We start from the raw sequence: 57671 nt of genomic DNA, 5'->3' as shown, positions 1-57671 counted from the left end.
AGACATCTTCGCGACAATATCTTACAGGGCCTTCAGAAGGCATATTGGCTTCGTATATATCAGAAAATGCAAAACTGGCTGCAACCTGACGAGACTGACTTCTGCCTTTCTGCTGAACATTAGCTTTGGCGCGTAACTTGATTTTTTTATCGTGGGTAACTTTATCTTGTGCAATGGGCGCGATACCAGACACTGCCTCACGAAAAAGTGAAAGATCGTCATTCATTTTGCTTTTCCGGTCTTTTTGCCCTGTCAAAACCTTTCCTCCTACTGCTCTACGGCATCGATAAAACCTGCAATCGCTAAGCAATGACAAAATCTACTAACGCAAGCGCTAAATAAACCATGGGCGAGCGTGGTAACTTTGGGTATGATACCAGCTTTACTCATAGCGATGTACCTAAGACCCTATGACGGATAAGATTTACCTTGAAGAAGCCATCGATGACCTACACTCCGTACTGGATATGGTGCGTTGGTCGGTCAGCCGTTTTAATGATGCCAATCTCTACTTTGGTCACGGCACCGATAACCCCTGGGATGAAGCCGTCACTTTGGTGATGTATGCGCTGCACTTGCCGCAAAACCTGACACAACAAACCGGCGATGGTTTATTTAGCGCCAGGCTTACCCGCAGTGAACGTGAGAAAGTGGCTGAGCTGGTTTTAAAGCGCGTGCAGACGAAACTGCCGCTGCCTTATATTACCCACGAATCCTGGTTTTGTGATCTGCCTTTTTATGTGGACGAACGGGTGCTGATCCCGCGATCACCGTTTGCTGAACTTATAAAAGCGCGGTTTGCGAACTATCTTGATACAGCGCCAAAACACATTTTAGACATGTGCACTGGCGGAGGCTGTATTGCTATTGCGTTGGCTTATGCGTTTGAAGAAGCTCACGTTGATGCCGTCGATATCAGTCAGGATGCGCTGGAAGTGGCAGATCTGAACATTCAGGAACACCAACTGGCCGACAGAGTCTATCCGATACACTCGGATTTATTTACGAATCTGCAAGGCCAACGTTACAACCTGATTGTTTCAAATCCACCTTATGTTGACGCTGAAGACATGGCAGATTTACCCGATGAATATCATCATGAGCCGGAGCTGGCGCTTGCTGCCGGCAACGATGGTCTGGATCTGGTCGCGATTATGCTTAAGCAGGCACTTGATTATTTAACAGATGATGGCTGGTTGTTTATAGAAGTCGGAAACAGTGAAGTGCATATGGCCAGCCGTTTTCCTGGTTTGGCTGTAGAATGGGTTGTGCTGGAGCATGGCGGGCACGGTATCTTTGCTGTGTCGAAAAGCGTTCTTCAAAATTATTGGAATACAAGGAATTAACAATCTCTATGGCAGGCAATAGCTTCGGAAAGTTTTTTACGGTCACTACGTTTGGAGAAAGTCACGGTATCGCAATTGGCGGCATCGTTGATGGCTGTCCTCCAGGGTTAGAAATATCGGAATCTGATCTACAAACTGATTTAGACAGGCGCAAGCCGGGCACTTCCCGTTACACCACAGCCCGCCGTGAAGATGATGAAGTGCAGATATTGTCCGGCGTATTTGAAGGGAAAACCACCGGGACCAGCATAGGCTTGTTAATAAAAAATAATGATCAGCGCAGTGGTGACTATTCCAATATCGCTGACCGCTTTCGTCCCGGACACGCAGATTACACTTACCAACAAAAATACGGTGCCCGGGACTACCGCGGAGGCGGTCGCTCGTCCGCCCGCGAAACCGCCGTAAGAGTTGCAGCGGGTGGTATCGCAAAGAAATTTTTAAAAGCGGAATACGGCATTGAAATACACGGCTACTTATCCCAGCTGGGGCCGATAAAAGTAGACACCGTAGATACGAATGTCATCAACACCAATCCATTTTTTTGTCCTGACGAAAGCAAGCTGGAAGCGCTGGATGCGTACATGCGAGACTTAAAAAAATCCGGTGATTCCATTGGCGCAAAAGTGTCGGTAGTAGCGAAAGGAATGCCGGTAGGATTAGGTGAGCCTGTCTTTGATCGTCTGGACGCTGATATTGCAAGCGCGATGATGGGAATCAACGCCGTGAAAGGAGTAGAGATTGGCGATGGTTTTGACGTGGTTGAACAAAAGGGCAGTGAACATCGCGATACCTTGACGCCACAGGGATTTACTTCTAATCATGCCGGCGGCGTGCTTGGCGGTATTTCCAGCGGCCAGGATGTTGTCGTGCATATGGCATTAAAGCCCACTTCCAGTATTTCCATTCCTGGGCAAACCATTGATATCAGCGGGAACGCCATCGATATTGTGACAAAAGGGCGACACGACCCTTGTGTCGGCATTCGCGCGGTGCCCATTGCTGAAGCCATGCTTGCTATTGTGCTAATGGATCATTGCCTTCGCCACCGGGCACAGAACGGGCATGTACAAAGCAAAACTCCAATTATCCCCGGCAGCGTGTAGTTGTAAATTTGAATTTACTATCCTGGCGAAGCGTATGCCATGAAGAATAACTCTCGCACCAATATTGTCTTACTCGCCCTTACTTATTGGCTCTACTTCGGCCAGTTGGGCGTGCTGGTGCCGTATCTGGGGATTTTCCTTGATGGCAGGGGCTTTAGCTCAGCCGATATAGGCAAGTTGTTTGCTATCATCACGCTTGCAAGAATTATTGGCCCGTCGCTGTGGGCGAGTATTGCCGATAAGACAGGCCAGGCGTTGCTGGTGCTGCGTCTTGGATGCTTTCTTACGGTGGTAAGTTTTGCCACCGTCTTTCTTTTTGATGGCTTCTGGGGACTTACCCTTTCTTTTGGACTTATGATGATGTTCTGGACTGCAGTTTTGCCGCAGCTGGAAGTCATTACCATGCAATCGGTGACCAAAACAGCAGTAAGTTATGGGCAGGTAAGGCTGTGGGGAAGTATCGGTTTTATTGTGCTGACAGTAGGCGTTGGCAAAGCGCTGGATAGCTATTCCACGGATACGCCGGTGTATGTCAGCATGGGAATTCTAACAGCGCTATTTGTTAGTAGCTTGCTCATTGTACATCCCGGCGCCACCAAGCCTGCGACAGATCAATCTGATAACTTTGGGCAACTGGCGCGCCACAAAACCTTTCTCATTTTTTTGCTATCCGCATCTTTACTGCAGTTCAGCTTTGGCGCGTATTATGGATTTTTCGCCTTGTATATGCGTGATCTACATTATTCAGGTCAGCAGACAGGCTTGTTAATCGCGTTGGGCGTGTTGGCAGAGATCGGCATTTTTCTTCTTGCCCGCCGTCTCATTGCCCGCTGTGGCGTGTGGTGGTTACTGTTTGTCTGCATGACTCTGACAGCCTGTCGATGGGCGATATTGGCTGGGTGGGCAGAATACGGCATTGCCGTCATTGTTAGTCAGCTGATTCACGCATTAAGTTTTGGCCTCACCCACGCCACATCAGTACATTTTATCTATCACTTTTTTCCAGCACAATTCCACAGCCGAGCGCAAGCGCTTTACATCAGTATTGCCTTTGGTCTTGGTGGCGCATCGGGTAATTACATAGCTGGGCAACTTTGGCATCAGGGCACCAATGCTATTCAAACATTTATGGTGGCTGCTATTTCTGCATTGGCGGGCGCGCTTGTACTCTTTTTGATAAACAGAAAGAAAATGGATTTATCGTTTACGCAGTAGGCTTGAATTCATTGCTATACTGACAGATATACCTGTAAAACCTCAGGCCCTTGGCATGACAGAGTCAGATGAAATCATAGGAAGCTATCCCCACGCCCAGTTCGTCGTACGTCGGGATAATCGAGTGATTATTACTTACGGGAAGGGCATATGGAACCAGGGCATGAACGAAAAATTTACCGGCGCAATCAAAAAATTAGTAGCCAGTTTTGACGGTAATCCGTGGGGGTTGCTATGTTGTTTGAATGACTGGCAACTTTCCACTCATGACTCCGTGCCGGTTATTCAAATGTTTGGGGGCTGGGCTTTGTCGAATAATCTAAGGCAATCCGCGCTGATATATCAGGAAAATTGCCTGAAAAAATATCAGTTGCAACAGATGGTTCCCAGCGATTCCTCCGACTATAAAACGCGTTATTTTGCAAAGGAAGTCGAAGCGTTCGAATGGTTTAAAGATTGCGGATTTCCTGTGAGAGACGCCCGCTGTAAGGTAGCATAGTGTTTAATAACGGTGCCAATTTGTGAAATATCTACGTATTTTTTTTCTACTCTTATGCTCTAGCGGCTACGCCTATGGGCAAGTTAGCAACAGTAACTTATGGCTGTTTTCGTTGACTTATAACGACGAAAACGTTGCAGTCAAACAGGCGCAAAAACTTACTGATACTGATTCCTATACCAATCAACCGCATTTTCTCCCCGGTGACATCAGGTTATATTATACCCAGTCATTTCCAGTGGGAGCGAGTGAGCAAACCGATATTTTATTGTACGATCCGGTCCATCGCTATCATCTACCAGTAACCCACACTGCCGAATCAGAATATTCCCCCACGCCCATGCCTGCGCAACAAGCGGGTTTTTCTGTTATTCGAGTTGCAGAAGATAACAAGCAATGGTTATGGCAGTACAGCGAAGAGGGAGAAAGTGTTGGTAAAATTTTTGCTGTGGAGCCCGTGGGGTATCACGTTTGGATAGACAACAATGACGCGCTGGCATTTATTTTAGGTGAGCCGAATATTCTGATGCGGTTGCGTAACGATAGCAAGAGCCAGGTTGTGGACGAAGATATTGGTCCCAGCCTATGGGCTATCCCCGGAACTGCGCTATTTAGTTATACCAAGAATCCGGCTCCGGATACGCAACCATGGACGCTCATGGCTTATGATCCGAAACTGGATTCAACCACTGTACTCGTTACGCTGCCTCGCGACGCCTATTACGTCGCCTGGACACATAAGGGGCAGGCGTTGACTGCGGTGGGAAGTCAGTTACTTGTATGGGATTTTACCGAACCCGTTCAGGACAGGCGGCCGCAATTAGGTGACGCTGTGGAAGCACAACAAGGAAATCTCCCGTCTAAAGCTGAAACGGGTCCTAATGCTGTTGCCTCCGAATGGCAACCGTGGCTCAATATTGCCGAGTACTGCCCGAAAGGGGCCACAAGAACGGCTATGTCAGCAGACAATGGTGACTATCTGGCCGTGGTGTGTGCAGAATGACCATGAAACGGTAGCCGCCATAAATGGTGTTCTTTTAGAGGGGTCATAATCCGTCAACGGACCTTCGCTAAGCTGCTGGCGCTGGGCGGCGGCACTGGCTAATCACTCGCACATCATCATCGATTTGTTGCTCTAGCGTCACATCAAACTTCCATAGCTGATGCAGGTGTCGCATCACCTCGTCAGATGATTCCGCCAGCGGAATTCCCTGCTGGGGAATATATCGCAGGGTAAGCGAACGATTTCCGCACACATCCACATTGTATACCTGGATATTCGGTTCTAAATTACTTAAATTATATTGCGCCGAGAGTTTCTCACGAATTTTTAAGTAACCTTGCTCGTCATGAATCGCATTCACGCTGACAAATGGTTTATCTGCATCATCTTCAACTGCAAATAATTTAAAGTCTCTTATCAGCTTAGGGGACAAAAACTGACTGATAAAACTTTCATCTTTGAAATTACGCATTGCAAAGTGTACCGTCTCCAACCAGTCTTTACCTGCCACATCCGGTAGGTAGTAGCGATCTTCGGCGGTGGGGTTCTGACAAACCCGTTTGATGTCCATAAACATTTTAAAGCCCAACGCATAAGGGTTAATGCCAGAATAATAAGGGCTGTTGTAATCTGGTTGCATCACTACATTGCTGTGACTGTGAAGAAATTCCATCATAAAGCGTTCGCTGACCCGCCCTTCGTCGAACAGCTGGTTTAAAATGTGGTAGTGCCAAAAACAGGCCCATCCTTCATTCATAACCTGCGTTTGCTTTTGTGGATAAAAGTACTGCGAAACTTTTCTGACGATACGCACAATTTCCCGCTGCCAAGGTTCTAGCAGAGGTGCATTTTTCTCAATAAAATAAAGGAGATTTTCCTGAGGTTCTGCGGGAAAACGTTGATTTTGGGGCTTAAGGTTTGTTTTTGATTCAGGTAGTGTGCGCCACAAATCATTAATTTGAGATTGAAGATACCGTTCCCGTTGCTTTTGACGCGTCTGTTCTTCCTGTAAAGAGATTTTTTGTGGTCGTTTGTAACGATCTACACCAAAATTCATGAGTGCGTGACAGGAATCAAGCGTATTTTCTACAATCTCGGTGCCATATTTTTGTTCACATTTAGCAATGTAGTTTTTAGCAAATACCAGATAGTCGATGATGGAGCCTGCATCTGTCCACGTCTGAAACAGATAATTGCCTTTGAAAAAAGAGTTGTGGCCATAACACGCATGAGCAATAACCAACGCCTGCATGGTTATTGTATTTTCTTCCATCAAATAAGCGATACAGGGATCAGAATTAATGACAATTTCGTATGCCAACCCCATCTGACCGCGACGATATTGTTGTTCAGTATGAATAAACTTTTTACCAAAAGACCAGTGACTGTAGTTGAGTGGCATACCAATGCTTGCATAGGCATCCATCATTTGTTCTGCGGTGATAACCTCAATTTGATTGGCGTAGGTATCTAGCTTGAAGCGTTTAGCGACACGATCAATGTGGTATTCATATTGCTCAAGCATATCGAAGGTCCAGTCAGGACCATCAGCTAGAAGATCTTTGGAGGCTTTAACATCGGATGTCATAAATTATTTTCCCGCGCTCACAATTTGTTCTGACTTTCTGAAAAGTTCCCTGAAAACCGGATAGATATCACTGGCGTGCTGAATATGCTTGCAAACAAAATTTTCTGTTATGGCTTCCAACTTCTGGTATTCCCGCCATAGGCTTTGGTGTTGCCTGTCAGTAATTTCGATATAAGCAAAGTATCGAGTAACAGGCAATAGATGGTTTACAAGCAGCTCTCTGCACTGCGGTGAATCGTCGGCCCAGTTATCCCCGTCTGACGCTTGCGCCGCATAAATATTCCAGTTCCCTTCAAAGTAGCGGTCCTTGATAATGTCGTTCATCAAATTCAATGCGCTGGATACAATGGTTCCGCCGGTTTCCTGCGAATAGAAAAATTCATGTTCGCTGACCTCTTTGGCTTGCGTATGGTGACGGATATATACCACTTCAACATTTTCATAGGTGCGTGTTAAAAATAAATACAACAGAATGTAGAAGCGCTTGGCCATATCTTTTGTCGTCTGATCCATTGAACCAGATACGTCCATCAGACAAAACATCACCGCCTTGCTGGTGGGAACGGGGCGGCGATCATAGTTTCGAAATCGAAGATCAAAGGTATCTATAAAAGGGACACGGGCGATTTTAGCTTTTAAAGCTTCGATTTCTTTCAGCAGTTCCATAATCGCCAAAGTATTATCAAGCTTATCGTCTTGTAAAGCTTGTAGTTGCGCTTCCAGCTCACGTAGCGTCTTCCGATCAGAGCCTGTCAGTGCAATACGTCGGGCAACCGATCCTTTTAATGAACGAACAATATCCAAGTTGCTTGGCACGCCATCGGTTTGATAGCCAGCGCGATAAGTCTCGTACTGAACCACTTTATCTAACTGCGTTTTCTTTAAATTCGGCAACGCTAAGTCATCAAACAGGATTTCCAGATATTCATCTTTTGAAATTGAGAAGACAAATTCGTCCTCTCCTTCTCCGTCTTTACTTGCTTCGCCGCTGCCAGTTCCCTGACCTCCTCCTGAGGGAGGCCGGTTAATCTTGTCTCCAGCCGTAAACTGATCATTGCCAGGATGAACGACAGTGCGTTTCCCTCCTTTGCCGGTGTGAAATACCGGTTCAGAAATATCCTTCGCCGGAATGCTGATCTGTTCACCATTCTCCAGATCCGTTACCGAACGCTGACTTACTGCATCGGACACAGCTCGCTTTATCTGTTGCTTGTAACGGCGTAAAAAGCGTTGCCGGTTTACCGTACTTTTTCCCTTGCTGTTAAGCCTTCTATCAATAAAATGCGCCATAAGCACCTACTTATTTGGTTAAACGACCCCCTTAAGATGCTTTACGCACCCGTAAGTACCATTCGCATAACAGCCTGACCTGTTTCTGTGTGTAACCTTTCTCGACCATACGATTGACGAAATCGTCGTGTTTTTTTCTGTCTTCGTTGGAGCCTTTGGCATTGAACGAAATAACCGGAAGTAAGTCTTCAGTGTTCGAAAACATTTTTTTCTCGATTACCGTGCGCAGCTTTTCATAACTCGTCCATGCCGGATTTTTACCGCTGTTATTGGCGCGAGCCCGAAGGACAAAATTCACAATCTCGTTGCGAAAATCTTTAGGATTACTGATACCTGCTGGCTTTTCTGTTTTTTCCAGCTCCGCATTTAACGACTGGCGATCAAACAGCTGGCCGGTCTCTGGATCCCGGTACTCTTGATCCTGGATCCAGAAATCAGCATATGTGACGTACCTGTCAAACAGGTTCTGACCGTATTCGGAGTACGACTCCAAATAGGCGGTCTGGATTTCTTTGCCGATAAATTCAACGTAGCGCGGAATAAGATACCCTTTTAAAAATTCTTTATACCGGTCAGCAACGTCTTGAGGGAATTGCTCGCGCTCAATTTGCCGTTCTAAAACATAAAACAGATGCACCGGGTTAGCCGCGACTTCCTGGTGGTCGAAGTTAAATACCCGAGAAAGAATTTTGAAGGCAAAGCGGGTCGATAACCCTTCCATTCCTTCGTCCACGCCAGCGTAATCCCGGTACTCCTGATAAGACTTCGCCTTTGGATCGGTATCTTTCAGACTTTCGCCGTCGTAGACCCGCATTTTAGAGAAAAGACTTGAGTTTTCCGGCTCTTTTAAACGCGACAATACCGTAAACTGGGCCAGACATTCCAGTGTATCAGGGGCACAGGGCGCACCCGCTAATTCGCTATTTACCAGCAACTTGCGGTAAATATTAATTTCTTCAGATACCCGTAAGCAGTAGGGAACCTTAACGATATAAACACGGTCCAGAAAGGCTTCATTATTCTTATTGTTGCGGAACGATTGCCACTCGGATTCGTTCGAATGAGCAAGAATGAGTCCGTCGAAGGGCAGGGCAGAAAATCCTTCGGTGGGATTATAATTTCCTTCCTGAGTAGCGGTTAACAAAGGATGCAGCACCTTAATAGGCGCTTTAAACATCTCCACAAACTCCATCAAGCCCTGGTTTGCTTTACATAAAGAGCCTGAATAGCTATAAGCGTCGGGATCATTCTGCGCAAATTGCTCGAGCCGACGAATATCCACTTTTCCGACTAATGCCGAAATGTCCTGATTGTTTTCATCACCGGGCTCAGTTTTAGCAATCCCCACTTGGTCAAGAACCGAGGGAAAAACACGAACGACTTTAAATTTTGTTATGTCGCCGTTGTACTCATGTAATCTTTTACGAACCCACGGTGACATGATTGTTTTCAGGTAGCGCTTAGGAATTGCATATTCTTTTTCGAGAATGTGACCATCTTCCTCCACATCAAACAAACAGAAAGGATGATCATTTACCGGAGACCCTTTCAGCATATAAATGGGTATCTTTTGCATCAATTCTTTTAGGCGCTCTGCGAGTGAAGATTTACCGCCTCCGACCGGCCCTAAGAGATAAAGGATTTGTTTTTTTTCCTCCAGCCCCTGCGCGGCATGGCGTAGGTAAGAAACAATCTGTTCGATAGCCTCTTCCATCCCGTAAAATTCGTTAAAGGCGGGATAGCGGGGAATGACACGATTGGAAAACAACCGGCTGAGAGCCGGATCATTAGCGGTATTGATCATTTCTGGTTCGCCAATGGCTTTTAGCAGACGCTCGGCTGAGTTGGCGTAAGCCATAGGGTCGTTTTTACAGATTTCCAGAAATTCCTGAATAGTGAATTCTTCTTGTTTACGTTCCTCGTAACGTTGTTGATAGTGTTCGAAAATACCCATGAATAACCCTTAAAAAAACGGCTTTCCCGTACTTTCAGCTTAGTCGGTATTTTGCAAAGTGGGATTTTTTTTCAATCAATTTAGGAATAGCCAGAGAAGAATTGGAAAATTCACGTAATAAACACCGAGTGCCGGATGTTCTCACGACGGCGGTGGCACAATTCATCAAGAGCTTCTACTAAAGATGATGCAAACGTCGCTAATTTAATGTTTGTTACTAATTTGGTTTCGATGGCCTTGGCTGCAGGTTAGGTTGGCGGAAGAACTCAGTTAGCATCGCTGTTTTGGTTAAAAATCAAGCGTCTGCAATTTAAGATAACAATGCACGAAGAAGCTGTTGGCGTTGATGAAAAACATCTCGTCGTATAGAGAATAAGCGTTCGTTATGAGTTTACATCATCAACAGGCCTTGTTACCCCCGCTACTTACCTTATTATCCGCCTGCAAATTTCTCATATCTATTGCAGTCTGAATTGGAGACAATCGTGAAGATGCTTACTTCCCTACCGCTCATTCTCGTGGCGTGGCTAACTTTGTTTTTACCGCACTCGTTAATTGCAGCAGTTCATACAGTCGAGACAGGTGATTATCGGATAGAACCCCTGATGGAATCGGCTGGCATCACCATTTTCTCTCAAGTGGAAAACACGCAAACGCAAGTACAGTTTCGTGCGTTTGGAGAATACAACTGGCAAGAGGGAAACAGCCTGTATTTTGATCCCACTACCGATAGTCTGTCGGGCGCGTTGGTTCACCTTCAACCCAATACAGAGTACGAAGTGAGAATTGTGTTGGACTCGCCGGCGTCAGGTTGGCAGGAGTTCGACTTGACCTTTATGACTCGCCCGGACACCCCACCGATCGATCCAGGTAAAGTTTACTATCTCTCCGATATTTACTATGGAGGCACGCTTGATTTAGAAGCACTGGGTATTGAGGGTGAAGAAGATGGCTGGGCAAAAATTGTAGGTGATGTGAATACTCCTATTATCGCAGATGATGGTGCTGGGTCAGCCGTGTCTATAGGTGATAACAGCTATGTATATTTTGAAAATATCCTAATTAAAAAAGGCGGTGTGCAAGGTTTTCATGCTGTCGATGCACATCATATCTGGATTAACGGTTGCGATATCTCAAGTTGGGGAAGAGTTGCTCGCTACGAGTTAAATGGTATTGCCGTAGATGATGACGAGGAAACGATTAATTATGACTCTGCTTTTTACCTAAAACGCAGCGGTGTAATTACTATCGAAAACTGTTATGTGCATGATCCCGTGCTGGGGGCGAACAATTGGGACTCCGGACATCCTAAAGGCGCTAATGCTTTTATTGCTTATGCAAACCATCCAAATCCAGAATTTGAAGGGCAGATTGTTATTCGCAATAATATTTTTACCGGCAGCGACAGCAAACGATTTAATGACGTAATTGAAAGTCGCTTTAATGGCGAAGTTTACGGCGGCTTTATTCGGGATTCCGCTATCTACAACAATGTCTTTGCTTATGCCAACGACGATCTAATTGAAATGGATGGCGGCCAGCAAAATGTTCTGGTGTATAACAATGACTTGTCCCACGGCTACGCTGGTGTTAGTGCAGTGCCCAATATGAGGGGGCCAAGCTATATCTTTAATAATACTATTCATCATATGGGTGATGATACTGGCAAGATGTGGGCTTCCATAAAAGTAGGAGGACTATACGCCCGACCAGAAGGGCTGGTGAACGTTTTTAATAATTTTATTAACGTGTATCGTAACGGCATTACGGCGTCAGACTTTGAAGGTGACAATGCCTTTTGGGTAAACGCGGTGAATAATATCATTATTACTGAACTGGCAAATAACGCTGTGGGCTATGGTATTTATGATCCTCAGAAATCGAAATCCAGCCAGTTTGTCAACAATTACCTGTTTAACTTAAAAACGTTAAAACCACGTAATGACGCTGCCATTACTCAGGGCTTTGCTTATCCGGAACTGTTAAACCTGGAATTTGCCCGAAGTCTGATGAATCAGTCAGCGCCAAAAGTGCTGGCGCTGGAGAGCGACTTGCTGATCCCAAATTTCTCGACCATTCAAGCTGGCGAGTTAGTCGTAGGAATGACTCAGTCTACTGTGGGTGTAAAGACAGCATATCTGAATAAAAAGCTGCCGTTTACGCTGAATATGGACGACTGGGGCCTGAATTCTTATCGTAATCAGAACCAGGATAATCTGTTTACTATTCAAGACAATCACAGCCTCACCCTTACTGGCAACACTTGGTTGAAGATTGGCACTATGCATCCGGTGATCACTGAACACACTGTGTTGGATTTTACGTTTTTTGGAGAAGAAGGGGCAGAAATCGCCGCGATTGGTTTTGATAACAATAACCGTCTTCACGGCACCGACCTTATGCAGCTTTATGGAAGTCAGCAATTCGGAATGCCGGTTGATGGGTATCAGGAGGGGAGTTATCAACAAAACCTTAGTATTCCGCTGGCGCAATACTTCAAACCGAAACGTTATGAAAAGATGGTATTCGCGTTAGATAACGACATTTCCCAAGAAGATAAAAAGCCAAGTGTCACCTTTAGCAACATTATGCTTTATGACGCTATCGATCTTAGAACCTACAGTGTCGAAAGTTTTACTGAAAGTCAGGATGATTTAGAAAATGGAAGAAGCCGTGTGTCTGCCGATGGACATGCACTTACCGTAGAAGGGAATGTGTGGAAAAAAATTACCGGAAACTTTGCTATTGATGCATCAAGTGTACTGGTGCTTCACGTAAAAATTGAAGGTAATCCTGAAATTGTCGGGATCGGCTTTGATAATGATAACGCGGTGATGCCGGAGGAAGTATTTTCCTTTGGGGGAACGCAGGAATATGGACTGGTTCAAGCCCGCTTTACTGAAGAAGACGGCTGGCAACGTTTACTGATTCCAGTGGGTGAGCACTTACCTTCTGGCAACTACCAGAATCTGACGTTTGTCGTTGATAACGATGTCGAGCCAGAATCCGGTAAAGTTATTTTCAAAAATATAGCGCTGCTTAATAAGTAGGAAATCGTTTCAACAACAGCGACGCCGGGTTTAATTTACTCGCGCATTAGCCGGAGCAGGCTTTTCTGCTCCGGCAGTCTTTATACTATTCCTCTATCTCTGAGCTCATCCCACATCTATGCGGATTAGCATCAACCTGCGATGCCGAAGGAGCATCCTTTGCTTTAGAATTTTTCTGCTTATGGCAGTGCAATGAAAAGTGCAGATACAATACCGCTTCGGAGTAAAAATGATCACTCAGCAAAAGTTGAAAAGTGCGCATTTAAGCTTGCAGGAAGACGTTCTTAGTTAAAGGGTGGGGCTTTTGTAATTAGAGCAACGCAGAATAACAGCCATTTAAGCTAGCCCCGGAGGATGTCTCAGGAAGCACTCCGTGTTATCGCGCTAACACAAGGTATAAAAAAACCCGCAAAAGCGGGCTTTACTGAAGTAATTATCTGATGGGATATTTACTTGGAAAAGTTTTCACTGGCAAATTCCCAGTTAACCACATTCCAGAAATTTTCAAGATACTTAGGGCGAACATTTCGGTAATCGATATAGTAAGCATGTTCCCACATGTCTGCAGTTAGAACAGGCTTGCCGCTGCCATCGGCGATAGGAGTACCAGCATTGCTGGTGTTCACGATGTCGAGCGTACCATCAGAGGTTTTCACCAACCAGGTCCAGCTAGAGCCAAAATTGTTCACTGCTTTATCATTAAACGCGGCCTGAAAATCAGCAAAAGATCCCCATTTTGCGTTGATAGCCTCAGCTAACGCTCCAGTTGGCTCGCCGCCGCCGTTGGGGCTTAAGCAGTTCCAGAAAAACGTGTGGTTCCACGTTTGAGCAGCATTGTTAAAAACGCCACCCTCTGAAGACTTGATGATTTCCTCAAGACTTTTGTTTTCCAGATCCGTGCCTTCAATCAAACCATTTAATTTCGTCACGTAGGTAGCGTGGTGTTTACCGTGGTGATAATCCAGCGTCTCAGCTGAAATATGGGGTTCCAGAGCATTCTTTTCATAGGGTAGTGGGGGTAATTCGAAAGCCATACGAGTCTCCATGTTGGTATTAATTTACGTGTTGGCTCGCGGCGCATCAAAATCATCGCCTGCGCCAACACCGGTCTCAACTTAGATTAAGTATAAGGGCAAAAACAGATAACCCAATGACAAAATTATGATTTTTTTGCCATATAGGGGCAGGATGGATTTTTTTAAGTCATAAGTTAAGTCATCTTCTATTCTCTAGTATAGTCAGTAAATTGCAAGGCAAGCATGAATGAATAAAAATTAGGCACTCTCAAGGAATAAGCAATATTCCTCATCCGAAACGTCGTAAAATCATCCCTGATGACCTATAGACAGAGAAATTTTGGTAACCAGTTTTTCCCGGTTCACGAATCGATTGTGGTTATGTTAAACTGGTCAGCCTTGAAACTAATGCGGTCTGTGCCCATATAGTGGTGTACGCGAACAGCATTCCAGCGAGGAACCGGATGGATAATATCGATAGCCCGTCTACAATAGACAAAATCAAGCAGCAAATTTCAGAAAATCCTATTCTACTTTATATGAAAGGCTCGCCCAAACTGCCTAGTTGTGGTTTCTCAGCGCAGGCTTCGCAGGCATTAATGTCATGCGGAGAACAGTTTGCCTATGTGGATATTCTGCAGAATCCTGATATACGTGCCGAGCTGCCAAAGTATGCTAACTGGCCTACTTTCCCTCAGTTATGGGTAAATGGCGAGCTTATTGGTGGGTGCGATATCATCATTGAAATGTTCCAGCAAAATGAACTCCAGCCAATTGTAAAAGAGGCTGCGGCGAAGAGTTCTCCAACTGAAAACGATCAAGCTGCCAATTAAGCCACTGTTTGTTGTAGAAGTAGATTAATAAGAAGCCCGGCCATGTTGTCCGGGCTTTTTTGTGTCAGTGTCTAATTGATATGACTCATACTAATCCACCTTCACCAATGTGCCTTGATTAGATGCATTCCTCTATCTCTGAGCTGATCACACATTAAAGCTGATTAGTATCACGTTGGGCAAAAGCAGATACCACTAACTCACTAGCTATCACCGATAGAAAACAACGATGCTTATCTAATGATATTGCGTCGATGTTAGCCGTAGCCTTCTCTCCATTTCTTAGTAATTCCACTAAGGCATTTCCATAGATTTCGATTAAATTGCCGCAGTTATTTATCAAGTTATCGGGAGAAAAAAAGGCAGGTTTAAGCAAAGAAGCTTAGGGGGCTAAAAAATTACTGAAGTTGAGGTATAGATTAATTGAAAGAAACTAACACACTTCTTTAAAAAGGGATTCGTCTACAATAGTGGCATCTATGACCTGTTGCGCCATTTGTATGCACTTACCGCATTGGCTGCCAACTGCAAGATGCTCTCGCAGCTCACGAATATTACCAACGCCTTCATTCTCAACGGCGTGGCGAATTGCTTTGTCGGTGACACCATAACACATGCAAATGTACATTCAGTTACTCTTTCAACCACTTCTTGAATGATAATAATTGCTATTTACTTAGAAAGCAAGACTAACGATGCCCTTAATGTCTAACAGGTTGATGAGCCGGTGAAAATTTGTTTACACTTGCTGCTAAGCGCGAGAGGTCGTAGGGCACCGCATGAGTGAGCAAAAAAACAATCAGCGGTGAAAATATGTAAAGGTTTCTTACCCGAAACGCCGTAAAATCATCCCTGATGGCTCTGCTGGAGCATCCATGCTCCAGAAGTTCGGCTAAGAACCTTTCATTTATTGTTTATTCAATATTCAATAATTTCGCCCGGGAGAAGTCGGAGCAATATAGTCGCTTTATCCGGTTGTTATTTTCCGATGTGTACCAATAATAATCTCCGGCTAATAAGGCTAAGATAAAAGGCAGTTCGCCCACGAGCTGCTGAATAATAAATATTCATAAAACTAGGAGCGAATCATGAGTGTATTAGTAGGACGTCCAGCCCCGGATTTTACTGCAGCGGCTGTATTAGGAAGCGGTGAAATTGTTGATACTTTCACCTTGAGCGATACTATTAAGGGAAAGAAAGCCGTCATTTTCTTTTATCCGTTAGATTTTACGTTTGTTTGCCCATCTGAATTGATTGCTTTTGACAAACGTTATGAAGAGTTTAAGAAGCGCGGCGTGGAAGTTATCGGTGTATCCATTGATTCCCAGTTTTCTCATAATGCATGGAGAAACACGCCAGTCAATCAAGGAGGCATTGGCCCTGTCAAGTATACTCTGGTAGCTGATACCAAGCATGAGATTTGTCAGGCTTATGATGTTGAGCATCCAGAAGCTGGCGTGGCGTTTCGTGGTTCTTTCCTGATTGACGCGGATGGCCTGGTGCGCCATCAGGTAGTAAACGATTTACCTCTTGGCCGTAATATTGATGAAATGTTACGTATGGTTGATGCGCTTAGTTTCCATGAAGAGCATGGTGAAGTATGTCCTGCCGGCTGGACCGAAGGAAAAGCGGGTATGTCAGCTAGCCCTGAAGGTGTAGCAAAATACTTGTCAGAAGAAGCGGATTCTCTCTAATCCCTCTTTTAGTAAAAAGCCGCTTAATAAAGCGGCTTTTTTCATTTACGGACTACTCTCACTGCGATTAGAAGGTTTGTTTACTATAAAAAGAAACAGCTACAATCGCTAACTTCCTACCTCTTACTCGCGAGAAGTTTTCGCTTCCTGCGAATCGCTTGTATCACTGCTATCGCCCCCTGTTGACAAGGGCCAACCCCCCAGCGCTTTATACCGATTTACAATATAGCAATAGAGTTCAGCAGTGCGATTAGCATCATATAACGCACTGTGAGCCTCCTTTTGATCAAACTCGATACCGGCAGCGCGGCAAGCTTTTACCAGCACCGTTTGGCCTACTGCCAATCCGGCTAAGGTAGTGGTATCAAAGGAGACAAAAGGATGGAAAGGTGTACGCTTGATATCGCTCCTGGCAAGAGCCGCGTTTACAAAACTCAGATCAAAATTGGCGTTATGGGCAACGATCACTGATCGCTGGCAGTCAGCCGCCTTTTGCGCTTTACGTACGGTTTTACACAAGGCTTTCATCGCCTCTGCTTCATTAATGGCGCCACGTAGCAGGCAGTGTGGATTGATACCATTGAACTCTAATGCTGCAGCTTCCAGGTTTGCGCCTTCAAAAGGTTCTATGTGAGCGTGATAAGTTTGCGCCGGGACCAAATCGCCATTTTCGTCCATTTTCAAAGTCACTGCCGCTATCTCTAATAGTGCATCAGTGGCAGCATTAAATCCGGCCGTTTCGACATCAATGACGACAGGAAAATAGCCCCTGAAGCGTGTAGCGAGTGCAGCGTTATTATCTGACATAGAAAAGGTTTACCACCATTGCAACTTGTGCACTGCGTAAAAAGCATACTGCTGTTCGCACAGTGCTGATATAATAGCCGTGGATTATCTCAGTAATGCGACGAGGTATCCACCCTGAAGCTGAGCTACATTTAATGATAGTGATCACATCATCTTATTTATAGACATTTCTGTGCTAAACTTTTTCTGCATACGGGCGATATCTACAACGAGAAGCTTTTAAATCCTGGTGAATGTGAACAATGTTGCGCTTGTTATTACTTAGTCTGTTAGCGGTGGCTACCGTGAGTCACGCCGCTATGCGGCAATATGCAGCTGCAGTTGATGCTTCTGACTGGAAGATGGTTGAAGCGTCGCGCTTACAATGTACGCTTAGTCACACCTTGCCCGGTTATGGTGATGCATTATTTACGAGTATGGCATCAAAACAGCTTAATATGGAATTTGAGCTGGATATGAAGTTGCTGCCTAAGAAATTTGATGTTGCCGCTGTGTATTCCGTACCTCCTTCCTGGATGCCAGGCGTTGCCCCTAAACCTATTGCTGATATGACAATACGTAAGCAATATAATGGCGATCTTCCTGAAGATGCAGCTTGGACCATGTTAAGCGAACTGGAAAAGGGTTTCTGGCCAACCATTTATTATCAGGACTGGTATAACCGCTATGATAAGGTTGCGGTGTCATTAAACGCGAGCAATTTTACTCCCCGCTATCGTGAATTTATCTCTTGCGTTTCCAACTTACTGCCGTTCAGTTTCGACGATATTGCTTACACCGTGTTGTCGTACGAAAAAAACAGTACAGAACTTACCGCTTACGCACAAAAGCAACTCGAAATGATTGGTGAGTATCTTAAAGAAGATAGCGACCTTGAATTAGTACTGCTGGATGGCTATACGGATAGCTATGGCGGCAGATGGACCAATGAGCAGTTATCGATTCGTCGCGCAAGCCAGGTAAAAGACTATTTTACAGCTTTAGGCGTGCCCGCCGAACGCATTGAAGTGACGGGGCATGGAGAAAAGCGCCATATTTCGCCGAACTCCAACAGCGATGCGCGAGCGCTTAACCGGCGGGTTGTGGTTCATTTATCTAAATCCTGATGCGTAACAATTACTTGTTCTGCATCAGGAATTGTTTTATCGGCGGAACCTGGTCGGTAAAAACGCCGTCTACTTTAAGTTGCTCAATAAGAAGACTTAGTACCTGCTCTTCGCTCAATCCCGCGGGAAGGGCATCCACCCGGAATGTGTAGGGGTGAATGAGCAAACCCTGTTTTTGCGCTGTTGCCAGCCAGGGCTGGACCACTATCTTAGCTTTTTTTAATGCTTGAGCATCCAGCAACTGGCCTAACCATGGGCCTACACCGTCAGCTACTGTCGCTAGCTCGGACAAGCCGTCATCAGACATTAACCAATCATTGTCGGTGACAGATTCGCCCCAGCTGTTTTCGCCTAAAAGTTGTATCAGTTTTCCTTTAAATCCTAGCTCGTTCCGTAGCCGCTTCACTTCTGCAAAATCAAAACACTGCAAGTACAGGTTGGCGTCTTTTCCCGCAAGATTAGTTGCTTTTAGTGTATCGAGCAGGATTGCCGAAATGTCCACTCCCTGTTGCCGATGCCATTGGGGTGATTTAATCTCAACATAGAAACCAATATCTTGGTCGCTAATGCGGTTAAGCTGCTGGATAAGCTCAATGTGAGCATCTAGCGTGGCAACACGGAAAGTGGCTTTGTCACCTTGATAACGATGAGGAAAAACGGCTTCTCCCTTTTCGTTTTGTCGTTCATGCACCCGTAGTTGCCGTAATTCCTCAAGGGTAAAATCCAGCGCATAATATCGACCGTCCGAACGGGCACGTTGCGGATAAACCGCTTCGACATCGGTAACCGTTTCCAGATGAATATCGTGCAGCACAACAGGCACACCATCTTTGGTAATTACCACATCCTGCTCGATATAAGACGGATGTTGTGCGTAAGCCAGGGCAGCCGCCTCTAAGGTATGCTCAGGTAGATAACCTGATGCACCACGGTGAGCAATGATATCAAACCCATAGGAAAAGCGGGAAAAAGCACTGGTGGAGAGGGCCAGCGCAAGAGCGGCATGCCGGAAGGTCATATTAATCTCTGGTTTCAATGAGTTCGATGGCGTAATCGTCGGGATCGCGAACGAAGGCAATAACAGTACTTCCTCCTTTTACAGGGCCGGGTTTGCGATAAACATCTGCACCGCGAGCTTCAAGCTTCTTACAAAAATCGTAAATATCATCTACCGCAAAGGCAACGTGCCCGTATGCAGTACCTTTGTCATAAGTATTTTCTCCCCAGTTATAGGTAAGTTCAATAACTGCCTGCTCTGACTCATCGGCATAACCAACAAACGCCAGAGTATATTGATACTCTTCGTTGTCTGACTGGCGAAGTAATTTCATTCCCATGGTATTGACGTAAAAATCCAGCGACTTTTCCAGATTCTCTACACGTAACATGGTATGAAGCATTCTCATTTTATTCTCCTGATGTGCTATAGCGTGAATAGTAATATGTTCAGACGACATTATTATGACCGACAAATTAAACTCAAGCCTTTTTTGGCTTTTGTTCTGCAGCCTGGAAGCTGACGCCTGGTTTGAGTTTCTCTTGTCATCATGAAGATATCTCGGTTGGTTAGCTACTGTTGGTGTGAATTTTAAAAGCCTCACACAAAACCAGAGTGTTCTGTCGGAAAGATTTACGTTTAGCTTTTCAAAGGGAACACGGCCTTATCTATTACTAATCACAAAGCATCGGCATCAGAATTTTCGTGCTAGTTGTTCTAAATGTGTTGTGCTACATTATGCTACATATTATATATGTTGAGGTTGAAAATGGGTATTGTAAAAATTTCCGATAAACTTCATGAAGAAGTCAGAAAGACCAGTGTGGTAATGGAGCGTTCGATTAACTCTCAAGCTGAGTTTTGGTTAAAAATAGGACGCTTGGCTGAGCAGAATCCAACGCTGAATTATGATGAAATTCTTGAACGGGAAAAGCGCATGCAAAATGTGGCATCGGTGAGGCTTGTGAATGAGTAACATCGTTATTAAAACTAATGAAGAAATCTTGCTGATGCGGGAATCCGGCCGTTTACTGGCCAGCGTTTTTAAAGAGCTGGACAAGGTTATTGATGTGGGCATCTCGACTATGGAAGTCAATGATTTTGTCGAAGATTTCATCGTTAATAAACTACAGGCGCGACCGGCGAGTAAAGGCCAGTACGGTTACCAGTACGTGTTAAATTCTTCGATCAACGAGGTGGTTTGCCATGGGGTGCCCTCTAAAAGTAAGAGACTCAAAAACGGCGACATCGTTAATATTGATATAACTCTTGAAAAAGGAGGATATATTGCAGATAGCAGTAAAATGTATTCTGTAGGCACACCGTCACCGATAGCAAAAAATCTTGTGCATGTGACCTATGACGCTATGTGGAAAGGAATCCATTGCGTCAAACCTGGCGCGACGACAGGGGATATCGGTCACGCTATTCAAAGTTACATTGAAAAGCATGGCTTTAGCGTGGTGCGGGATTATTGCGGACACGGTATTGGCAAGCAAATGCACGAAGAGCCTCAGATACTTCACTTCGGTAAACCCAGTTCTGGCATTACTTTAAAAGAGGGAATGGTCTTTACGATTGAGCCGATGATCAATCAGGGAACCTACAAGACCAAGCAGAAAAAGGACGGTTGGACGGTTATTACCCGTGATAAAAAATTGTCTGCGCAGTGGGAGCATACCGTTCTTGTCACTTCTTCCGGCGTTGAGGTTCTGACATTGAGAGATGAAGAAGTTGTGAGCTAGTACCAGTCTATGTGATCATGACTCAGTCAGAATAAAGAATACGTTCAGTGGTTAATAAACAAGGCGCCGCTACGCAATATAGTTTTTCTCTTTCAAATAACGACATTGTAGAGCATTAACCACTGGGGCATTCTCTTTGGGCGAGTTTGAAATGCCCAATGGCGTTGAAAACGTTCAAGTAAGCCTTTGTCAGCGGTTTACTCAGTCTTATCAGGGTATTCACACAAATCTTCAATGATACAGGAACCGCAGCGGGGCTTACGGGCTACACAGGTGTAACGACCATGTAGTATCAGCCAATGATGCACGTCCACCTTGAATTCTTTAGGGACTACCTTAAGCAGCTTTTCTTCTACTTTTTCAACAGTTTTACCCATAGCGAACTTCGTCCGGTTACTTACACGGAATATGTGGGTATCTACAGCGATAGCAGGCCAGCCGAACGCTGTATTAAGAACGACATTCGCGGTTTTTCTGCCTACACCCGGTAGAGCTTCCAGAGCTTCGCGGCTCTCAGGAACTTCGCCGTTATGCTGGTCAAGCAAAATACGACACATCTTATGAACGTTTTCCGCTTTTGCGTTAAAAAGGCCGATAGTTTTAATATATTCTTTTAGACCATCCACTCCCAAGTCATAGATAGACTGAGGAGTATTGGCAACCGGAAAAAGTTTAGCCGTGGCTTTATTTACTCCTACGTCAGTGGCTTGTGCAGAGAGGGTTACCGCCACCAACAACTCAAATGGAGAAGCGAAATTTAACTCGGTTTCGGGGTTAGGGTTGGCATCCCGCAAGCGGGTAAGAATTTCTTTTCTTTTGGCGTTATTCATAATACTCGCGAAGGTTTAGCTTTCGGCGGTGATCCGAATTCGGGTGACTTTTTGGATCTCGCGTTTTTCTTTGGCGGCAATACGCTGGTCAATAATATTCTTTACGGCTATTAATAATCCCATACCTAAAAATGCGCCTGGCGGTAAAATAGCAAGGAGAAAGGGTTGATCCGTTTCAAAGAGCGTTACCGTCCAATTCTTTGCAATAGGGCCGAACAAACGATCAGCACCAGCAAACAGGGTTCCTGATCCCAGAGCTTCACGCATTGCCCCAAGCGTCATCAAAATTAAGGTAAAACCGGTCCCCATCATTAATCCATCCACCGCAGCAGGAAGCGCGGGATTTTTGGACGCATACGCTTCTGCCCGCCCAATGATGGCGCAGTTAGTGACAATAAGCGGAATAAAAATACCTAAAGATAAGTACAACTCGTAGGTATAAGCGTTCATCAATAACTGAATGACGGTTACAAAAGCGGCAATGACCATAACAAAAACCGGAATCCGGATTTCGTTTCGCACCAGATTTCTCACCAAAGAGACAGTTAGATTAGAGCCTACTAATACTAAGGCTGTAGCAAGCCCAAGCCCAAGCCCGTTTATGACGGTAGAAGTCACTGCAAGCAAAGGGCATAAACCCAGCAACTGGACCAAAGCCGGATTGTTTTTCCACAAACCCTGCAGCGTCAGTTCCTTATATTCGCTCATAAAGTTTCCTCGTTGCCTGTGGCGCAATCGTTTTGCTGGGAAAATAACGCTTCTTGATGAGCGTTGACAAACAGAAGCGTCTCTTTTACCGCACCGACGACGGCTCTCGGCGTAATGGTGGCTCCTGTAAACTGATCAAACTGGCCGCCATCTTTTCTTACTCGCCAAGCATCCTGGCTCTCACTATCAAACTGTTTGCCAGTAAAAGATAGAATCCAATCACTGATAGCTAATTCGATTTTGTCACCCAGACCTGGAGTTTCCTGATGCTCAACCGCACGTACGCCAAGCACGTTCATTTGTGTATCCACCCCCACCACTAGTTCGATATTGCCGCTGTACCCGTCTGGTGCTGTTGTTTCAATGGCTAACGCGCTGGGCTCACCGTTCTTTCTGGCGCGATAAATTACATGGGGTGAATTATTGCCCAACATGGGAGCACTCACTAGCGTACAGTCCTGGTAAAAGCTATTGTCGTAGTAAGCGGCGGGAACCACCTCGTTTAGCACGCTCAGTAATCGCAGGCGTTGTTGGTCCTGAATCTTCTCTTGTGTGGTAAAAAAGGTAAACGCAATTAATGCGGTGGTTACCAGAGCAAACGCCGCAAGCATTCCGCCATTTTTGCTGATGGTGGCAAACACTATTTAGTTTCCTCTACAGATTTTCGCGCTGTCCCACCGTGTCCATAAGTTCGCGGCCGGGTATAATAATCGATTAAAGGTACCGCCATGTTCATAATAATTACCGCGAATGCCACTGCATCAGGGTAACCGCCGAAGGTGCGAATAATGACTATCCAGAAGCCAATCAGTGCGCCAAACACTATTCGCCCCTTGGCTGTGGTAGAGGCGGAAACGGGATCAGTGGCAATGAAAAAAGCGCCGATGATTAAACTGCCATTAAACAAATGAAATAGTGGCGATGCGTAATGATCTTGATTCATCAGATGCAGAACCAGCGCGCACACAATTACGCTTACTATCATACTGCCGGGAATGTTCCAGCTAATAACGCGTCTGTTGATAAGCAGCAAACCGCCTGCTAAATACGCTACGCTAACCCAGGCCCATCCAGCGCCAACGCTTTGCGCAAAGCCGCCGTCAAAAATGGGCATTGCCAACGCTTCTGAATACGTCATTCCTTGAGTTAATCCGGTTTTAACTGCATCAAGAGGCGTGGCCATGGTAAAGCCGTCAACATTCGCTTTTAACTGCTCAAGATTGTAACCTTCTGTAGTAAAACCAGTGACTATAGTACTTATTGCGTCGACCAGGCCTAACGAATGGAAACCAAAGCCTACAGGTGAAAGCCAACCTGTCATGGCGGCGGGAAAAGAAATGAGAAGCGCTACGTAAGCTATCATAGCGGGATTGAACATATTGTAACCCAGCCCACCGTAGACTTGCTTTACAATTGCAATGGCAAAGAAGGTCCCAATCACGGTCATCCACCAGGGCAACAGGGGAGGGATGCTCACTGCCAATAATAAAGCTGTAACAATAGCACTACAGTCACCAAGCGCCCGTGGTACATTCTTCTTCCGCCAGGATAAAATAGTGGCTTCGGTCACTATGGCGGTGGTAACGGCAATTACTGCCTGAATGAAGACGCCCCAGCCAAAAAAATAGAGTTGCGCCACTATGCCCGGAATCATCGCATAGATTACCAGTCGCATAACCTGACCGGTATTCCGTTTAACATGCTGGTGGGGCGAGCTGGAAAGCATTAATTTCATTTTAGTTATTGTTCTCTTCGTTTTTGCGCGCCTGCTTCTTCGCTTTTGCTCTGGCGACGGCAGCAGCAATACGACGCTTTTTCTCATCGTCTGATTGGCGATCAGAACTCTCAGCGGCGTCAACTGGGGCTGATTTTTTTGCTACATCATCGCCGACTGTTTGCGTCTCATTGTTATCAGCTGCTTGAAGCGTCGGTGCGCCAGGCTGTTGTTCAGGCGCTGCACTGGCAGCATCGTTAGCTTGACTTGCCTTCTTCGCTTTTGCTCTGGCGACGGCAGCAGCAATACGACGCTTTTTCTCATCATCTGACTGGCGGTTAGAACTCTCAGCGGCGTCAGTAGGGGCCGATTTTTTTGCTACATCATCGTCGACTGGTTGCGTCTCATTGTTATCAGCTGCTTGAAGCGTCGGTGCGCCGGGCTGTTGTTCAGGCGTTGCACTGGCAGTATCGTTAGCTTGATTTGCCTTTTTCGCTTTTGCTCTGGCGACGGCGGCGGCGACACGAGCCCTACGGGCAGCGTCGGCATTTTCGGGTGTGTCGTCGGTCAATGTTGCGCTGTCAGGCGCTGGAGCTGCTTGCTTAGCTTTCGCCCGTGCTATAGCATCGACGGCCTGGGATTTGCTCTCATCAGCTACGTTCATACGCGGATCTGACTCAGCTGTATCAGATTGCTGTGCTACTGCTTTCTTCGCTTTCGCTCTAGCTAATGCGGCAGCGACTTTGTCTTTCGGTTCTGTTGCAGGCGCTTTTGCTGCACGCTCGCGCGCCTCTTTAGCTTGTTGATGCTTGGCTTCCCGTTCTATTTTCTCCCGCTCAAGGCGAGCTTTGCGTGCTTCAAAACGCTCTTTGGCTTTTTCCGATTTAACTTTTTCATCTCGTTGTATTCGTATATCGGCTTTCGCTTGACGATAATAATGGACAAGAGGTATTTCGCTGGGACACACGTACGCGCAAGCACCGCACTCAATACAATCAAACAGATTATATTCTTCTGTTTTATCGTACTCTTTGGCTTTTGCGTGCCAGAAGAGCTGCTGGGGTAATAGCGTAGCAGGACAAACGTCTGAACAAGCGCCGCAACGGATACAAGCGGTTTCATTATCGCTTTGTTTTAGTTCATTATCAGCGGGAACCAGCAGGCAATTGGTTATTTTTACCACCGGGACGGCAGCATCGTTGAGCGTAAAACCCATCATCGGCCCACCCATAATTACCTGCGGTTGTTTTTGTTTTCGCGCATTGTAACCGGTTTGGCCAAGCAAATGATTGACTGGCGTTCCCAGCGCAGTCCAATAATTTCCGGGTTTATCTACGGCTTCCCCTGTTACAGTAACTACACGTTCGATTAAAGGCTTGCCCTGAAAGATAGCGTCAGCTATGGCGAAACAGGTCCCCACATTAAACATCAGTACGCCTACATCCGCAGGTAAACCATCCCGGGGAACTTCTCGACCGGTTAGAATTTGCAGTAACTGTTTTTCACCGCCAGCTGGGTATTTGGTTTCTACGCCGACTACCAGAATATTATCTTTATCCTGACAAGCTATTCGCATTGCATCAATAGCTTCTGGTTTATTGTCTTCAATAGCAACCACGACTTTTTTCGGAGAAACAAGGTGGTGGAGTACATCAATGCCTTGACGAATTTGCCAGGCATGTTCCCGCATTAGCCTGTCGTCGGCGGTGATGTAGGGTTCGCATTCTGCACCATTGATCACCAGAAACTCAATTTTTTTACTGCTGGTAGTTTTAATATGAGTAGGGAAACCTGCACCGCCCATGCCTGAAATTCCCGCATTGCAAATAGCTTCAACGAGTTTTGCCGGGGAATAATCGGTGAAATTTCTGAAGGTTTGTCGTTGTATCCATTTATCTTCGCCATCAGGACGTAGCGATACACACAATTCAGATAATCCGCTTGGATGCGCGGTAACGTGAGGTTCAATAGCAACAATTTCACCTGAAGTCGGTGCGTGTATAGGAATTGCAAAGGGATGACCACTGTGAGTGAGCGGCTGGCCTTTTAACACTTTATCGCCCACGTTTACCACCAGCTTTCCTTCAGTCCCGATATGCTGACGCACGGGAAGGGTCAACAGCGCAGGAAGAGAAATGCGTGCAATGGGCTGCTGGTTTGACAGCGATTTGCGATCCTCAGGATGTACACCGCCGGGAAACGTTTCCAGTTTCCCAGCCGCTATTTTCTCAACAATATTTTCAAAACTCGGATGCATCACAGATCAAGACACCATTTTAATGGGAATGTCGCCTTTGGGCGTGTCATCGAAATTCCATTTCCAGGAAGCCGTAGTGGGATTCAACGCTACCATGTCAATGCAATCAACAGGGCAGGGATCCACACACAAATCGCAGCCTGTGCATTCATTTACGATAACGGTATGCATGTGCTTAGCAGCACCGAGAATGGCATCAACCGGGCAAGCTTGAATGCATTTTGTGCATCCAATACATTCATCTTCGCGTATGTAAGCGACTTTTTTCACGTCCTCGGCACCATGGGCGGCGTCCAAAGGTTTAGGTTCTACACCCATTAAGTCAGCTAAATTTTTAATTGTCGATTCGCCGCCAGGCGGACATTTATTGATGTCATCGCCGTTAGCGATGGCTTCAGCGTAAGGGCGACAGCCAGGGTAGCCGCATTGGCCACATTGTGTCTGAGGCAGCACCTCGTCAATTTGATCAACCAGAGGATCGCCTTCTACGTGAAAGCGGATGCTGGCATAGCCTAGTAAAATGCCAAACAGTAAAGCTAAAAGTCCAATGGCTACCAGAGCAACAGTCATCGTCATTAAAATTTCACCAATCCGCTAAAACCCATAAAAGCTAAGGACATCAATCCAGCAGTTATCATAGCTATAGATGCGCCGCGAAAGGCCACTGGCACATCCGCTGCGGCAAGACGTTCACGCATGGCGGCAAACAACACCAGCACAAGAGAAAATCCCACAGAGGCGCCAAAACCGTAAATCAGGCTTTCCATGAAGTTGTGTTGCTCGGTCAGGTTGAGCAGAGCAACCCCAAGAACCGCGCAATTGGTGGTGATAAGGGGTAAGAAAATGCCGAGTAAGCGATATAAAGTCGGACTGGTTTTATGAACCACCATCTCTGTGAACTGCACTACCACCGCAATGACTAAAATAAAAGCTAAAGTGCGAAGATAGCCGATGGCCAAAGGCTGAAGAACGTAGGTTTCTACCAGATAACTGGTGACGGAGGCCAACGTCAGAACAAAAGAAGTGGCCATAGACATACCAATTGCGGTTTCCAGCTTACTGGACACACCCATAAAGGGGCAAAGCCCAAGAAACTTCACCAGTACAAAATTGTTTACAAGTACTGTTCCTAGCAACAGCAGTAAAAAATCAGTCATGAAATCAATATCTTCTTTTCACAAAGGCATAGCTAACAGCATGCTACTCTGGCAGATGTCTGTCGCAGTGTGATAATGGGTTATTCGACGTGGGCTATTATCGCTTTTTAGCGCCAGATTAACAACTTGATAAAACTAAGGTTATTCTGCGGAAAAACTTACTAACCAGAGAAAGCTCTTCGCTTAATGGGAACAAAAATGAAGAAAAAGAAGTAAATGAATGGCTCCCCCTCCCCGACTCGAACGGGGGACCTGCGGATTAACAGTCCGTCGCTCTAACCAACTGAGCTAAGGGGGAATCGATACATTCATTTATTCGTTAAAAAGTTGGCTCCCCCTCCCCGACTCGAACGGGGGACCTGCGGATTAACAGTCCGTCGCTCTAACCAACTGAGCTAAGGGGGACCTGCTTTTCAACGGGAGCGAATATTAATGACGTCCTTCATCGCTGTCAACAACCTTCGGAATATTTTTTTATGTATCTGAAGAGAAAATGTCCTTTTCGCCGATTTAACAACCAATATTGGCTGAACGCATAGAAAACCTAAAGATAATTTTTCTTCATCTACCCATTTTGAAAGAGATAAAGAAAATGAAAGGTGCTAGTGAAAAGTAAAGAGTAAACGGCCAAGCATATATAACCGGAATCCGGCTTTTCATACCGAAAAGCTATTAAAAATACTTTGACCATTGTCTTTATATACAGGTAAATAAGAGGGTGGGGCCTGTACTCGTCCCTCAGAAGGTTAGTCTTCACTTACCATTTTCTCCCGTTAAGAAGCCAAAATTCCCGCCGTTGCTGGTGTTTACTCACTTATCCACTAAAACTGTGGATAAGTGTGTTGATAGCTGGATTAAAGAAAGGTAGTGAAGGCGAAGTAGAGCGGAAATTTTACCAACATTTTTAGCGGGTTAATAATAATTTTATTATAAAACATGAAGTTAAGTGATAATCTTCCATCTTAAAAAAAGTTACACGATGAACTGTTAGACAATTATTTACTTGTGTGTTAAATCGACGCTCAACCTTTTATGTTCGTGGTTTTTTGATTTACTTTAAATTTTTTTACATAAATTTAGCATAAGCCCGTGCTCCAATGTGGTGAGAAATATGCATTTGCTGTCGCTACAGCCCGTCATTTCTCTGTCACAGAAGTGTCACGGCATTGTAATGGCAAATATTACCGCCCATAGACAGTGCAGTTTTAAATAAATAGCGGATTATTTCCGATAGATAAACCAAAATGGTTGGACACGCTATTTTTACAGTTTAATTAGGCTTTCACGGAGCGATTTGAAAGAAAAGAACCTGTGTTTTTTGAAAATGTTATTTTAGATACGCATAGCGAAAGAAAGGATGCTCCTTTACACTGGAGTAGCGTAAAGAGGGAATTTTCGGACCTGCTCCGGTTTATCGATAGGACTAACTTTTGGAATTTTTGTTTGAGCTAATCTTTTCTATTCGCTTTAACTCCTACTAATGATGAAGAGAAAAATGTGAAAAAAGCTCCTTCAACGCGTAGATCTTCAGATCTGACCCACGGCGCTATCGGCCCTACCTTGAGAAAAATGACTATCCCAATGGTTCTGGGAATGATCATGATGATGAGCTTTGGTCTGGTCGATACTTTTTTTGTCAGCTTGCTTGGCACAGATCCGCTGGCTGCGATCAGTTTTACTTTTCCGGTCACCTTTACCGTTATCAGCTTAAATATTGGCTTAGGTATTGGTACCTCGGCCATTATCGGCAAATTACAAGGAGCGGGGGAGAAAAGCGAGTCTCAACATCATGCTACCGGCGCCATGATATTGTCAGTTATTCTTGTGGGGGTTTTGGCAGTTGCAGGATATCTAGCAATGGACCCAATCTTTCGTCTGCTTAATGCCACAGAAAACCTGATGCCATATATACGTGAATATATGTCCGTGTGGTATGTCTCCAGTGTTTTTCTGTCTCTGCCTATGGTTGGGAACAGCGTATTGCGAGCGTGCGGGGATACGAGCATGCCTAGTATAATAATGGCTACGGTCGGTGCAATAAATGCGGCTCTTGATCCTCTGTTTATTTTTGGATTTGGCCCATTCCCCGCAATGGGGATTCAGGGAGCGGCTGTTGCAACTTTAATTGCCTGGATGGTCGGCGCGAGTTGGATTATTTATCTGCTGGCCGTGAAACGGCAGCTTATGTTGCCTCGACTCCTGACGATTAAAGAGATGAAAACGAGCAGTATGCATATACTGCGCATTGGGCTCCCTGCGGCAGGAGCGAATATGCTTACGCCTATTGCAGGTGGTGTGATGACTGCGGTAGTGGCTTCGTATGGAGCAGAGGCGGTGGCGGCCTGGGGAGTAGGCAATAGAATGGAGTCAATCGCCAGCATCGTCATTCTCTCTTTATCCATGTCACTTCCACCGTTAATTAGTCAGAACGTCGGCGCGAATAATTATCAGCGGGTAGAAGAAGCCTATAAAATCTCAGTAAAGTTCGTACTTTTCTGGCAACTGTGCGTATTTATTTTACTGTGGTTGCTCTCAGACTGGATTGCCTCGGCCTTTGCGAACGAAAGTGAAGTAGAAACACTGATCGCGCTGTTTTTGGTTATTGTACCCTTGGGTTATGGTATGCAAGGGGTGGTAATTCTGACGAATTCTGCGCTCAACGCCATGCATCGTCCTATGTCTGCACTGGTTCTGAGCGTGGTTCGGCTGTTTGTTTTTCTGGTGCCGTGCGCCTACGTGGGCAGCTTATTATTCGGTTTGCGGGGGTTGTTTTGGGGCACTGTCGTCGCCAATTTAATGATGGCAGCAATTTCATTTATCTGCTTCAAACGCGCGCTTTTAGCCTATCGTGAAACTCAAGAAGGTAGTTAGATTTTATGAGTAAAGGTTTTGAACTGGAATCCAAATATCAGCCCGCTGGAGATCAGCCTAAGGCGATAGCGGCATTGGTAGATGGCCTTGAAAGCGGTTTGGCCAGTCAAACGCTGCTTGGGGTAACCGGGTCGGGTAAAACATTTACTATGGCGAATGTGATTCAGCAAGTGCAGCGGCCAACGCTTATCCTCGCCCATAATAAGACACTGGCGGCTCAATTGTACGGAGAAATGAAAGAATTTTTCCCCAACAATGCGGTGGAATATTTTGTGTCCTATTACGATTATTATCAGCCTGAGGCTTACGTTCCCAGCACCGATACTTTTATTGAAAAAGATGCTTCCATTAATGATCATATTGAGCAAATGCGATTGTCGGCAACGAAAGCGCTAATGGAGCGTCGGGATGTCGTTATTGTTGCCAGTGTTTCCGCTATTTACGGATTGGGCGATCCAGAATCCTATATGAAAATGCTGTTGCACTTGCGCCAGGGCGACACTATGGATCAGCGAGATATTCTGCGCAGATTGGCAGAGTTGCAGTACAAGCGGAATGACCTGGCATTTGAACGCGGCACGTTTCGGGTTCGCGGTGACGTCATTGATATATTTCCCGCGGATTCAGAAAAGGAGGCGGTGCGGGTTGAACTGTTTGATGATGAAATCGATAGAATAAGTTACTTCGATCCGCTCACTGGTACCGTGGAAAAAACGGTGGTCAGAACCACGGTTTTCCCGAAAACCCACTATGTGACGCCGCGGGAAAAGATTCTTCAGGCGATTGATCGGGTTAAAGAGGAGCTGAAAGACAGAAAGGCGCAGCTGCAATCGGTAAATAAACTGCTTGAAGATCAGCGCATCACGCAGCGAACGCAGTTCGATATCGAAATGATGCTTGAATTGGGATACTGTTCGGGTATTGAAAATTACTCTCGTTATCTCTCCGGCCGCGCGCCAGGAGAGCCGCCTCCCACGCTACTTGATTATTTTCCTGCAGATGGATTGCTGTTTATTGATGAATCCCACGTTACCGTCTCCCAGGTGGGAGCCATGTATAAAGGCGACAGATCCCGTAAAGAAACGCTGGTGGAATACGGTTTTCGTTTACCCTCCGCGCTGGATAATCGTCCGCTTAAGTTTGAAGAGTTTGAGCAAATTTCTCCCCAGACTATTTATGTTTCGGCGACACCGGGCAACTATGAGCTGGAGAAATGTCAGGGGGATGTGGTAGAGCAGGTAGTCCGGCCTACCGGTCTGCTCGATCCGGTTCTGGAAGTGCGACCTGTTGCGACACAGGTGGACGATGTGCTGTCGGAAATTCATCTGCGGGTGGCGATGGATGAAAGGGTGCTGATAACTACCTTAACTAAGCGTATGGCGGAAGATCTCAGTGAATATCTGAACGAGCACGGGGTAAAAGTACGTTATCTGCATTCGGATATCGATACGGTTGAACGTATTGAAATCATCCGTGATTTACGTTTGGGCAAATTTGATGTTCTGGTTGGTATTAACCTGCTGCGGGAAGGGCTGGATATGCCAGAGGTTTCGCTGGTTGCCATTCTTGATGCAGATAAAGAAGGCTTTCTTCGTGCTGAACGCTCACTGATTCAGACGATAGGGCGAGCGGCGCGTCATATTAACGGTAAAGCAATCATGTATGGCGACAAAATCACCAAGTCAATGCAAAAGGCGATTGATGAAACGGATCGCCGCCGGGCCAAACAGCACGCATATAATGTAGCTAATAATTTGACGCCGCAACGGCTTGTAAAGCCTATCACCGATATTATGGATTTGGGTGATAGTGCGCATCCGGCTTCAGGAAAAGTCAGACTGCGAAAAGTGGCTGAGAAGAAAAAGAATCAGCAGACAGCCAGTGCTACTGAACTTATGGATCAAATTGGCCAGCTTGAGAAAGAAATGTTTGAACATGCCAGACAACTGGATTTTGAAAAGGCGGCGTCTTTGCGGGATGATATTGAGTCGTTACGAAAGCAGGTGGTGGCGATATCTTAGGAGTATCAGCCTGTGCTGGAAGCACCAGTTAATTAAAAACTTCTGGAAAAGAATGTATTCTTGTCGATACGTAATATTATTTTGAAAAGCTGAAAAATTTTTTGAAACGCTAATATACCTTAAGATTCTCGTTGTAATCGTGTTAACAGTTCCTTATTATGGTTTTTTAAGTATCCATTAATATACCTATAAGTGGTGCCCATATGTTGAACCGGCTGCAAGAATCTGACATTAAACTCTTACGCGTATTTTATGCCGTTGCCAGTTGTAATGGCTTCACGGCAGCAGAACCTGTCTTGCGTATGCAACGCCCAAATATTAGTGCGGCAATCAAAAAACTGGAAGAACGGCTGGATCTGGTGCTGTGCCACAGAGGCCGCGGCGGCTTTCAAATGACAAAAGAAGGTGAGGTAGTTTTTCAGGAAACTAAGCGTATATTTAACGCCTTTGATAACTTCGTCTTTAATCTTAAGTCCTTACATGATGATTATTCGGGTCATATCACCCTGGTACTAATGTCTGGATTGCCGCTATCGATGCACTTGGCTGTCAGTAAAGCTGTGAAGAGCACGATGAAGAAGTTTGATGACATTCACGTCAATATTCAGACTCGTCTGTATAATGAAGTTGAACATGTTGCCCTGTCCGGGGAATGCCATTTGGTGGTATCTACCTACGATATGGTAAAACCTGAGTCGGTGACGTTTCATCCCGTTGGAATTTCTTGTGCAGGCCGTTTGTATTGTGCGCCTACTCACCCGTTGGCGAAGTATCGTGACACCCCGCTACCACCGGATGTTAAAATTGAAGACTATCCCGCTATCGGTATCTCGGGTTTATCTTCGGCAAACTATATTGAAGAAGACAGACGGCTGGCAATTCAGACTTTCTCAGATTCTTTCGATGCAGCCATGTCAGCAATAATGACAGGTGAGTACATAAGTTTGCTGCCTGATTACATTGCCAAGGAGCAAGGAGCAAGTCTGGGACTGGTACCCATCGCGCAGGGGAGCTTATTTAACTTCGAACATGACTTATTTGTGATGAACGGGAAAAACACCCGGTTGAATCCGGTGTTGCGCCATTGTATTAAAGAGCTCAGTTATTTTATCGGTGAAAGCCAAAAATAGCCCTGCATTGCTGACAACTAAGCCGCTTATAGGCGGCTTAGTTGTATTTTAATCGACAGTAGACAGTGATCACTGTAAAGCAATGTTACTCGTAGGGTAGTGGATCTGAAGCTTGATTGTCACGAAACGCCTCTAATCGCTCCTGACACGCTCCGCACTTCCCGCACGCTTTCTCTCGTCCGTTATAGCAGGTCCATGTCAGACTGTAGTCAAGGTTCATGCTAAGCCCGTCGGTTAAAATAGCGGCTTTGCTGACTTCTAGATAGGGCGTGACAATTTCGATGGCTGAATAGTTTGCTATAGCGCAAACATCATTCATTTTTTCCACAAATTCCGGGCGGCAATCGGGATAAATTGCATGGTCGCCCGAATGAGCACCATAATAAACTTTGGTGGCGTTCTGGCTCACCGCATAACCCACCGCCAGCGACAGCAAAATCATATTACGGTTCGGGACTACTGTTTGTTGCATACTGGGCTCTTCATAATGCCCCTCAGGGACGTCAATGTCGTCAGTGAGTGCAGAGCCGCCTACCAAACTATTGATAGCGGAAATATCTACAATTTTATGGGGTACGTTTAGCTGCTTACAAGCCGTAGCCGCGTAGTCCAACTCTTTTTTATGACGTTGTCCGTAGTTAAAAGAAAGAGCAAGGGGGGCTTTGCCTTCGGCAAGGGCTTTGTTTAAGACGGTGAATGAGTCCATACCACCAGAATAGATAACAATAACTTTTTCAGACATATCGGATTTTCTCAGCAAATTATGCACGAATTCTATGTGATCCTTGGTAAAATCCCAACAGGCAATTCCTAAAGAGCGATGAAGTGAGCAATACCTTGCTAAAAATCAATGAGATGTTTGAAACCATTCAGGGTGAAGGTGTGTATACGGGCGTACCTTCTGTTTTTTTACGCCTGCAAGGATGCCCCGTGGGCTGCTCTTGGTGTGATACGAAACACACCTGGACACTGGATGACGCCTTTTTAACTACGTCAGATCAGGTAATCGATAAAAAGCAGGAAAACGAAGCATTTTTTGAAGCGGATGCAGAGGCGTTGCTGGAACTGTTTGCAAAACAAGGCTATCACGCCAAACATGTGGTGATTACCGGTGGCGAACCTTGTATATACGATCTTTCACCGCTTACAAACTATCTTCATCAGCACGGGTTTACTACGCAAATTGAAACCAGTGGTACTTATGAAATAAAGTGTGATCCTGCGACTTGGGTAACGGTGTCGCCCAAGGTAAATATGAAAGGCGGATTGCCAGTGCTGGAAAGCGCACTTCGACGGGCAAATGAAATTAAGCATCCTGTGGCTATGCAAAAGCATATTGAAGAACTGGATGCGCTGCTGGCGAAGATAAAAGATGATTTGCCTGCCCATATTTGTCTTCAGCCCATTAGTCAACAGGAGCGGGCAACGGATTTAGCTATACGTACTTGTATCGCTCGCAACTGGCGTTTATCGTTGCAAACTCACAAGTACATCGGTATAGAATGATGCTAGTGTAAAGCGGAGCAGGGCGGCTTATTAGGTACTGTCCGGTGGGAGTGGCTTCTTTATTTTTAAATATTACTGAGCAAGCAGTGAGAGGCAAAGTTTTTATGTTCAAAATGTTGACGGGGACCTTGTTAGGGTGCCTGCTATTGAGCCAGGGAGCGTCTGCTGCGCTATGGTCTCTAACTTATCCACGTCCACTCGACGACCGTGATCTTCGCAATGAATATCCGATTGCACTGTTGACATTAGCACTGGAAAAGACGGGCGTGAAGTATAGCTTACTTCCTTCCGACCGCATCATGTTGCAAGGAAAAGCGTTGCGGCAAATTCGGGAAAACCGTGAAGTTAACGTGGTGTGGAGCATGACTGATACGCAACGGGAAAAGGATTTACTTCCCATACGTATTCCGATCGCGAAAGGGCTGATTGGCTGGCGGGTATTTCTAATAAAGAAACAAGAGCTGAGCGCTTTTAGGCAAATCACCACTAAAGATGGACTTTCCAAAAAGATACCGATTCAAGGAGAAGAATGGCCTGATACCAAAATTCTTCAGGCTAATGGGTTCAACGTTTACACGGTGCCTGACTACCCTGAGGCAGTTTCTGAACTTGAAGCGGGTAAGGCGGATTTTTTCCCCCGTTCAGTAATAGAAGTCGTTAACGAATTAAAAGATGACCGTCGCAAGGCCAGTATCATGCTTGAGCCGAACTTGGCGATATATTATCCCACCGCCATGTACTTTTTTGTTAATAAAGGAGATTCGACACTGGCACGCCTTATTGAAACGGGTTTACGTCGCGCCATTGAAGATGGTTCATTTGATGCCCTGTTTATGTCCACCTATGAAGAATCGCTACAGCAGTTAAATTTAGATAAGCGAATTATCCTCAGTTTAGAAAATCCGTTGTTGCCCGATCTGACGCCCGTTGGGGAAAAGGCGCTATGGTACCTGCCACAAAAAATGGCTTCATCTACCTCTGAATCAGATCAATAGCAAACGCGATATCATCGCGATCCGAGTTGGAGTAAGAGCTGAATGAATAAATTTAGTGGCCTTAAAATATAAGCAAACGTTTCTCACTCGAAACGCCGTAAACTATTCCCTATAGCTCTGCTGTGAAGCATTCTTGCTTCAGAAATTCGGCTAAGAAACCTTCACTATTGCTTTAAAAGTAGTCGCAATCTCTATCCGCGATCCGGGTAAACCAATGCATCCGCCCTGCGCTACGTTGACCTTGAAGAGCCAAGGCTTCCTTCTCCAATGCACCTTAATGAGATGCGTTCCTCTATCCCTGAGCTGCTCACAAATCAATATGGATTATTCTTAATCAGCCGTGAAGAGAGAAAATATCGAGGGGCTATATTTATGAAAAGCAGAAAAATATGAAAGAAAATATGAAGAAAACGAAAAAATGCTGGTTAGTCTACCTAACCAGCATTTGATGTTGCAGGATATTGAAAATCGAACTTCCTAAACTTTAGCGAACAATTCGGCGTCTTAAACCAATGAAAGCTAACGCTAGCAAACCGAAAAGCCCCATAGAGCCACCACCGCCAGAGTCGCTACCGGGTGTTGGTGTAGGCGTGGTGGGGGTTTCTTCGCCACCATCGCCGCCGTTGTCACCACCATCATCGCCGTCGTCGCCGTCGCCGCCATCATCGCCGCCGTCGCCGCCATCATCGCCGCCGTTGTCACCACCATCATCGCCGCCGTCATCGCCATCATCTGTGGCAGTACTGGGGATGAATCCAATGTCTTTGAAAAGACGTGAATCACCAAATTCTATTCTAACCATTACGAATTCAGCATCGTTGTCGTCGAACAACGTGGCGGGCGCAGTAACTGTCACTGTTGAACCATTATCGGTATTAGCTACAGTATAGTCGGGTGTCCAAGAATCGAATCCAGTCGTTAATGCATGAATCGTCACATCGTCAGCACTTACATCTTCCGTAACCTCTACAGTAACCGAAGCATCATCTCCGCCCACGGTCGCTACAAGATTGTCGGTATAAACGTCAGGGAAAGCTTCATACATGCCACGCATATCTAAACTGATTGAGGAATAATCGTCAGTTGTTGAGGTGTCATAAAACACGTACATCGGAATAAGCTGATCTTGAAGTTCCAACTCTTTTAACGATTCAATCCAGTCGATACTTTGATGGTAGTCTTCATTGATCTTAAAGGTCGCCACCCGTTCGGTACCTGTACCCTCAAAACTTACCGATACAAACTTAGCCAGGTCTTCAAGCGCAGCAAAACTTTCATAAGTAATCGTGTAACCGGCAGCCACTGTACTACTGCGCTGCACCTTGCGAACAGCCAAACGCAAATTATCATTACTGATTGCAGCGTCTGTCACTTGAATGGGAACTGAAGACGTGGAGCCCGGTACTGTTGAAACGTTTATGTTGTCAACATGAATGCGTGAGTCCTTCGTATACTCTTGCATGCCCACAACTATAGGCACTAAATTATCATCAAGATCAAGCCAATTAACAATAACGTAGCAAGCGCTTACCTCAGGATCGACTTCAACGCTCGCTATAGTGGGAGCAATTGTCGTCGCATTCGTGCCTTCAATAAATTCCTGATAAAAACTCAAGCCGGTACGATATTCGTCGCAACTGTAACTAGTGCGATAAATATTCTGGCCGACATTGTTCGGTAACGGCGTCCATCCGAGAGAAACCTCAGTATCAGTAACATCTATGGTGGTGTCACCTTTGAGAATGGCGCTATGAGCTGTGATTTTGCTGGTTTTACGTAAAAACTGAGCGTTATCTGCAGCATCATCAAGCGTTTCTTCTTTACCAATGGCGACGCCATCTACCTGACGCGTAGGGTCAGAGAAATACGAAATCTGGTTATCACCCAATGCCATAATGGTAGTGAAGTTACCTTCACTTGTCATACCGTAGGGCAGGGCATTTTGAAATGTTTGCGATTCACTTTCACGATTATGATTCAGCCCCATGTTGTGGCCGAAAGAGTGGGCAACAATTCTGCTGGAGTAAGGGACATATCGTATGTTTGATGAGCGTAAGAAACGTGCGCGTTGTTCAGCATTTTCATAGCTGTCGTTCGTGAACGACAACAGATTTGCTGATCCCCCGGTTTCTTCTCTGATATTGCCGGTTCTTACGCTGCTGATAAAGTCGACTTTACCTGAACCCAGCAACGTCTTGAACAAGACATCGCTTTCACTCCAGGATTCCCCCTCATTACCCGCTACCAGGTAAAAGTTTTCTGAATAAACAGAGGTATCTTCAACACCAGCATCTTCCAGTGCCGCGTTAAGAATGTCGATACCTTTATCCATTAGAATTTGAGGATCTGTAGACTCATCGTATTGGCTTTGTTGCGCTTCTGCATCAATAAAAGACTGAGCAGAAATAAAGAAAGCGCTGCCTGCTGTCTCTGGAAGAGTGGCGATATTGGTATTGGTAATCGTCGCTGCACGATAGGTATCAGCTAACGACGGCTTCAGCGATACAAATGTTTCTGTGGAAGAAGAGGTAGAGGTAATAACCACCTCATCAGGATGTTCCACAGCCGCTGTTGGGGTTTCGATTGCCGTTAATGTGGCCCCCGAAGCCGACAGCGCGAGTGAGCGCTTAACACCATTTTCAATTAACGTTCCTGTTAAAGAGCCATTTCGCTCTCTAATAATCAGGGCGTTCTTTCCTGAAGTATCTTTATAGCTGTAAGAAGAACCGAACTTATCTGTTCTAGTGGAAGAAAGCAGGTAAGCAGTGTCCTTAATAATGATTTGCGTACCGTTTTTAAGAGCGTTCTGCACGCTAACAGTAGACAAAGAGGATAATTTTTCAGTCTTGGCTTTTACGTCGTAGACCAGGTTACTGGTGTCCGTGGCGTACGCGCCTTGAGAGATTGCAATAGAAATTGCAGCAGAAATTGCAGCTTTTTTCAGCATGTTCATTCCTTTTAAAATTGGTAACGGAGAATCGCTACTCAATTCCTTTATTATTAAACACAACCCTTATATCCTTAGAAGAGGCAACTGGATCACAAATTTAACGTCACCATTAAAACATTTGGGAAGTGAAAGCAATAATAATTAATTATGATATCGGTAGAACCATTCAGTCGTGGACAAATTGAAGAATGGCTCAAAGCTATAGCGTTTGATTATGAGACTGGGCGAGAAGGGAAGAGGTAAGCCCGAAAAGATTCGGGCTAGAAAATTTACAGAGATTGGCTTTCGCCCGTATGTACGCCCTTCATCGAACGACCTGAAGGATCCGCATTATTCTTAAAACTTTCATCCCATTCCAGCGCTTCTACTGTGCTACAGGCAATTGACTTGCCTCCGGGCACACAGCGGGCGGCGCTTTCCTGCGGAAAGTAGCCTTCGAATATAGTGCGGTAGTAGTAACCTTCCTTTGTATCTGGCGTATTTACCGGAAAGCGAAATTCTGCGTTAGCCAGTTGCTGATCTGAAACCTCAACTTTTACAAAATCTCTGATGGAATCGATCCAGGAGTAACCTACACCATCACCGAACTGCTCTTTTTGACGCCATAATACTTCAGCGGGCAAGGTTTTATCGTCATCAAACGCTTTGCGTAGAATCCACTTTTCCATTTTGCCGCCCAGGCACATCTTATCCTGAGGATTAAGACGCATGGCAACATCCATGAAGTTTTTATCCAAGAAAGGTACGCGTGCTTCCACTCCCCAGGCACATGTAGCTTTGTTCGCGCGGGCGCAGTCAAACATGTGCAGGCGATCAAGCTTACGCACGGTTTCTTCGTGGAATTCTTTTGCGTTTGGCGCTTTGTGAAAATACAGATAACCGCCAAATATTTCGTCAGCGCCTTCGCCTGAAAGCACCATTTTTATACCCATTGCTTTTATCTTACGGCTCATAAGATACATAGGTGTAGCAGCACGGATAGTGGTGGTGTCGTACGTCTCCAGGTGATAAATAACGTCGCGTATGGCGTCAAGACCTTCCTGAATGGTAAAGTGAATTTCGTGATGCACCGTACCGATCATATCCGCGACTTTTTTTGCTGCTTTTAAATCTGGCGCGCCTTCAAGTCCGACCGCAAAGCTGTGCAATCGCGGCCACCACGCCTCAGACTGATCTTCATCTTCAATACGCTTAGCTACATATTGCGCTGCCACTGCAGATACAAGAGATGAATCCAGGCCACCCGAAAGCAGTACGCCATAAGGGACGTCTGACATCAAATGCGTTTTTACCGCTTTTTCAAATGCTGCTTTCAGTTCGGCAAGATCGCTGGTGTTATCTTTAACTGCATCAAATTCCATCCAGTCACGTTTATAATACCGGGTGACTTTACCGTGCTTACTCCATAGATAATGTCCAGGAGGAAACTCGCTAATAGTTTTACAAATGGGAGCCAACGCCTTCATTTCTGATGCTACATAGAAATTTCCATGTTCATCGTAGCCGGTGTACAGAGGGATAATTCCCATATGATCGCGAGCAATCAGGTACGCATCTTCTTTTTTATCGTACATGACAAAAGCAAACATACCCTGTAGATCATCAATAAAGTCGATGCCTTTTTGCTGGAACAAGGGCAGGATGACTTCACAATCGGAGCGAGTTTTGAATTCATATGGCTCTGGCAGGTTTTGAGCCAGTTGTTTGTGATTATAAATCTCCCCGTTCACTGCCAGAATAAGTTGCTCATCCTGACTTACCAGCGGCTGTGCGCCAGTGTCTACATCAACAATTGCCAAGCGCTCATGGCAGAGGATGGTATTGTCATTATTCCAGATACCCGACCAATCAGGGCCACGGTGACGTAGCAGCTTCGTTAAATCTAACGCTTGGGTTCTGAGTTCAGACACATCGGTTTTGATATCAAGGATACCGAAAATACCACACATAAAACGGATTCTCTCTTATAGATGTTAAAAAATAGGATTGTTTTTTCTGTCGAATCCCCTTTTTTGAGATAGCGGGAGATAAAATTATTATTGGAATATAACAGTCCACGTCTATTGAATTTGCCAGCCTGAGAGAAAAATGCAAGTAGATTCTTTGGTTATTTTCAAATAACTCATAACCACAATAACAATTGGCTTCTAAGCATAAACGTCAGCTATTGCTGACGTTTATGGGTACTTTTTCAACAACTAGTTTTGGCGCTGAAATTCACTCGTTGAATTCCACTGCGGCCAGCTATCAGCGTTGGCGACATTTACACCTACATCAAACAACAACTGTGCATCCTGAGTGATGCCAGATAAATCCCAATTATCGCGATACTGATCGCACACCTGATGATAACAGCCTCTAACAATCACATTCATACGCTTACGGTACTTCGCGGTTTCGTCATCTGAGGGCTCGCTACCGGCTTCCGTGTACAGAGCTGGAATTCCTTTTTTAGCGAAGCTGAAGTGATCTGAACGATAGTAGTAGCCCGCCTCAGGGTGCTCTTCTTCAGTAAGATTTCGCTCCTGTCGCTTTGCCGCTTTCTCCAGATAATTTTCCATCTGCGACTTACCCGCTCCCACTACGGTAATATCCTTGGTTTTCCCCAATACATTCATCGCGTCCATATTTATATTGGCTACGGTTTTATTAAAGGGAATAATGGGATGATCCGCATAATATTTTGACCCAAGCAAGCCTTGTTCCTCAGCCGTCACAATAAGGAAAGTAATAGAGCGATCAGCGCGTGGCGATAATTTAGCAAAAGCCTGAGCCATGGCAATGCTGGCGGCTGTTCCGGTAGCGTTATCGTGAGCGCCATTATAAATTTGATCACCTTTTAATGATTCATCTTTGCCTAAGTGATCCCAGTGCGCGGTATAAATAACATGTTCGTCTGGCGTCTTGGCGCCTGGCAGCGTGGCGATTACATTATAACTCTTAGATTTTTTAAAGTTGTTTTTTACAGTAACAGAAGCCTTCACGTTCATAGGCTGAGAGTAAGGACCTTGTGCGGCTTTGGCTTTTTCTTCTTCAAAATTCATATCGGCATCAGCGAAAACTTTTTTGGCGGCATCGAGTGTTAGCCATCCTTCTACTGCCACACGACTGGCGCCGCCATCACCGGTAACCAAACCATATTGCGGCCCACTCCAGCTATTGGCGACTACCGACCAAGGATACGATGCTGGTGCCGTTTCGTGGACTATAAGCGCTCCAGCTGCCCCTTGTCTGCTGGCTTCTTCGTATTTGTAGCTCCAGCGACCGTAGTAGGTCATCGTGGTGCCCTGGAACTTGCCGTTATCTGGATTTTCAAATCCGGGGTCGTTGACCAGAATGACCACAGTTTTCCCCTTTACGTCGATGCCTTCGTAGTCATTCCAGTTATATTCTGGTGCATTAACACCATAACCGACGAAGACCAGTTCAGAATCGTCCAGATTGACCGTAGATTGCTCACGTCTGGATGACGCCACCATGTCGTCTTTATAGTTAAACGTATTGTCGCCTATGGTCATTTGCATGTCAGGATTGGCGGTAATCTCCATTAGCGCCACTTCCTGAAGATAACTTCCTTCATTTCCTGGCTGGTAACCTGCCGCTTTAAATTCTTGCACTAAGAAATCGGTGGTTTTTTTCTCACCAGCTGTGGTGGGAAGACGGCCCTCAAATTCATCAGATGATAAGGTTTTTAACGGGGCCCGAATTTTCTCATCGGTAATTGATGCATAAGCTTCGTCAAAGTTAGAGACAGTTTCTGCTGCCGGTTTGTTTTCCACTTCTGATGTATTTGTAACTTTACCATCGCTACAAGCACTCAGCCCTATTAGTGCCGGAAACACTAGTGGCAAAAGAATTTTTTTCATTGTTAGTCTCTGTTGCTCTACAATAGTTTTCCAGTATAGAGAAAAGCCTAAGACGAACCAACACTTACTATGAAATCTACCGCAGAAGGCTGCCAGATCAGCAACGCGATGAAGAGCGCGGCGCCACCTGTAAAGGCATTGCTTAAAGAAACGGGTTTAGCTACTTTTCCACACTTTCCTTCAGCTGATGAGCTAAATGTTATTGCCAATACAAGCAGCTTTAACGGGGTTCCAACACAGTTTCAGGGGCAGTCCTCATTTTCAGAGCAAGATAATCGTTATTACGAAGAAATTATTGCGGCTACGGGACGCGTTCCAACACGCGAAAAATGCTGGCACGACTTGTTCAATGCGTTGATCTGGATACAGTTTCCGCAGACAAAGTTATTGCTTAACCGTTTGCATATGGCAGACATTCAAGAATTTGGCCTTCACCCGCGTACGGCAAGGCGCAACCGGTTAACGCATTTTGATGAGTGCGGCGTGGTGTTGGCGGTGCCGCAGCAACATTTAGCAATTGCTAATTGGCTGCTTTCTCAACTGGCGACGCATCAATGGGAGACCGTGTTTTTGGATTATCGTGAAAAGTGGGGAACTGCAATTTTGCCCTTCATATTTGGACACGCTAATTTAGAAATGATGTTAACGCCTTTTGACGGACTAACGGGAAAATGGGTGGCAGTCAAGGTGGCAAACGATTTTGCCACTCTGCCTGTTGAAATACAGCGTCTACGGCTTGATGAAGCGCTGTTAAAACGAGTCGGCCAACTTGATAACTTTCTGCTGCCGCATATACTCAGACCACTTCCTTTGTTGGGGGTGCCTGGCTGGCACGACGCTCAAACACCCTGCTATTATAAAAATAAAGACTATTTCCGCCCCCAGCGCCCGGAAACACCGGCCACTGAGCAATTGCCTTTAATCTAACTAATAACAATAATAATCCAGACGCTCCAGATAATGACGTAGGGAGCGACACCGATAATTGTAGCTTTTTTCGTGGTGAACGATGTCCACTGTTTAATACCTACCACGGTAAGATAAATACCCCATATATTATCCAAACGGAAAGATTGGGCGAAACCGTACCATGAGGAACCCATGTCCATGCCAAACACGTAAGCGGCAGACAGGGGGGCAAGAACCGACGGATAGAGTTGATGATCATCGGCCAGTAGTATCAGAAACATCGCAATCAGGCTGTTAATTACTGTGGGCATGGCCGCCCACCAGGTAAAACCGTACCAGTCGGTAAAGCCGTGAAGATTGTCTTTGTCTGCTTTAGTCGCAAGATTCAGATAAACGGCCACTAGAGCGTTAATAGCAATAAATCCTATGACTGTTGCCGAGAGACCAAAAATCATCGCTGAATTGAGTGTCATATTCTGTCTGAACTGCTCTTGTTCAACTGGACTCAAATCGCCATACTGCGAGTGCATAATCTGGTCCGCATACCAGGAAAAGTCTACAAAATTCAAATAGAAATAGGTAGGGACGATAGCGAGTACTATCACAATAAAAAAGGGAAACCATGACCAATTATCTTTTTCCGCTACGGCTCGAAATACGCCATTGGGGCGGAAAAAAATATCATTGCAAGCCTGCAACGGGTTACTTACATTATGCATTCACTGATCCTTGTTAATTTGCCGTAAACTGCTGTAGCTTAAATATATTAGCAGCTTTAGTAAAATATAAAACTGTACCTGAAACATCTTGACGCAATTAAGCTATATGGTTGTAATTAAAAATTAATAAAGTATTCGTTGGCCATGGCGATTTCGCGACTGATGATTAAACAAAAGATGAAGGTTTGTTAGTGGAAATGCTGGAGCTGATGTTCTCCAGCAGAGCTAATTACGCCGGTTTGACGGCTTTTATAGAGGGAATTTTATCTTATCTTCGCCGTTGATGAATTTGTGTTTGCTCATGCGCTTACCGTGGGCAGTTGCCCTCCAAAGGAACAGAAGGAAGAGGAAAGGGAATGATAACGATATCGCAGCTTGCGAAGAAATTTCCAGTACAAAATCCCAAGAAATTAAGTGAGCAGGAAAAAAAGGATCCGCGACTAAAAGGCCGGTTCTTTCATTCGGTGCAGAACGTTTCTTTTCGTTGTAACGCTGGCGAAGTATTAGGACTGTTAGGACCCAATGGCGCTGGTAAAACCTCTACATTGCGTATGCTGTCAACAGCGCTCACCCCTGACAGTGGCGAGATTTGGATTGATGATATCAATATTCTGAAAAAGCCAATCGTTGCCAGACAAAAAATTGGCTTTTTATCTGGTACTACAGGCTTGTATGGGCGCTTAACCGGCCGTGAAAATATCACGTATTTTGGGCAGCTTCACGGCATGAGCAAAAAAGCCATTGATGATAAAATCCAGCAACTTGCAGATATATTGGATCTGCATAGTTTTCTGGACAGACGCAGTGAAAACTTCTCAACCGGGATGAAACAGAAAACGTCGATTGCCAGAGCCGTGGTTCATGATCCCAAAGTAGTCATTCTGGATGAGCCTACGACAGGACTCGATATTATGGCAGCGCAAACGGTATTAACGTTTATCCGCGGACTAAAAGAACAAGGCATTCCTGTAATTTTTTCCACCCATCATCTGGATGAGGTATCTGAGTTGTGCGACAAAGTGACAGTGATCAATCATGGCACTACTCAATTTAGCGATAGTCTGGATATTTTTCGTTCGTTGGCCCCCGGTTCTTTACATCAGGCTTTTATGCATACCCTTTACAAGGAGGTTTAATCATGTGGCTTGTTTTCTTAAAGGAATTAAAAGAGCTGTTGCGCGATCGCAAAACGATGTTTTTTATGATTGCCCTGCCTATTATTGTTTTTCCACTTATTATTGGAGTGGTTACTTATTTTTCAGGTAAAGCAATCAAAGATATTGAGAGTAAAGTGCTAACCTATTCAGTAGTAGGGGAAGAATTTGCGCCTAATCTTGTTAGTCAGTTAGCGGCGGCAAAAGAATTCCAACGGGTGGATCTGAAAGAAGAAACTGATCTTTCGCAATGGGTACAAAATGAAAATGCCGATTTTGTGCTTGTGATCCCCGACAACTATGGTGACAACCCTTTGACGAACGGCCAGGTTGTGCTGCAGCTCTATTTAAACGATGCCAAACTGAATATGGTGGAAAAGCGCCTCAGCCAGATTATCGACGAGATAGCGCTGAGTAATCAATCAGCGGCATTTACCCAGTTATCACTAACTGATGTTCAACAAAAAGCGCTGCTTGATCCCATTATTATAAACAAGGTTGATGTCGCCGATCAGCGTGAGAACTGGGGAGCAAAAATCGGTGGGATTATACCTTATTTGGTTTTTATTCTGTGTCTTCAGGGTTCCATGATCCCGGCTACGGATTTGGGAGCGGGTGAAAAGGAACGCGGCACTTTAGAAACATTGCTGATTTCTCCTATAGAACGCCACAAGCTGGTACTGGGCAAGTTTTTGACCATAGCTTTTGCAGGCGTCACTTCGGCTCTGGTTACTGTTGCCAGTATGGCAGTTTGGGGAATTGTACTTAGTCAGGGAATGGCAATAGCGATGGTTGCGGATTTTATGGGCGCCATCAGTCTTCTGGATTTCCTTTTGATGTTTTTGATGCTCATTCCGGTAGCTGCCATATTTGCCGCTGTGTTGCTTAGCTTATCAATTTATGCGCGAAGCTTTAAGGAAGCACAGGGCTATATGACACCTATGGTAATGTTTGTCATTGTGCCCGTAATTCTGGCTATGCTTCCCGGCGTCGAACTTAAGGGAGGATGGGCGTGGGTGCCGCTAACCAATGTAGCGCTGGCAATAAAAGAACTGATAAAAGGCACCATGGACTACGTGCAACTGGTGGCTATCCTTGGTTCTACAGCAGCCATAGCTATAGCAGCATTGGGATTTTGCGTGTATTGGTTTGATAAAGAAAAAGTGTTATTTAGGTAATCTGCGCTGAAAAAGGAAACGCCGGCAGTGTTGCCGGCGTGAAGGTAGCAGGTTATAGAAGCTTAAAAGTAGGTCAGATTCAGCAAAACCAGAACGATCGTGCTATACGTTAATGAGATGGGCAGACCGATTTTGATGAAGTCTTTAAAGCGATAGTTTGCCGCGTTAAACACCAAAAGATTAGTTTGGTAGCCATACGGCGAGACGAAGCTGGCACTGGCAGCAAAAGCGACTGCAAGTGCAAATGGCATCAGCGGCGCTCCAATGATCTCTACTACGCCATATGCAAAGGGGAACATCAGTGCTGCGGCAGCGTTGTTAGTTACAAATTCGGTTAGTAATAAGGTGGCAATATACACCACTGCTAAGGCCACGAACCAGTTCGTATCCGAAAGGTAAGGCATTAGTTGTGCGGTGGTAATGCCGATAACACCCGAATTTTCAAGCGCTGTAGCAAGGCTTAATGCCCCCACAATCACCACAATCAGATTTAATGGTAAATTACGTTTAAGCTCACCGTCAGAAGTTACTTTGCCCGCAATTAATAAAGCCGCGAAAAACAATAGGCCGATTCCCAGTGAAATAATTTCAGCCGCAGCTAAACCAACTACGGCTAAAAATCCGCCCAACGTTATCCATTCCTGACGGTTATTTAAAGGTCTGGAGATTTTTTGCTCGGATAGTATAAAAAAGTTTTTTGACAAATTTTGCCGTGAGTGGAAATCTGGTCCTGCAGCCAACAATAAGAAATCTCCGGCTTGCAGTTTAATTTCTCCCAGTTTTCCTGATAGCTGCGAACCATCTCTGCGAATAGCGACGACCGCAGCATCAAACAAAGCTCTAAACCCAAGCGCTTTAATTGTCTGACCAATTACCTGCGCCCGATTCGCCACAATGACTTCCGTAATATTCTCGCGCAAAATGCCATCTGCTTCAGCAAAGGTAGTAAGGCCGCGAATGTGACTTAAATTGTCCAGCTTCTGCACATTGCCAGAGAAAATCAGCTTATCTCCCTCCAGAATAATGAGATCAGGTGAGACTGGCGTAATTAACTGACCTTCTCGTACTACTTCCACAAGAAAAAGCTCAGGAAGATTGCGAAGATGATTTTCTTCAACAGTTTTACCGATTAGTTCGGAATTTGACTCAACCTCTGCTTCTACAATGTACGCCCGATAATCACTCTTTCTGCTGGCGATAGAGGGTAACAGAGGAGAGACAAAATACATTAAGACGCCACAGCTTAATCCGGCTACTAATCCATACAAGGTAAAATCCCAGAAACCGAAACCGGGATGACCGTGCTCTTGAAGAAAGCTGTCGACGATCAGATTAGTTGAGGTACCAATTAGGGTAACAGTACCGCCTAATATTGCAGCATAAGACAGCGGAATAAGTAAGCGTGAAGGGGGATGGTACTGGTTCTGTTTGACGGGGCCTATAAGGCTCGCGACGATTGCCGTGTTGTTCAATAACGCAGAAGAAAAAAACGTTAGCATAAATAAACGCCAGTAAGAGGCAGAAAAACTGGCCGTAACCAGTTTTCTGCCAAGACGCTTAATCAACGCAGTCTTATCTATGGCGCCACTCACTAGTAACAATAATACCAGCGTAATTAAGCCCTTGTTTGTCAGATTTTGCAGGACATCGTCAAAACTGAGCTGTTGTGTGACCATTAAGCCAAGGACAGCGAGGGCAAAAATAGAAGCAGGACGCTGATTCGTAAAAATCAGCGCAAAAATGGTGCCGAAGAACGCCGACAGCACCACTAACTGGTTTACATCCATATTGTCCAGTCCTGTTCCTACATCTTACTGAGATCGAGAGCGTTCCAATGAGGGAAGTGCTTCAGTACCAGTTGATTGAATTCTAATTCGAATTCGGAAAAGTCAGGAGTCTCATGCTGTGCATCTCTGGCTAATACATCCAGGATCATACCCGCACCGACAGTACCATTGGTCAAGCGGTCAATAACGATAAATGCACCGGTAGCACGATTACGTGCGTAAGCGTCACAAGCAACAGGTTGGGTAAACTTAACATCAACTACCGCTATTTCGTTTAAGTTTAAATGCGCTCCACCTTTGTGTTCCATCGTGTTCACGTCAATTTGATATTCAATATGAGCAACCGATCCAGAGGTGGTTTTAGTGGCAAACTTAAAGCTGTATTGCTTGTTCGGCATCAAGGGTTCGTCAGACATCCACACCATGTGCGCTTTAAACTGCGTAGACAGCAGTGGCAGGTTGTCTGCTTTTACAATCATATCTCCTCGGGAAATATCAATTTCATCTTCCAGAGTGAGCGTGACTGCCTGAGGAGTGTAAGCACGTTCAAGATCGCCATCAAAGGTGACAATCGATTTAACCTTGGATGTTTTCATTGAGGGTAGCGCTGTTACCTGATCGCCGGGTTGTATTTCTCCTGATACTACGGTGCCGCAGAAGCCGCGGAAATCAAGGTTAGGGCGGTTAACATACTGGACTGGAAAGCGGAAATCTTCAGTATTGCTGTCATGAGCAATTTCGATAGTTTCCAGCAATGACATTAGTGGTTCACCTTCAAACCACGGCGTATGCTCACTTTTGTTAACAACGTTATCGCCATCAAGGGCTGAAAGAGGAACAAAACGTATGTCCGGGATATTCAAATTTTTAGCGAACTGCAAGTAGTCTTCACGAATCTCGTTATACACTTTTTCGCTGTAATCCATTAAGTCCATCTTGTTTACAGCAACAATAACGTGCTTAATTCCTAACAGACTGGCGAGAAAAGAGTGACGTCTGGTCTGCGTTTTGACACCGGCACGGGCATCTACCATTACAATAGCAAGATCACACGTCGACGCGCCCGTTACCATATTGCGAGTGTATTGCTCATGCCCCGGAGTATCAGCAATAATAAATTTACGTTTGTCGGTTGAGAAATAGCGGTACGCGACATCGATAGTGATACCTTGCTCCCGTTCAGACTGCAAACCGTCAACCAGCAGAGCCAAATCTACTTTTTCACCGGTAGTGCCCATTTTTTTGCTGTCTTTAGTAATAGCAGCAAGCTGATCTTCATAAATCATTTTTGAATCGTGAAGCAAGCGGCCAATTAACGTGCTTTTACCATCATCTACGCTCCCGCAGGTTAAGAAGCGCAGGAGGTCTTTTTGTTCGTGTTGCTCAAGATATGCAAGGACATCTTCTTTTAATAAACTGTTTTCGCTATTCATGCTTATGCGCTCACAAGAAAAAATGGGTTCAATACAGACTCTTTTTGATTGTACGTAAGAGCTTCGGCGGCAGGATCCAAAGGATTCTCCGGGTCCAGAACGGTGACTTTTGCGCCTGCAGCACTAGCTACAGCGTGGGCTGCACCGGTGTCCCATTCAGAAGTGGGGCCAAGGCGTGGGTATAAATGCGCCTCACCTGTGGCGACCAGACAGAGCTTCAACGAACTGCCCATGGCAACCAACTCAGTTTCTCCATCGAGTTGGTTAAGAAGGTGCTTGATCTCAGGGCTCTGGTGAGAACGACTGCCCACGATTTTCCAGGTTTCTCCGGGTTGATGCGTACGGGCTGAGATCGTACTGTAACCTTCGTCAGTGTGAATCCACGCGCCTTGACCTTCAATACCAATAAAGGTTTTTTCAAGAACTGGAGCGTAAACCACGCCCATTATCGGCTTACCATTATCAATCAACGCAATATTGACGGTAAACTCACCATTTTTCTTGATGAACTCTTTGGTGCCGTCTAACGGATCAACCAACCAATACTGATTCCAGCTTTTGCGTTCTTCCCAGGGAATATCCGCTGACTCTTCTGAAAGAATCGGCAATTCAGAGATTTTTTCCAGTTCTGCCACGATGCAATTGTGGGCAGAGAGGTCAGCTTCGGTTAGCGGGCTGGTATCTTGTTTTTCATAGACAGCAAAATCTTTGTTGTAGATTGCCATAATGCTGTCGCCAGCTTTTCGTGCTATTTGCACAATTTGCGCAGCTAGAGGATCGGGGAGAGCCATTACACAAGTCCTTTTTCTAATAGCAAATTAAACAAACGCTCCGCTGTCTCTTCTGCTTTTTCTTCGCGATACGTTAAGTGAATCTCTGGCGAAGAAGGAGCTTCATAGGCAGAATCGATACCCGTAAAATGTTTGATTTCGCCGTTTCGCGCTTTTTTATAAAGACCTTTAGGATCGCGTTGCTCGCACACTTCCAGCGGCGTATCGACAAATACTTCAACAAACTCCCCCTCACTAAGAAGGCTTCTGCAAAATGTGCGATCAGCTTGAAACGGAGAAATAAAAGCAGTGAGAACGATAACGCCTGCATCGACAAAAAGTTTTGCCACTTCACTGATACGGCGGATATTTTCCACTCGGTCTTTATCACTAAAACCTAAATCGCCGCACAAGCCATGCCGAATATTGTCGCCATCTAGAAGGTAAGTGTGCTTACCCTGCGCATGCAGTTTTTTCTCCAGCAAATTAGCCATGGTCGACTTGCCAGAACCACTTAAACCGGTTAACCATATCACGCGGGGTTGTTGGTTTAAGCTGTCAGCACGAGTGACTTTGTTCACTTCGTGCTTATGCCAGACAACATTGGATGACATTAGAAATACCCTTCCATTTTCTTTTTCTCCATAGAGCCAGCACTATCGTTATCTATAACGCGACCTTGGCGTTCTGAAGTTTTGGTCAAAAGCATTTCCTGAATAACTTCGGGCAGCGTTGCAGCTGTAGATTCAACAGCGCCGGTTAAGGGATAGCAGCCTAATGTACGGAATCTGACAGAACGCATTTCTGGTGTTTCGCCTTCCATTAGTGGCATGCGGTCATCATCAACCATGATTAACTGGCCGTCGCGCTCTACTACCGGGCGAGGCTTCGCCAAATACAGTTGCGGGATATCGATGTTTTCTAAATAAATATATTGCCAGATATCCAGTTCTGTCCAGTTTGACATAGGGAACACACGAATGCTTTCACCTTTATTAACCTGCGAATTGTAGATATTCCAAAGTTCCGGGCGTTGATTCTTCGGGTCCCAACGATGGTTGCTGTCGCGGAAAGAATAAACCCGTTCTTTAGCACGGGATTTTTCTTCATCGCGACGTGCTCCACCAAATGCGGCGTCAAACTGAAACTTGTTCAGTGCCTGCTTTAAGGCGGCTGTCTTCATAATATCAGTATGTTTAGCACTGCCGTGCGAAAACGGACCGACACCTTGTTCAACACCTTCCTGGTTGATATGAACCAGCAGATCAAAACCATATTTTTTCGCTTGCTGATCGCGAAACTCGATCATTTCACGAAATTTCCAGGTGGTGTCGACGTGTAAAAGAGGAAAAGGAATTTTGCCAGGAGCAAAGGCTTTGCGGGCCAGATGTAAAAGCACCGAGGAATCCTTTCCAACGGAATATAGCATCACCGGATTATCAAATTCAGCGGCAACTTCACGAAAGATATGGATACTCTCGGCTTCGAGTTGTTTCAAGTGCGTAATAGACGGTATTTCTGCAGTCATTGTCGAGTCCGATAGTTAGGTTATATACGAAACGATTATATATATAGAACCTTAGCATATTTAGATCAGGAAGGCGTATGCTATTTAGCTATTTCAAATACCGGTTTTATTACCGGCGATAATATCGTAGTGAAAAGAAAAACGCCGCGCATTCCGCGCGGCGTAGTTAAACGGTACTAACGACTATAGCTCTTGTTTAAGTTTCAGCTTAAACGCATCGAACGTCTCAACGACACCTTCACGAGGTTCGCCGGAATTACTTAATATCCATATTGTCAGGCTGGATAAAATAAAGCCAGGTACAATTTCGTACATCCAATTGCTAAGCGTTTGGCCATCTATTGTCAATGGCAGGTAAATCCACAGTAGTACCGTTACTGCACCTACCACCATACCTCCCAACGCTGCTCTGCGAGTCATATTACGTTTGAAAAGGCTGAACAGAACAAGAGGCCCGAATGCTGCGCCAAAACCTGCCCACGCATTACTGACTAAAGTAAGAATGGTACTGTTGCGATCGTAGGCAAGGTAAATAGCGACCAGCGCTACTAAGATAACTGAAATACGCCCTGCAAATACCAGTTCCTTATCTGTCGCATCTTTGCGTAAAAACGCTTGATAGAAGTCGCTGGTTAGCGAGCTGGAAGTCACCAATAACTGCGACGAAATGGTACTCATAATTGCAGCCAGAATTGCTGCTAACAGGAACCCGCCAATGAGTGGATGAAACAGGATTTGGGAAAGATAAATAAATACCGTTTCTGGATCGTTTAACGATATGTTGTCGTGTCCAGTGATATACGCCATGCCAAATAATCCGGTGGACAGCGCTCCAATAATTGAAACAATCATCCAGCTCATGCCGATATTTCTGGCTGTAGGTACATCCTTTACTGAACGAATGGCCATAAATCTCACAATGATGTGAGGTTGCCCAAAATATCCCAGCCCCCAAGCCATCATTGAGAAAATAGCAACATAAGAGAGCGAGCTGCCAGTATCAGCATCTGCAAAGGGGTTAAATAACGCGGGATCTACTGCCTTTACCGCATCTACTGCACTGTCAAGACCCCCTAACTCCATGATTACCACTACTGGCACCATGATAAGGGATACAAACATAATACAACCCTGTACGAAGTCGGTCATACTTACGGCCATAAACCCGCCAACCAGGGTATAGGCAACCACTACGCCAGCCGTTACGTACAGGCCAACTTCATAACTAAGCCCAAAAGAGGTCTCGAACAACTTTCCACCCGCTACGACACCTGATGATGTGTATAAGGTGAAAAACACTACGATAACCACCGATGCAAAGACGCGAAGAACGCGGGAGGAATCAGCAAAACGGTTTTCAAAATAATCGGGCAGGGTAATGGCATTGTTTGCTACTTCGGTGTAAACCCGTAATCGTGGAGCAACCAGAAGATAATTTGCCAATGCTCCCAAGGTTAAGCCGATTGCAATCCAACCTGCAGATAGCCCGGAGACATACATGGCACCGGGTAAACCCATCAACATCCAGCCACTCATATCCGACGCTCCAGCGGACAACGCTGTGACTGCCGGACCCAACTGCCTGCCACCCAGCATATAACCTTCTACATTGGTATCGGTCTGCCGATAGGCGAAAAGTCCTATTCCGAGCATAACCAGAAAATATAAACCTAATGAAATTATTGTGCCTGTTGCCATAAATCCTTCCTTTTTTCTTTCATGCTAACAGGAACGTTCCCAAGTCTCTATGGCAATATTAAAATGGCCGAGGGTGGTAAGGGAGATCTGTCGCGCTAATCGATATTATCTACAGCTATGGCCAGAATTAAGAATATAAACCTACTTCGGCGGTTTTCGCCATGCGGCTAAACACAATCCACGTATATTCATAGTTAAGTAGAAAATTGAAGACTTTTCTTTACCTTACTTTTTAGAGGCTCAAGATCGGCGTTTTTGTTTCCTACCACCAAGATGTTGGTATTTTGATATTCAAACCCGCTGCCTTGATACTTGTTGTCGGAAAACTGACTGGGTAAATCCATGTTTTTATGTTGAGGAACAACAAACACCGACATCTTTCCTTGCGTCGTACTGACAATCAGATGCAGTGCCTGCACCTGATTTAGATGACAGTAATTGGCCACTTCAACATCACCAATATCAGCCACAAGATGTGCGCCGAACCCCGCCAGCTTGGCGTTTATTTGCCCCTTACTCACTGGCAAGGCTGAATGAGGCGCTTCCAATTCAGCGTATCGCATGTGGGCTAAGGCTTGACTACCGATATCCAAAGGCTGTTGTTGATACCAGAAGGTAAAGCCAATTCCAACTGAAAACGCCACAGATGCTGCTAAAGCAATGTACCAGCGACTGCGCTGCTTATGTCTCGCAAAATCCCGCGTGGTTTGCTGCCAGATCAATTTGTACGCAAAATCATCAGGGACCGGAACATCTGCAACCTGATGTAGCTGGGCGTTTAATTTCTTTAGCTCGTTCCAGAATGCTTCTTTAGAGATATCATTCTTTGCAGCTTCGACGACTTCTGTATCTGTCGTGAAGGGATTGGCGTAGACACGGCGTCTGAACTCCAGCTCATCCATTATTACGACCTCGTACTGTAGGTTTTTCTTCAAGAGCTTCTTTAATTTGTTTGCGGGCACGGAAAAGTCTGGTCATTACGGTGTTTTTATTAAGATTAAGCTGCTCGGCAATTTCCTCACCGCTATAACCAAAGAGTAACTGCAGCATGAGAGGCTCACGATATTCTTCAGTAAGTCCTGCTAATAGTTGATGTAACTCGCGGTGCTCTAGTGCGTTTTCACTTTTTGCATCTTCATCAAATACGTCTATTCCTTCAATATCGACAGTTTCTATCCGTTTGCGTTCAAAACGGCGGGCATTTTCCCGTCGCACGATAGTGATTAACCAGGATTTTGCAGCCTTTTCATCATTCAGTGAATCCAGCGAACGCCAGGCTCTTAAAAAAGTCTCCTGAACAATATCTTCAGCCACTGACTTATCTTTTACCAGCCAGTAAGCGTACCGATAAATATCAGCATGAAAGGCATGAACCAGTGCTTCGTAGCGTTTTTGTTTTTCTATCATGCTAATAAGACCGGAGGATCCTTTTTTTATTTCGCTACCTGAAAATTTTTATACGCTGCAATAAACTGCACGCTCTGCTCCGCGGGGGCTATCGACAAACAAAAAGCCCGGCTTACTGAAACCGGGCTTTTATTAATGCAGCATCAAAATGATATTAATTTGATTGCTTGGTGGCAGTAATCCATGAATTGATATTATCCTCTAAAACGGAAAGCGGGAGCGGACCGTGTTTCAATACTTCATCGTGAAAGCTTGCATAGGTAAATTTGTCACCTAACTCTTTTTGCGCCTTATCACGTAGTTCGAGGATTTTTAGCTTGCCAATCATATAGGCAGTCGCCTGTCCAGGCATCGCAATATAACGCTCAATGGCCTTTTCAGAGTCATAGGTTGGGTTCGGCGTATTTTTCACCAGATAATCAATGGCTTCTTCTCGAGACCATTTTTTTGCGTGAATGCCAGTGTCTACAACCAGACGGCAGGCGCGCCATAATTCCATGGCAAGTCTACCGAAATCATCATAGGGATCTTTATAGAAGCCCATGTCTTTGGCTAATTCTTCTGCGTAAAGTCCCCAACCTTCAGTGTATGCAGTAGCGCTTAAGTACTTCTGAAACTGCGGAATACCTTCAAGTTCTTGTGCAATGGCGCGCTGCATATGATGGCCAGGAATACCTTCATGATAGGCGAGAGCCGGCAGCTGATACTTTGGCATCGCCTTCATATCGTGAAGATTGGCGTAATACACACCGGGGCGGCTACCGTCCTGAGCAGGGCTTTGGTAAAACGCTTTGCCCGCAGATTGCTCACGAAAAGGCTCAACCCGTTTTACCACAATCGGCGCCTCGGGCATCAAACCAAAGTAATCAGGCAGTGCCGCTCGCATTTCATCAATGACTTGCTTAGCTTTATCAAGATACTGCTGACGACCTTCATCGGTATTAGGAAAATAAAACTGCTCATCGTTTCGCATGAAGTCGAAGAATTCCTGCAACGACCCCTCGAAACCCACCTTATCCTTAATTTTTTCCATTGCCTTGTGAATGCGTTTTACATTATCCAGCCCGATTTGATGAATTTCTTCTGCAGTCAAATCTGTAGTAGTAAACCATGCCAGCCGGTTTTTGTACCATTTATCCCCATCAGGTAAGCGCCAGACGCCATCGCCTTCGGGGGTAAGGGTTTTTTGATGTTCAAATTCAGCTATCAACTCCCGATATGCGGGTTGTACTGAGGTAATCAATGCTGCTTTTGCTTCGCCTAACAGCGTTTGTTTTTCTGAATCTGGAATATCCAGAGCATTCACCTTTTCCTGAAAGTCTTGCCAGATAGATGATGCTTCATCACTGGTGTCAAAGGGAGCACCACTGATGACATTATTAGCAGCTTCAATCATCTGATCGTAAGCCCATGCCGGTGGAAAGACGCCGAGCTCTTCACGAATTTTCATCTGCTCAATAACTTGATCAAACATAGCGTCAACTTTGTCCAAGCGACTGATGTAAGCTTTTGCATCTTCTTTGTTACTGACCCGATGAATGTTGATCAGAAAACTCGGCACCATAGTATGCGCAGCACGAAACTGATCAACGATATAGGTATGATGACGAAATTCGTCATTGGCTAATTCACGCTCAATACCTACTTGATATAGTTGTAAGCTTAACTTTTCGCTGTCAGAGAGTAGAGAAGTATCAAAAGAGTCTAGAAGCTCCAGTCTGTTTTTGGCCAACGCGACACTTTGATCAGCATATTCATCGCTGATGTCATCCCACTCGCCATAATCCCATTTTTTGCCCAAATAGCTCTGGAACAATGGTGAGCGCTTAAGATC

General features: G+C 45.3%; 49 protein-coding genes and 2 tRNA genes (2 of these 51 only partly in view). 19 read left to right on the top strand and 32 right to left on the bottom strand.

The genetic code is table 11. From position 1 onward, the window contains the following. A protein-coding gene (smrB, locus tag CA267_RS03510) for an endonuclease SmrB (protein ID WP_321174010.1) crosses the window boundary here: on the bottom strand, positions 1-256 show its beginning. 308 nt of this gene lie to the left of the window's left edge; 256 of the gene's 564 nt are visible here — the first part of the coding sequence; the start codon lies at positions 254-256; its stop codon lies beyond the left edge, outside the window. A 154-nt stretch (positions 257-410) separates the two neighbouring features. On the opposite strand from smrB, the gene prmB reads away from it, so the two are divergent. Genes prmB through CA267_RS03485 form a run of 5 tightly spaced genes read left to right on the top strand, consistent with a single transcriptional unit; the run spans position 411 to position 5169 of the window. Next, the gene (gene prmB, locus CA267_RS03505; RefSeq protein WP_075608767.1) at positions 411-1346 is read left to right on the top strand and encodes a 50S ribosomal protein L3 N(5)-glutamine methyltransferase; all 936 of its coding nucleotides are present in this window, start codon (positions 411-413) and stop codon (positions 1344-1346) included. Between the two features lie 8 nt (positions 1347-1354). Further along, positions 1355-2452: a chorismate synthase gene (aroC, locus tag CA267_RS03500; RefSeq protein WP_075608768.1), complete on the top strand. Its 1098-nt coding sequence runs from the start codon at positions 1355-1357 to the stop codon at positions 2450-2452. A gap of 39 nt (positions 2453-2491) precedes the next feature. Further along, complete coding sequence (locus CA267_RS03495) at positions 2492-3667, top strand: MFS transporter (RefSeq protein WP_075608769.1); 1176 nt, start codon at positions 2492-2494, stop codon at positions 3665-3667. A 55-nt stretch (positions 3668-3722) separates the two neighbouring features. Next, entirely contained in the window at positions 3723-4166 is a 444-nt protein-coding gene (locus CA267_RS03490; RefSeq protein WP_075608770.1) for a hypothetical protein, read from the top strand. A gap of 22 nt (positions 4167-4188) precedes the next feature. Then, positions 4189-5169: a hypothetical protein gene (locus CA267_RS03485; protein WP_075608771.1), complete on the top strand. Its 981-nt coding sequence runs from the start codon at positions 4189-4191 to the stop codon at positions 5167-5169. Positions 5170-5236: 67 nt separating this feature from the next. Here the strand turns inward: CA267_RS03485 and CA267_RS03480 are convergent, their stop codons facing one another. From CA267_RS03480 to CA267_RS03470, 3 genes are read right to left on the bottom strand one after another with little or no spacing between them, the layout of a single operon-like run. After that, positions 5237-6757, bottom strand: a complete 1521-nt coding sequence (locus tag CA267_RS03480) for a SpoVR family protein (RefSeq protein WP_075608772.1) — start codon at positions 6755-6757, stop codon at positions 5237-5239. Positions 6758-6760: 3 nt separating this feature from the next. Beyond that, positions 6761-8047 carry a YeaH/YhbH family protein gene (locus CA267_RS03475; RefSeq protein WP_075608773.1) on the bottom strand — a complete coding sequence of 429 codons (1287 nt, stop codon included), beginning with the start codon at positions 8045-8047 and terminating at the stop codon, positions 6761-6763. A 31-nt stretch (positions 8048-8078) separates the two neighbouring features. Further along, complete coding sequence (locus tag CA267_RS03470; RefSeq protein ID WP_075608774.1) at positions 8079-10001, bottom strand: PrkA family serine protein kinase; 1923 nt, start codon at positions 9999-10001, stop codon at positions 8079-8081. A gap of 485 nt (positions 10002-10486) precedes the next feature. On the opposite strand from CA267_RS03470, the gene CA267_RS03465 reads away from it, so the two are divergent. Beyond that, positions 10487-13051 (top strand): right-handed parallel beta-helix repeat-containing protein, encoded by a 2565-nt coding sequence (locus CA267_RS03465; RefSeq protein WP_139316228.1) that lies wholly within the window; start codon positions 10487-10489, stop codon positions 13049-13051. A 449-nt stretch (positions 13052-13500) separates the two neighbouring features. On the opposite strand, the gene CA267_RS03460 is transcribed toward CA267_RS03465, so the two are convergent. Beyond that, positions 13501-14085: a superoxide dismutase gene (locus CA267_RS03460; RefSeq protein ID WP_075608776.1), complete on the bottom strand. Its 585-nt coding sequence runs from the start codon at positions 14083-14085 to the stop codon at positions 13501-13503. 446 nt (positions 14086-14531) lie between these two features. Between CA267_RS03460 and CA267_RS03455 the strand changes: the two genes are divergently transcribed. Further along, complete coding sequence (locus CA267_RS03455) at positions 14532-14900, top strand: Grx4 family monothiol glutaredoxin (RefSeq protein ID WP_075608777.1); 369 nt, start codon at positions 14532-14534, stop codon at positions 14898-14900. 433 nt (positions 14901-15333) lie between these two features. On the opposite strand, the gene CA267_RS03450 is transcribed toward CA267_RS03455, so the two are convergent. Continuing rightward, positions 15334-15528, bottom strand: coding sequence for a (2Fe-2S)-binding protein (locus CA267_RS03450; RefSeq protein WP_075608778.1), 195 nt, complete (start codon positions 15526-15528; stop codon positions 15334-15336). Positions 15529-15988: 460 nt separating this feature from the next. Here CA267_RS03450 and CA267_RS03445 point away from each other — a divergent pair, with 460 nt between their 5' ends. Further along, positions 15989-16594: a peroxiredoxin gene (locus CA267_RS03445; RefSeq protein WP_075608779.1), complete on the top strand. Its 606-nt coding sequence runs from the start codon at positions 15989-15991 to the stop codon at positions 16592-16594. 123 nt (positions 16595-16717) lie between these two features. Here CA267_RS03445 and rnt read toward each other — a convergent pair whose 3' ends face one another. Beyond that, positions 16718-17401 carry a ribonuclease T gene (rnt, locus tag CA267_RS03440; RefSeq protein ID WP_075608780.1) on the bottom strand — a complete coding sequence of 228 codons (684 nt, stop codon included), beginning with the start codon at positions 17399-17401 and terminating at the stop codon, positions 16718-16720. A gap of 242 nt (positions 17402-17643) precedes the next feature. Here rnt and CA267_RS03435 point away from each other — a divergent pair, with 242 nt between their 5' ends. Beyond that, entirely contained in the window at positions 17644-18507 is an 864-nt protein-coding gene (locus CA267_RS03435) for a flagellar protein MotY (protein ID WP_075608781.1), read from the top strand. Positions 18508-18517: 10 nt separating this feature from the next. Here the strand turns inward: CA267_RS03435 and glpQ are convergent, their stop codons facing one another. Continuing rightward, positions 18518-19525 (bottom strand): glycerophosphodiester phosphodiesterase, encoded by a 1008-nt coding sequence (glpQ, locus tag CA267_RS03430; RefSeq protein ID WP_075608782.1) that lies wholly within the window; start codon positions 19523-19525, stop codon positions 18518-18520. A 1-nt stretch (position 19526) separates the two neighbouring features. Continuing rightward, entirely contained in the window at positions 19527-19913 is a 387-nt protein-coding gene (gene gloA / locus CA267_RS03425) for a lactoylglutathione lyase (protein ID WP_075608783.1), read from the bottom strand. Positions 19914-20273: 360 nt separating this feature from the next. On the opposite strand from gloA, the gene CA267_RS03420 reads away from it, so the two are divergent. Beyond that, positions 20274-20480: a ParD-like family protein gene (locus CA267_RS03420; protein ID WP_075608784.1), complete on the top strand. Its 207-nt coding sequence runs from the start codon at positions 20274-20276 to the stop codon at positions 20478-20480. Next, positions 20473-21249 carry a type I methionyl aminopeptidase gene (gene map / locus CA267_RS03415; protein ID WP_075608785.1) on the top strand — a complete coding sequence of 259 codons (777 nt, stop codon included), beginning with the start codon at positions 20473-20475 and terminating at the stop codon, positions 21247-21249. The genes CA267_RS03420 and map overlap by 8 nt, the downstream gene beginning before the upstream one ends. Positions 21250-21446: 197 nt before the next feature. Here map and nth read toward each other — a convergent pair whose 3' ends face one another. From nth to CA267_RS03370, 9 genes are all read right to left on the bottom strand, one after another. Then, entirely contained in the window at positions 21447-22079 is a 633-nt protein-coding gene (gene nth, locus CA267_RS03410; protein WP_075608786.1) for an endonuclease III, read from the bottom strand. Positions 22080-22094: 15 nt separating this feature from the next. Next, a complete protein-coding gene (locus CA267_RS03405; RefSeq protein ID WP_075608787.1) occupies positions 22095-22787 on the bottom strand; it encodes an electron transport complex subunit E in 693 nt (230 codons plus the stop codon). Next, positions 22784-23428 (bottom strand): electron transport complex subunit RsxG, encoded by a 645-nt coding sequence (gene rsxG, locus CA267_RS03400; protein WP_075608788.1) that lies wholly within the window; start codon positions 23426-23428, stop codon positions 22784-22786. The genes CA267_RS03405 and rsxG overlap by 4 nt, the downstream gene beginning before the upstream one ends. After that, the gene (rsxD, locus tag CA267_RS03395) at positions 23428-24522 is read right to left on the bottom strand and encodes an electron transport complex subunit RsxD (RefSeq protein ID WP_075608789.1); all 1095 of its coding nucleotides are present in this window, start codon (positions 24520-24522) and stop codon (positions 23428-23430) included. The genes rsxG and rsxD overlap by 1 nt, the downstream gene beginning before the upstream one ends. A 1-nt stretch (position 24523) precedes the next feature. After that, positions 24524-26758, bottom strand: a complete 2235-nt coding sequence (gene rsxC, locus CA267_RS03390; RefSeq protein ID WP_083638362.1) for an electron transport complex subunit RsxC — start codon at positions 26756-26758, stop codon at positions 24524-24526. A 6-nt stretch (positions 26759-26764) separates the two neighbouring features. Then, the gene (gene rsxB, locus CA267_RS03385) at positions 26765-27334 is read right to left on the bottom strand and encodes an electron transport complex subunit RsxB (RefSeq protein ID WP_075608791.1); all 570 of its coding nucleotides are present in this window, start codon (positions 27332-27334) and stop codon (positions 26765-26767) included. Next, on the bottom strand, positions 27334-27915 hold the full coding sequence (gene rsxA / locus CA267_RS03380; RefSeq protein ID WP_075608792.1) for an electron transport complex subunit RsxA: 582 nt from the start codon (positions 27913-27915) through the stop codon (positions 27334-27336). Before rsxA ends, rsxB begins: the two co-directional genes overlap by 1 nt. Positions 27916-28136: 221 nt before the next feature. Next, positions 28137-28213 (bottom strand) — tRNA-Asn (locus tag CA267_RS03375). A 30-nt stretch (positions 28214-28243) separates the two neighbouring features. Further along, a tRNA-Asn gene (locus tag CA267_RS03370) sits at positions 28244-28320 on the bottom strand. A 1176-nt stretch (positions 28321-29496) separates the two neighbouring features. Between CA267_RS03370 and CA267_RS03365 the strand changes: the two genes are divergently transcribed. The 3 genes from CA267_RS03365 (at position 29497) to CA267_RS03355 (ending at position 33937) form a co-directional block, all read left to right on the top strand. Then, positions 29497-30786, top strand: coding sequence for an MATE family efflux transporter (locus CA267_RS03365; RefSeq protein WP_083638532.1), 1290 nt, complete (start codon positions 29497-29499; stop codon positions 30784-30786). 5 nt (positions 30787-30791) lie between these two features. Then, entirely contained in the window at positions 30792-32807 is a 2016-nt protein-coding gene (gene uvrB / locus CA267_RS03360) for an excinuclease ABC subunit UvrB (RefSeq protein WP_075608794.1), read from the top strand. A gap of 203 nt (positions 32808-33010) precedes the next feature. Beyond that, entirely contained in the window at positions 33011-33937 is a 927-nt protein-coding gene (locus CA267_RS03355) for a LysR family transcriptional regulator (protein ID WP_075608795.1), read from the top strand. An 85-nt stretch (positions 33938-34022) separates the two neighbouring features. Here the strand turns inward: CA267_RS03355 and queC are convergent, their stop codons facing one another. Then, a complete protein-coding gene (queC, locus tag CA267_RS03350) occupies positions 34023-34679 on the bottom strand; it encodes a 7-cyano-7-deazaguanine synthase QueC (RefSeq protein ID WP_075608796.1) in 657 nt (218 codons plus the stop codon). Between the two features lie 95 nt (positions 34680-34774). On the opposite strand from queC, the gene queE reads away from it, so the two are divergent. Beyond that, positions 34775-35443: a 7-carboxy-7-deazaguanine synthase QueE gene (gene queE, locus CA267_RS03345; RefSeq protein ID WP_232367665.1), complete on the top strand. Its 669-nt coding sequence runs from the start codon at positions 34775-34777 to the stop codon at positions 35441-35443. Positions 35444-35547: 104 nt separating this feature from the next. Continuing rightward, positions 35548-36438 (top strand): type 2 periplasmic-binding domain-containing protein, encoded by an 891-nt coding sequence (locus CA267_RS03340; protein ID WP_075610015.1) that lies wholly within the window; start codon positions 35548-35550, stop codon positions 36436-36438. A 484-nt stretch (positions 36439-36922) separates the two neighbouring features. Here the strand turns inward: CA267_RS03340 and CA267_RS03335 are convergent, their stop codons facing one another. From CA267_RS03335 to CA267_RS03325, 3 genes are all read right to left on the bottom strand, one after another. Continuing rightward, positions 36923-39385 carry a reprolysin-like metallopeptidase gene (locus CA267_RS03335; protein ID WP_075608797.1) on the bottom strand — a complete coding sequence of 821 codons (2463 nt, stop codon included), beginning with the start codon at positions 39383-39385 and terminating at the stop codon, positions 36923-36925. Positions 39386-39657: 272 nt separating this feature from the next. Next, the gene (gene asnB, locus CA267_RS03330) at positions 39658-41337 is read right to left on the bottom strand and encodes an asparagine synthase B (protein WP_075608798.1); all 1680 of its coding nucleotides are present in this window, start codon (positions 41335-41337) and stop codon (positions 39658-39660) included. A 249-nt stretch (positions 41338-41586) separates the two neighbouring features. After that, positions 41587-43254 (bottom strand): M28 family metallopeptidase, encoded by a 1668-nt coding sequence (locus CA267_RS03325; RefSeq protein WP_075608799.1) that lies wholly within the window; start codon positions 43252-43254, stop codon positions 41587-41589. Between the two features lie 69 nt (positions 43255-43323). Here CA267_RS03325 and CA267_RS03320 point away from each other — a divergent pair, with 69 nt between their 5' ends. After that, positions 43324-44181 carry a DUF3025 domain-containing protein gene (locus tag CA267_RS03320; protein WP_075608800.1) on the top strand — a complete coding sequence of 286 codons (858 nt, stop codon included), beginning with the start codon at positions 43324-43326 and terminating at the stop codon, positions 44179-44181. On the opposite strand, the gene CA267_RS03315 is transcribed toward CA267_RS03320, so the two are convergent. After that, positions 44178-44882, bottom strand: a complete 705-nt coding sequence (locus CA267_RS03315) for a Yip1 family protein (RefSeq protein WP_075608801.1) — start codon at positions 44880-44882, stop codon at positions 44178-44180. The two genes, CA267_RS03320 and CA267_RS03315, sit on opposite strands and share 4 nt — an antisense overlap. 356 nt (positions 44883-45238) lie before the next feature. On the opposite strand from CA267_RS03315, the gene CA267_RS03310 reads away from it, so the two are divergent. Both CA267_RS03310 and CA267_RS03305 read left to right on the top strand, forming a co-directional pair. After that, positions 45239-46018, top strand: coding sequence for an ABC transporter ATP-binding protein (locus CA267_RS03310; RefSeq protein WP_075608802.1), 780 nt, complete (start codon positions 45239-45241; stop codon positions 46016-46018). A 2-nt stretch (positions 46019-46020) separates the two neighbouring features. Beyond that, a complete protein-coding gene (locus tag CA267_RS03305) occupies positions 46021-47214 on the top strand; it encodes an ABC transporter permease (RefSeq protein ID WP_075608803.1) in 1194 nt (397 codons plus the stop codon). A 62-nt stretch (positions 47215-47276) separates the two neighbouring features. Here the strand turns inward: CA267_RS03305 and CA267_RS03300 are convergent, their stop codons facing one another. The 9 genes from CA267_RS03300 to CA267_RS03260 form a co-directional block, all read right to left on the bottom strand. After that, positions 47277-49001 carry an SLC13 family permease gene (locus CA267_RS03300; RefSeq protein WP_075608804.1) on the bottom strand — a complete coding sequence of 575 codons (1725 nt, stop codon included), beginning with the start codon at positions 48999-49001 and terminating at the stop codon, positions 47277-47279. A 17-nt stretch (positions 49002-49018) separates the two neighbouring features. After that, positions 49019-50434, bottom strand: a complete 1416-nt coding sequence (gene cysN / locus CA267_RS03295; RefSeq protein ID WP_075608805.1) for a sulfate adenylyltransferase subunit CysN — start codon at positions 50432-50434, stop codon at positions 49019-49021. A gap of 2 nt (positions 50435-50436) precedes the next feature. Then, a complete protein-coding gene (gene cysQ / locus CA267_RS03290; protein WP_075608806.1) occupies positions 50437-51225 on the bottom strand; it encodes a 3'(2'),5'-bisphosphate nucleotidase CysQ in 789 nt (262 codons plus the stop codon). Continuing rightward, complete coding sequence (gene cysC / locus CA267_RS03285) at positions 51225-51818, bottom strand: adenylyl-sulfate kinase (protein ID WP_075608807.1); 594 nt, start codon at positions 51816-51818, stop codon at positions 51225-51227. Before cysC ends, cysQ begins: the two co-directional genes overlap by 1 nt. Continuing rightward, positions 51818-52732 carry a sulfate adenylyltransferase subunit CysD gene (gene cysD, locus CA267_RS03280; protein WP_075608808.1) on the bottom strand — a complete coding sequence of 305 codons (915 nt, stop codon included), beginning with the start codon at positions 52730-52732 and terminating at the stop codon, positions 51818-51820. Before cysD ends, cysC begins: the two co-directional genes overlap by 1 nt. A 183-nt stretch (positions 52733-52915) precedes the next feature. Next, on the bottom strand, positions 52916-54430 hold the full coding sequence (gene putP / locus CA267_RS03275) for a sodium/proline symporter PutP (RefSeq protein WP_075608809.1): 1515 nt from the start codon (positions 54428-54430) through the stop codon (positions 52916-52918). 194 nt (positions 54431-54624) lie between these two features. Next, complete coding sequence (locus tag CA267_RS03270) at positions 54625-55332, bottom strand: DUF3379 family protein (RefSeq protein WP_075608810.1); 708 nt, start codon at positions 55330-55332, stop codon at positions 54625-54627. Next, the gene (locus tag CA267_RS03265) at positions 55325-55837 is read right to left on the bottom strand and encodes a sigma-70 family RNA polymerase sigma factor (protein WP_075608811.1); all 513 of its coding nucleotides are present in this window, start codon (positions 55835-55837) and stop codon (positions 55325-55327) included. Before CA267_RS03265 ends, CA267_RS03270 begins: the two co-directional genes overlap by 8 nt. Before the next feature lie 154 nt (positions 55838-55991). Beyond that, positions 55992-57671 carry the 3' portion of a DUF885 domain-containing protein gene (locus CA267_RS03260; RefSeq protein ID WP_075608812.1) on the bottom strand. 183 nt of this gene lie beyond the right edge of the window, so 1680 of the gene's 1863 nt are visible here — the last part of the coding sequence; its start codon lies off the right edge, out of view — the gene reads right to left on this strand; its stop codon occupies positions 55992-55994.

Source organism: Alteromonas pelagimontana, from assembly GCF_002499975.2.
GTDB lineage: Bacteria > Pseudomonadota > Gammaproteobacteria > Enterobacterales > Alteromonadaceae > Alteromonas > Alteromonas pelagimontana.
The sequence above is the reverse complement of the archived record's forward strand: the minus strand, read 5'-3'. Positions and strand labels throughout refer to the sequence as shown.

Excerpts from the sequence above, each read along its gene's own strand:
- queC (WP_075608796.1), bottom strand. The coding sequence starts at position 34,679 with ATGTCTGAAAAAGTTATTGTTATCTATTCTGGTGGTATGGACTCATTC.
- CA267_RS03265 (WP_075608811.1), bottom strand. The coding sequence starts at position 55,837 with ATGATAGAAAAACAAAAACGCTACGAAGCACTGGTTCATGCCTTTCAT.
- nth (WP_075608786.1), bottom strand. The coding sequence starts at position 22,079 with ATGAATAACGCCAAAAGAAAAGAAATTCTTACCCGCTTGCGGGATGCC.
- uvrB (WP_075608794.1), top strand. The coding sequence starts at position 30,792 with ATGAGTAAAGGTTTTGAACTGGAATCCAAATATCAGCCCGCTGGAGAT.
- CA267_RS03305 (WP_075608803.1), top strand. The coding sequence starts at position 46,021 with ATGTGGCTTGTTTTCTTAAAGGAATTAAAAGAGCTGTTGCGCGATCGC.
- rsxC (WP_083638362.1), bottom strand. The coding sequence starts at position 26,758 with ATGCATCCGAGTTTTGAAAATATTGTTGAGAAAATAGCGGCTGGGAAA.
- putP (WP_075608809.1), bottom strand. The coding sequence starts at position 54,430 with ATGGCAACAGGCACAATAATTTCATTAGGTTTATATTTTCTGGTTATG.
- CA267_RS03490 (WP_075608770.1), top strand. The coding sequence starts at position 3,723 with ATGACAGAGTCAGATGAAATCATAGGAAGCTATCCCCACGCCCAGTTC.
- CA267_RS03455 (WP_075608777.1), top strand. The coding sequence starts at position 14,532 with ATGGATAATATCGATAGCCCGTCTACAATAGACAAAATCAAGCAGCAA.
- CA267_RS03460 (WP_075608776.1), bottom strand. The coding sequence starts at position 14,085 with ATGGCTTTCGAATTACCCCCACTACCCTATGAAAAGAATGCTCTGGAA.
- cysC (WP_075608807.1), bottom strand. The coding sequence starts at position 51,818 with ATGTCATCCAATGTTGTCTGGCATAAGCACGAAGTGAACAAAGTCACT.
- CA267_RS03480 (WP_075608772.1), bottom strand. The coding sequence starts at position 6,757 with ATGACATCCGATGTTAAAGCCTCCAAAGATCTTCTAGCTGATGGTCCT.
- CA267_RS03300 (WP_075608804.1), bottom strand. The coding sequence starts at position 49,001 with ATGGATGTAAACCAGTTAGTGGTGCTGTCGGCGTTCTTCGGCACCATT.
- CA267_RS03445 (WP_075608779.1), top strand. The coding sequence starts at position 15,989 with ATGAGTGTATTAGTAGGACGTCCAGCCCCGGATTTTACTGCAGCGGCT.
- prmB (WP_075608767.1), top strand. The coding sequence starts at position 411 with ATGACGGATAAGATTTACCTTGAAGAAGCCATCGATGACCTACACTCC.
- rsxB (WP_075608791.1), bottom strand. The coding sequence starts at position 27,334 with ATGACGATGACTGTTGCTCTGGTAGCCATTGGACTTTTAGCTTTACTG.
- CA267_RS03420 (WP_075608784.1), top strand. The coding sequence starts at position 20,274 with ATGGGTATTGTAAAAATTTCCGATAAACTTCATGAAGAAGTCAGAAAG.
- CA267_RS03310 (WP_075608802.1), top strand. The coding sequence starts at position 45,239 with ATGATAACGATATCGCAGCTTGCGAAGAAATTTCCAGTACAAAATCCC.
- cysN (WP_075608805.1), bottom strand. The coding sequence starts at position 50,434 with ATGAATAGCGAAAACAGTTTATTAAAAGAAGATGTCCTTGCATATCTT.
- CA267_RS03340 (WP_075610015.1), top strand. The coding sequence starts at position 35,548 with ATGTTCAAAATGTTGACGGGGACCTTGTTAGGGTGCCTGCTATTGAGC.
- asnB (WP_075608798.1), bottom strand. The coding sequence starts at position 41,337 with ATGTGTGGTATTTTCGGTATCCTTGATATCAAAACCGATGTGTCTGAA.
- gloA (WP_075608783.1), bottom strand. The coding sequence starts at position 19,913 with ATGAGAATGCTTCATACCATGTTACGTGTAGAGAATCTGGAAAAGTCG.
- aroC (WP_075608768.1), top strand. The coding sequence starts at position 1,355 with ATGGCAGGCAATAGCTTCGGAAAGTTTTTTACGGTCACTACGTTTGGA.
- CA267_RS03470 (WP_075608774.1), bottom strand. The coding sequence starts at position 10,001 with ATGGGTATTTTCGAACACTATCAACAACGTTACGAGGAACGTAAACAA.
- CA267_RS03435 (WP_075608781.1), top strand. The coding sequence starts at position 17,644 with ATGTTGCGCTTGTTATTACTTAGTCTGTTAGCGGTGGCTACCGTGAGT.
- CA267_RS03475 (WP_075608773.1), bottom strand. The coding sequence starts at position 8,047 with ATGGCGCATTTTATTGATAGAAGGCTTAACAGCAAGGGAAAAAGTACG.
- CA267_RS03495 (WP_075608769.1), top strand. The coding sequence starts at position 2,492 with ATGAAGAATAACTCTCGCACCAATATTGTCTTACTCGCCCTTACTTAT.
- CA267_RS03450 (WP_075608778.1), bottom strand. The coding sequence starts at position 15,528 with ATGTACATTTGCATGTGTTATGGTGTCACCGACAAAGCAATTCGCCAC.
- rsxD (WP_075608789.1), bottom strand. The coding sequence starts at position 24,522 with ATGAAATTAATGCTTTCCAGCTCGCCCCACCAGCATGTTAAACGGAAT.
- map (WP_075608785.1), top strand. The coding sequence starts at position 20,473 with ATGAGTAACATCGTTATTAAAACTAATGAAGAAATCTTGCTGATGCGG.
- rsxA (WP_075608792.1), bottom strand. The coding sequence starts at position 27,915 with ATGACTGATTTTTTACTGCTGTTGCTAGGAACAGTACTTGTAAACAAT.
- cysQ (WP_075608806.1), bottom strand. The coding sequence starts at position 51,225 with ATGGCTCTCCCCGATCCTCTAGCTGCGCAAATTGTGCAAATAGCACGA.
- CA267_RS03270 (WP_075608810.1), bottom strand. The coding sequence starts at position 55,332 with ATGGATGAGCTGGAGTTCAGACGCCGTGTCTACGCCAATCCCTTCACG.
- cysD (WP_075608808.1), bottom strand. The coding sequence starts at position 52,732 with ATGACTGCAGAAATACCGTCTATTACGCACTTGAAACAACTCGAAGCC.
- glpQ (WP_075608782.1), bottom strand. The coding sequence starts at position 19,525 with ATGACCTTCCGGCATGCCGCTCTTGCGCTGGCCCTCTCCACCAGTGCT.
- CA267_RS03335 (WP_075608797.1), bottom strand. The coding sequence starts at position 39,385 with ATGCTGAAAAAAGCTGCAATTTCTGCTGCAATTTCTATTGCAATCTCT.
- CA267_RS03325 (WP_075608799.1), bottom strand. The coding sequence starts at position 43,254 with ATGAAAAAAATTCTTTTGCCACTAGTGTTTCCGGCACTAATAGGGCTG.
- CA267_RS03320 (WP_075608800.1), top strand. The coding sequence starts at position 43,324 with ATGAAATCTACCGCAGAAGGCTGCCAGATCAGCAACGCGATGAAGAGC.
- CA267_RS03315 (WP_075608801.1), bottom strand. The coding sequence starts at position 44,882 with ATGCATAATGTAAGTAACCCGTTGCAGGCTTGCAATGATATTTTTTTC.
- rnt (WP_075608780.1), bottom strand. The coding sequence starts at position 17,401 with ATGTCAGATAATAACGCTGCACTCGCTACACGCTTCAGGGGCTATTTT.
- CA267_RS03355 (WP_075608795.1), top strand. The coding sequence starts at position 33,011 with ATGTTGAACCGGCTGCAAGAATCTGACATTAAACTCTTACGCGTATTT.
- CA267_RS03365 (WP_083638532.1), top strand. The coding sequence starts at position 29,497 with ATGGTTCTGGGAATGATCATGATGATGAGCTTTGGTCTGGTCGATACT.
- CA267_RS03405 (WP_075608787.1), bottom strand. The coding sequence starts at position 22,787 with ATGAGCGAATATAAGGAACTGACGCTGCAGGGTTTGTGGAAAAACAAT.